The following is a 45254-nucleotide window of genomic DNA, read 5'->3' on the forward strand; positions in this document are numbered from 1 at the left end:
CCCCCGCGCCGCAGCCCGCGGCGGCGGTGCTGGGCGGCGCGCTCGCCGGCCACCTGCTGTTCGACGCGCTCGCCGGCACCGGCACGCCCGGCGCGGCCCACGTGGTGCACGGCGCGGAACTCGCCTCGGAGCCGGTCGTCACCGCCACCCCCGGCGAACCCGCCCGGCCGGTCGCGCTCACCGACGTCCACGCCGACGCCGACACCGAAGCCGACGCCGGGACGGCGGCCGCTGCGGCCCCCACCCCGGAGGAGGCCGTCGAGGCGGTCACCGCCCTGAGCGACCGCTGGACCGGCCTCCTCACCGTCACCCCGGGCCCCGAACTGCCCCAGCTCCCCCTCGCGCTCCGCGAGGCCACCACCGAGGGCGAGCCCGGCCCGCTGGTCGCCTGGGCCGCGGAGCAGCGCACCGCGACCCTCGCGGCGGCGCTGGCCGCGCTGCGCCGCGACCGGCCGGCGGAGCACGGCGTCGCTGCGGCCGGCGTCAGCGAGGAGCAGTGGCTGCTCGACGGCGCGCTGCGCCTGCTCGCCGACACCGCGGAGCCCTGCGGCACCTGGAGTTCCGCCACCGCCGCCCCCGAGACCGCACCGGTGCTGCGGGCCCTCGCGGAGGTCGGTGTCACGCCCCCGGCGGTGACGCTGCTGCGCCGCCCCGGCCTGGACTGGGTCCTGGCGCGGCCGAGCGCGGGAGACACCGACCTTCCGTGGAACGGCGCCAGTTGGGGACGCGACGAGAACGAGGCCGCCCACGGCGTCCTCGGCTCCCTGCTGGCCGCCGTCCAGGCCGCCGCCGCACCCGGCGGGCCGCGCGTCCCGGACGGGGTCCGCACCGACGTGCTGCTCTCCGCCGACCGCGCCGAACTGGCGCTGCTCCGCCGGCAGGCCGTGGCCTGCGCCCTGCGCGACGGGGTCCGCCACGAGGGCACGCCCGACCGCGAGGACCCCGTGCTCGGCACCGTCCCGCTCTGGCGCGGCGCCGTGGCGGCCACCACCCACCCGGCGGTGGAGGCATGACCACGACCCACCCCCCGGCGTCCCCGACGGCCGACACCCTCCCCTGCGGCCCCGCGCTCGCCGGCGCCGCCGCCGCGTCCTGGCGCGCGGTGCTGCATCCCCTGTGGGAGGCGACCGGCGGCCGGACCGCCGTCACCCTCGGCTGGGACGCCGACTGGGAGCGCGACCGGCTCGCCGCCGCCGGCGAGGACACCCACCTCTCGGTGCGGGTCCTGGCCGACGAGGTGCTGATCGGCCCGCTGCGCGTGCCCGGCACCACCGCCGGCTGCGCGGGGTGCGCCGAGACCCGCGCCCGGGTCGCCGTGACCCACCCGCTCGCCGCCGACCTCTCCCACGCCACCGGCCGCGCCGCGCCGCGCGCCCCGCTGCTCGCCGCCCTGGTCGCCCCCGTCGTCGCCCACCTCGCCGAACACCCCCTGGCCCCGGGGGAGCTGTACGCGGTCTCCGGCCGCGGGATCCGCCGCCACCGCGTGCCGCGCCACTTCGGCTGCCCGCTGTGCGCTGCGCCGGTGCACGACGGACCGCAGGTCCCGCCGCCGCCTCCCCGGGAGTCCCGGTCGCGCCCCGCGCTGCCCGGCAACCCCGGGCGCGCCGCCGAGGGAGCCGGCCTGCTGCGGCCCGACGCGCTGCGCCGCGCCGTCGTCGACCCCCGCTTCGGCCCGGTCCTCGCCCTGCAACGGGAACTGCTGGCGCCGTTCGCGATGAGCATGGCCGTCCTCCCGGACGCCATCGCCCTCGGCTACGCCCGGGAGGCGACCTTCGCGGCGTCGGACCCGATCGCCGTCCTGGAGGCGTACGAACGGATGTCGGGTTTCCCGCACGAGGCCCCGGTCCTGACGGACACCCCCTACACCGCGCTCACCGACGTCGCGATCGACCCCGCCGACTTCGGCACGTACACCGAGGAGCAGGCGGCCCGGCCCGGCGCCCGCATCGCCCTGGTCGACGAGCACACCCCGATGGACTGGGTGTGGGGCCACGACCTGGAGAGCGGCCGCCCCCGCCTCGTCCCGGCCGAGATCGGCTTCTTCCAGTACGACTACCGCTACCGCCGGGACCAGCGCGCCGCCCGCCGCCAGGGCGCCGCCCCCCGCCGCCACCTCTACCAGGAGTCCTCCAGCGGCTGCGCGCTCGGCTCCAGCTCGGAGGAGGCGGCCCTGCACTCCCTCCTGGAACTGGCCGAGCGCGACGCCTTCCTGCTGAGCTTCCACCGCGCGCAGCCGCTCCCGGAGATCACGCACGCCTCGATCGGCGACCCGGTCTCGCGCCGGTTGCTCGACCTGATCGAGTCCCGCGGCTTCGCCGTCCACCTGCTGTGCGCCACCCAGGACCTCGGGGTGCCCGTGGTCTGGTCGCTCGCCGTCAACGGCCGGGAGGTCTTCCCGGCCACCTTCACCGCCGCCGGTTCCGGCCTCGACCCCGTCTCGGCGGTCCGCGCCGCGCTGTGGGAACTGGGACAGATCGTCACCGACCGTCTCGACTGGGACCGCGCCGAGGCCGAGCGGATGCTCGACGACCCCTGGCTCGTCGACGAACTCGACCACCACATCAGGCTCTACGCGCTCCCCGAGCGGCGGGAGCGGGCGACCGCCGTGCTCGGCGGCCCCCGCACCACCCTCGCGGAGGCGTTCCCCGACTGGCCGGGCTCCGTCCTGCGGGCGGCGGACGGCGACGTCCGCGGCGCACTGGACCACGTCCGCGGGCTGTTCGCCGCGGCCGGCCTGGACCGGATCATCCTGGTCGACCAGACCACCCGCGACCACCGGGACCTCGGCCTCGCGGCCGCCAAGGCCGTGGTGCCGGGCATCGTCCCCATGTGCTTCGGCCACGCCCAGCAGCGGCTCACCGGGCTGCCCCGGCTCACCGCCGCGCTGGCCGGCACGGCGTACGAGGGGGCCCGGGCACCCTACGATCCGCACCCCTTCCCCTGACGACCCCGGAGCACCGCGTATGACTTCAGCGACCGGCCACGAGCCCTCGGACGTCGCGACCCCGGTGCCGCCGGACGTCGACGTCATGTCGCGCGACGTCCGGTGGTTCGCCCACGCGACCGGCACGTCCTGGCCGCCCCCCGGGCATCCGGAGCCCGCACCGGAACGCCCCGACACCCACGTGGCGCCGGCGCTCCCGGAGGCGGCCCGCGGCCGCGCCGGCCACCCGCTGCCGCACGGGACGAGTGAACTGCTGGAGCGGGCACCCTTCCCGCACGGCCGGCCCGCCGCCCCGGCCTCACCGCCCGCGGCGCTCGGCCACGCCCTGGTGACCGCGTTCGGCCTGCAACGCCGCGAGCCCGAGAACCCGTTCAACGACCACCGCCCCTACCCGTCGGTGCGCGCCCGCTTCCCGGTGCAGGCGTTCGTCCAGGACGCGCACCGCGCCACCGTGCTCGACCTCCACCGCCACGCGCTGGTCGGCCTCGGGGCCGACCCGGGTGGGGACGGCCCCGCCGAGCCGGCGGCCGAGGTGCTGCTCGCCGGCCGCTACACCCGGCTCCCGGACTCCTACCGCTGGTTCCGCGGCTCGCTGGTGCACCTGGAGATGGGCATCGCCCTGCGGCAGCTCGCCCTGGGGCTGGAGCTGTTCGGGCTGCGCGGCACCGTCCGGCTGCCCGGCCCCGCGACCGCACCGCTGCTCACCGCGCTCGGCCCCGGCGCGGAGGAGGAGTGGAGCCTGCCGCTGTCGGTGGGCGTCGACGCCGCGGCGTTCCCCGCCGCGGACCCGCTCCCGGCCCCCGGCCCCGTGCCGCGGGACGACGCCGGAGCGCCCCCGCACCGGGTGGACCCCGTCCTCGACGAGACCGTGGCGCTCAACCGCACACAGGAGTTCGACGGCCCCGCCGAACCCCTGACCTCCGCCCTGCCGGCCGGCGGCCCCGCCTCCCCGCTCTCCTGGGCCGAGGTGCTGTGGCGCCGCAGCGCGGGACGGATGCCCCGCGGCATGTACGGCATGAGCGGCCGCCGCCGCACCGTCCCCGCCGAGGTGCTGGCCGAGACCGCCCGCTGGCTGGCGGTCCCGCCGCCCGGCCCGACCCTGGCGGAGATCGCGGGGGCCGTGCGGGTCACCGGCGTCGTCCAGGGCGTGGCCGGCCACCGCGACGGCGTCCACCACCTCGTCGACGGCCGGCCCGTGCTCGTCCGGGAGGACCCCGGCGCGGCCGCCGAGCTGGAGACCCACTACGGCTACCGGGTCGACCCCTACAACGGCGGCGACATCCGGCACGCCACGGCGGTGTGGTTCCTCTCCGTCCGGCCCCGCGAACTGGTGGAGCGGTTCGGGCGGGGGGCCTTCACCGCCGCCCAGTACGTGGCGGGCTGGCAGTCGCAGGGCATCTCGCTGGCCGCCGCGGCCGCCGGCCTCTACGCCCGTCCCGCCCGCGCCTTCCGTGAGATCCCGTCCCAGCGCGTCCTCGGCCTCCCCGCCGACGAGATGGTGCTCTGCACGGTGATCACCGGCACCCCGCGCTACCGGGGCCTCCTGTGCGACCTGCGGATCTGAAGGAGACACTGCGTTGAACCACCCACCGCCGGAGCCCGCCACCGCTCAGCCGGCCACCCCCGCGGCCCCCGACATGCCCGCGCCTGCCGCCCCCGCCGGCGCGGCCGCCCCGGGGGACGGGGACACGGCGTGGCGCGCGTGGCACCTCCACCTCGGCACCCTCGCCGTAGCCGCCCACGACCGGGTGGTGACCGAGGTGGTGGCGGCCGCCGTCGCCGCCGTCCCCGGACACCCCTGGTTCTTCCTGCGGTACTGGCACGGCGGGCCCCACGTGCGGCTGCGGATCGCGGGACTCGACCAGCAGGGCGCCGAGCGCGTCGAGGCGGTCCTCGCCGAGAAGCTGCCCGCCGCCGGCAGCCCCCGCGACGGCGAGGAGCCGATCGCGCCGGAGGAGTACCGGCGGAACGCGGCGCGGATGACCGCCGCGGGCGACGAGCCCACCCACGCCGAGGTGGAGGAACTCCTCGCCCCCGGCGTCCACCGCTTCGCCTACCACCCGGAGTACGAGCGGTACGGCGGCGCCGCCCTGCTGCCGGAGTCCGAGCGCCTCTTCCACCTCTCCAGCGGGCTCTGCCTCGCCTTCCTGCGCCGCGCCCCGTCGCCCGGCGCCCGCGCCGCCCTGGCGCTGCGCGCCGCCCACGCGGCCGGGCGGGCCCTCGGCGACGCCGAGGAGGAGGCGGCCTTCGCGCATCTGGGCCTCCGGGCGTGGCGCGGCTGGGCCACCGGCTTCGGCTACGGCCCCCAGCAGGTCGACCAGGTGTGCCGGTCCGCCGGCCCGGTCCCCGTCCCGGCCGACCCCGGACCGCTGGCGCCCTGGCGCGACGCCCTCGCGGCGCTGGCCGAGCGCGTGCGCGCGGAGACCGACCTGCACCCCGGCCAGGTCCTCTCCTCCCACGTCCATATGCTGCACAACCGGCTCGGGCTGCGGGTGATCGAGGAGCTCCAGACGTACGCCCGGCTCACCCATCTCGTCGAGGGACCCGCGCCCTCGTCCTTCGACCCCGACCATCCCTCCCAGGGCGCGACCCGCCCGGACCTTCAGGAGCGCCAGTGAACAGCAGTCAGGTGGCCGTGGACGTCCACGCCGAGCCCGCCGACACCCGCACCGTCGTCGCCCAGGCGATCGGCCTGACCCGGCGCTACGGCGACCACACGGCCCTGGACGGGGTCGACTTCACCGTGCGGGAAGGGGAGATGATCGGCCTGCTGGGGCCCAACGGCGCCGGCAAGTCCACGCTGCTCAACTCCCTGGTGGGGCTGCGGCGCCCGTCCGCCGGGCGGTGCGAGCTGTTCGGCGGCGACCCCTCCGTCCCGGCCAACCGCCGCGCGCTCGGCATGACGCTGCAGGAGACCGGGGTGCCCGGCACCCTCAAGGTCGCCGAGGCGGTGGACCTGATCGCCGCCCACTACCCGGAACCGGAGGACCGGGACACGCTGCTGGCGCGGTTCGGCCTCGACGAGGTGGCCCGCCGCCAGGCCGGCGGCCTCTCCGGCGGGCAGAAGCGCCGACTGGCGCTGGCGCTGGCCTTCGTCGGCCGCCCCCGGCTGGTCATCCTCGACGAGCCGACCACCGGCCTGGACGTGGAGTCGCGCCGGATGCTGTGGGACTCCATCCGCGAGTTCCACGCCGGCGGCGGCACCGTGCTGCTGACGAGCCACTATCTGGAGGAGATCGAGGCGCTTGCCGAGCGGGTGGTCGTCCTCGTCGGCGGCCGGGTGATCGCGGATGACACCGTGGACGCCGTCCGCGGCCTGGCCCGGGTCCACCGGGTGAGCATGGTCGCCGGCGAGCTGCCGGAGCTGCCCGGGGTCCTCAGCGTGGAGCGCGCCGACCAGCGGGTCCACGTGATGACCAGCGACGCCGACGAGCTGATCCGGGCGCTGGTCCGCCTCGACGTGGACTTCTCCGGCCTGGAGGTCCAGCAGGCAACCCTCGAAGAAGCCTTCCTTACGATCTCCGGATCCTGACCGAAAGCGCCGCCACCATGTCTCTCGCACTCGTCCACACCCGCTACCAGCTGACCCAACTGGTCCGCATCCCCGTCGCGATCCTCGGAGCGGCGTTCTTCCCCGCGGCCTCGCTGGTCTTCTTCGTGGTGCCCAACACCCGCGACAACCCGGCCGGCGCGACGCTCGCCACCGCCTCGATGGTGGTCTTCGCGGTCATGATCAGCAATCTCTTCGGCCACGGCACCGGCGTCGCCGAGGACCGGTCGCGGCCCTGGGACCCCTACACCCGCACCCTGCCGATCGGGCCGGCGGTCCAGTTCCTGAGCCGCATCTTCACCGGCATCGTGATGATGATGGTCTCCCTGGTGCCGGTCGTGATCATCGCGGCGCTCTTCACCCCCGCCACCCTCTCGTTCGGCGCCTTCGTGCTCGCCATCGGCACGGTGCTGCTGGTGTCGCTGCCCTTCACCATGATGGGCCTGGCCATCGGCTACTCGATGTCCACCAAGGCGGCGCTCGCCATCGTCCAGCTGATCTTCCTGCCGCTCGCCTTCGGCGGCGGCCTGATGAGCACCCCCGGTGACGAGCCCGGCTTCATCCAGACCATCGCCCCCTACGTCCCGACGCGGGGCGCGGTGGAGCTGATGTGGGCCGTCGTCGGCGACCACCAGGTCAACCCGACGTCCGTGGTCTCGCTGGCGGTGTGGACCGTGCTCTTCGGATCGCTCGCCGTGCTCGCCTACCGCCGCGACGAGGGCCGACGCTTCCACTGACCCCGGCGGCGGCCACCCCTCCCACGCCTCGGTGTGGACCGCCGGCGGCCCCGCCCGGCGGTGGCGATGTCCGGCCGACTCCGCGTGCCGGAGCGCGCCCTCCGGCACGCGCCGCAGGGCAGGGCGCCCCGCCGGGTCGACCCGCACCCGACCGGGTAGGCCGCCCGCGGGCGGGGCCGAGGGCCCGGGAGGACCCGTGCGGACCGGCGCGAACGGCGCGCACGGCGCGCCCTATCCGGCCAGCCGCTCCCGGAGGTCGGCCAGCAGTCGACCGACGCCGGCCGCGTCGCCCGCGGCGCCGTAGAGGTAGTGGTCCGGCCGCAGCAGCGCCGCCACGGCCCCCAGCTCGGCCAGCCACGGCAGGTACGCCCCGTCGGTGTCGCGGACCGTGCCGGCCCCAGGGCCACTGCTGTCGGCGCCGTCCGCGCCCTCGGTGCCGTCCGCGGGCAGCACGCGCACCGCGCGCCCGCCGAGCTCCCGCAGCAGCGCCAGCGCCTCGGCGTCGGCCAGTGCGGCGGGGTCCTCGCGGCAGAGCAGGACGAACCCGTCGCCGAGCACGGCGTCCGCCCGGTCCGTCCCCTCCGGGCCGGTGAGCCGCGCCTGTCCGACCAGTCGGCCGGCGGGCGCCCCGCCGCCCCCGAAGAGGAAGCCGGCGGCCAGGGTCTCGCCGGGCAGTTCGTCACCGATCCCCGGCGCCGCGCCCGGTGCCCCGCCCTCCGGCGGCGCCTGGCCGAGCATCGAGCGGTCCCGCGCCGCGGCCGCCTCCGGGTCGGTGACGCAGATCAGCCGACCGAGCCGGACCGACAGGTCGATGGAGTGCCGGACCTGTGCCCGCCGCTCCGTCACGTAGTCGTCCAGCAGCGCGGCATCGGCGCGTCCCCGGACCACCAGCGCCAGCCGCCAGGCGAGGCCGACGGCGTCCCGGAAGCCGGAGCACATGCCCTGTCCGGCGAACGGCGGCATCTGGTGTGCGGCGTCCCCCGCCAGCAGCACCCGCCCCCGGCGCCACCGCCGGGCGTTGCGCCCGGCGAAGGTGTAGACCGCGTGGCGCGTCAGGGCGGCGTTCTCCGGGGTCACCCCGAACCCGGCCAGCAGTCGCCAGGCGTGGTCCTCGGTGGCGAAGGTGTCGACGTCCTCGCCTGGCAGCCGCATGAACTCCCACCGCCGGTGTCCCGGGCCGGAGGAGACCGCGACCCGCGGCCGTGCCGGATCGGCCACCTGGTCGTTGCGCGGCGGGAACTCCGCCGGCCGGTGCGGGACCACGTCGCAGGCCATCCAGTCCAATGCGAAGCCGAAGTCGTCGACCTCGCCACCCAGCTCGCGCTGGACGAAGCTGTTGGCGCCGTCGCAGCCCACCACCCACGAGGCGGTGAGGCGCCGGGGGGCGCCGTCCGCCGCCGCCTCGGCGACCAGCTCCACCGCGCTGTCCGAGGCGGTCAGACCGACCGCCCGGTACCCGCGGTGGACCCGCAGCCCGGGCAGGCGCTCACCGCGCGCGGTCAGCGCCGCCTCCAGGCGCGGTTGGTGCACCGAGGTCGAGTCGGGGCGGCCGTGTCGGCCGTCGGCCCGCAGCGGGACCCGCAGCAGCGCCCGGCCCGCCGCGTCCGTCACGACGTAGTCGGGCGACGGCTCGGTGACCGGGGCCAACTCCTCGCCCACCCCGACCGCGTCGAGCGCCCGGGCCGCCTGCCCGTCGTAGGCCACCGCCCGCGGCAGCGGGTAGGGCCGGGGCCACTGCTCCACCGCGGCCACCCGCAGCCCCCGGTCGGCCAGCAGCAGCGACAGCAGCTGCCCCACCGGGCCGTAGCCGACCACCAGGACGTCCGCGTCGCGCTCGGGGTCGACGGAGGCGGCGGGGCCGACGGAGACGGCGGGGGCGGGGCCGTCGGCGGCGGGCCGTTCCCTGGGCGGGACCATGCTGTTCCCCTTCGTGGAGACGTCGTACGGCGTCCCGGCGCCGCGGCGGGCGGGGCCCGCCGGGCCTTGGCCCGCCGCGGTGATCGCCTCGCGCGGATCGCCCCGGCGACCGGGCCGGTGGAGCATCCACCACCAAGTACACGCCAGGAAGGAGGAGTCGGTACCCGCGGCCGAGTGACGGCGGGCCAAGTAGTGATAAATGTCAGCGACCCCCATCCGGCGATTGCTGCGACCGGAACGCGTTGGTCACGATGCGTGTCACCAGTCTCCCGACTGGCGTCGTTTCACAACTGAAGGGGTATTCCGATGAACGCTGAGGTCATGGACGCCGACGCCCTGTTCGGCTCTTTCGACATCGAGGAGCTGGAGACCATGGAGGTCGCCGGCGGTGTCGCGCTGCCCGAGATGGGCGCGTCGAGCGGTGACACCACCTGCTGCTCGTCCTCCTCCTCCTCGTCCTCCTGCTGCTGCTGCTGACGCACCACGGCAGAGCGGTGCCTGTGCGACGCGCGCGTATCGCGTCGCACAGGCACCATCTCCCGTCGCCGCTCCCTCGAAGAAGGCCGTGATGTCCACGATCGCAGCGACAGCTTCCTGGGCCGGACATGAACACTATGTCCACCGGGTCCTGTGGCGTCTGGCGCGCACCCCCTCACGGGCCGTCCTCGGCCCCGGGGACGGCGACCTGGACGGCCCCGCCGTCGTGGACGCGGTGCTGGCCACGGCGGGAGGACTGCGCCGCGCGGGGACGGGCCCCGGCGCGACGGTGGCGGTCCTGACGGGACCCAATCATCCGGCGATGCTCGTCGTACGGTACGCCGCCCACCTGCTGGGCGCGGCGGTCGTCCAGATCCGCTCCGCCAACCCCCGCTCCGACGCCGACCAACTGCCCGCGGCCACCCAGGCGCGGCTGCTGCGGGAGTGCGGTGCCACGGTCCTGGTGACCGACGAGGACCACGCCGCCCGCGCCGCCGACCTCCGCGACCGCGCCGACGGCGCCCTCCGGACCGCCGGCTACGGATTCACCGCCCCCGACGTCATGGACCTGCTCGGCGAGGACCCCGTCCGCGCCGAGGAGCTGCCGGAGTACGCCCCCGAGCGCCGCGCCGTCGTCGCCTTCACCAGCGGCAGCACCGCGGAGCCCCGGGGCATCGACCAGTCGTTCGCGGTCTGGAACCACCTCGTCGCCTCCTTCCCCGGCACCACCGACCCCGCGGCCCCCGCCGTGATGCTGGCGGTGACGCCGCTCAGCCACACCATCGGCCCGATGGCGGACGCCGTCCTCGCCGAGGGCGGGCGGGTGCTGCTGCACGCCGGGTTCGACACGGCCGCCGTGCTGCGGGCCGTCGCGGACCACCGCGTCACCGACGTGTACCTCGCCGTGCCGCACCTCTACGCCCTCGTCGAGGACCCGGCCACCGCCCGCGCCGACCTGTCGCCGCTGCGCCGGGTGATCTACAGCGGCACCCCCGCGGCGCCGCACCGGATCGCCGCCGCACACGCGCTGCTCGGCCCGGCACTCATCCAGCTGTACGGCACCACCGAGGCCGGCGGCATCAGCAACCTCACCCCGGAGGACCACCGGGAACCGGAGCTGCTCCCCACCGTCGGTCGGCCCTTCCCCTGGGTCGAGGTGCTGATCCGCGAGCCCGGATCGGACACCGAGGTGCCCCGCGGGGAGGAGGGCGAGGTCTGGGTGCGGTCCCGCACCGTCATGGACGGGTACTCCGCCGACCCCGCGCACACCGCCCGCACCCTCCGGGACGGCTGGCTGTGCACCGGCGACCTCGGCCACTGGGACCGGTACGGCTACCTGCGGCTCGCCGGCCGCAGCGGTCAGGTCGTCAAGAGCGGCGGCCTGAAGATCCACCCCGTGGCGGTGGAGTCCGCGCTCCTCTCCCATCCGGGCGTCGCCCGGGCCGCCGTCTACGGCGTCCGGGACGCGGACCACCGCGAACACGTCCATGCCGCCGTGGTGCCCCGGCCCGGCGCGACCTGCTCCGCCGAGGAGCTGCGGGCCCACGTCGGTGCCGCGCTCTCGCCGCTGCACGCGCCGGTGGCCTTCGCCTTCCGGGAGTCGCTCCCCCTCACCGAGCGAGGCAAGCCCGACACAGCCCTCCTGCGGTCCGTCCCCCACGGGGACGCCCGGGTCGGCGCCCCGTCGAAGGGAACACCGTGACCACGCACCAGCACTTCGCGCGGGCCGTCCGCCTGGGCCGGCTGTTCCGGCACGACCCGCGGCGGCTGATGATCGTCCCGCTCGACCACTCGCTGAGCGACGGACCGGTGATCCCGCGCGGCAGCAGCGTGGACCGGCTCGCCGGCCAGCTCGCCGCGGGTGGCGCCGACGCGATCGTCGTCCACAAGGGGAGCCTGCGGCACATCGCCGCCGCCCGGCTCGCCACCATGTCGCTGATCCTGCACCTCAACGCGAGCACCGCCCACGCCCCGGACCCGGACGCCAAGTACCTGGTGACGGGCGTGGAGGACGCGCTGCGGATGGGCGCGGACGCCGTCAGCGTCCATGTCAACATGGGGTCGCGCGACGAGCGCCGCCAGATCGCCGACCTCGGCGCCGTCGCGGACGCCTGCGACCGCTGGAACCTGCCGCTGATGGCGATGGTCTACCCCCGCGGCCCGGAGATCGCCGACCCGCGCGACCCGGAGCTGGTGGCCCACGCCGTCACCCTGGCGGCCGACCTCGGCGCCGACCTGGTGAAGGCGCCCTACGTCGGGTCGACCGCCGCGATGCGGGAGCTGACCGCCGCCTGCCCCGTCCCCCTGGTCTGCGCGGGCGGACCGCGGCGCGGCACCGACGACGAGGCGGTGGAGTTCGCCCGCGAGGTCCTCCGGGGCGGCGCCGCCGGGGTCGCCATGGGGCGCAACATCTTCCAGTCGTCCGACCCGGGGGCCATGGCCGCCCGTGTGGCCCGCGTGGTCCACGGGTTCCCCGAGGACGGTCCCGGTCACTTCATGGAGGGGTGCGGCAGTGAGCTCGAACAGACTGTGCTGGCTTGACGTTCGTGCGGCGGGAGCCGCCCGGGCGGCCGTCGTCGAGGAGGCGGCGCACCAGCGGATCGACGGCATCGTCGCGGACGACCCGGCGCACCTCGCCGGGCTGCCGCCGACCGTCCGCAAGGTGCTGATCCCCGCGAAGGGGAAGCTTCCCGCGGAGCTGGGCGAGGTCGACCTCGTCGTGGTGCCCGGGCCGACGGCGGCCCGCGCCAAGGCCCACCCGTCGGTGGAGTTCGGCCGGCTGGTGGAGATCACCGACGCGGCCAGCCTGGACGAGGCCATCGAGGCCGCGCGGACCGAGCGGTTCAGCGTCCTGGACTTCCGCGACCCGACGAAGATCCCGCTGGAGATCGTGATCGCGGCGGCCGCCGAGGCGGAGGGCGCCCTCATCACGGTGGCGAAGGACGTCGAGGAGGCCGAGATCATCTTCGGTGTCCTCGAACTCGGCTCCGACGGCGTGCTGATGCCCGCGCGGGCCGTCGGCGACGCCACCGCCCTCAAGCAGGTGGCGGGGGACCGGACCGGGAAGATCCCGCTGGTCGAGCTGGAGGTCACCGCGACCGCCCACATCGGGATGGGCGAGCGCGCCTGCGTGGACACCTGCTCGTACCTCGGGAAGAACGAGGGCATCCTCGTCGGCTCCCACTCCAAGGGCATGGTGCTGTGCGTCAGCGAGACCCACCCGCTGCCGTACATGCCGACCCGGCCCTTCCGCGTCAACGCCGGCGCCATCCACTCCTACACGGTCGCCGACGAGGGCCGCACCCAGTACCTCAGCGAACTCGTCGCCGGCAGCCGGGTGCTGGCCGTCGACACCGAGGGCCGCACCCGCACCGTCTCGGTGGGGCGGGTGAAGATCGAGACCCGGCCGCTCATCTCCATCGATGCGATCGCCCCCAACGGCCAGACGGTCAACCTGATCCTCCAGGACGACTGGCACGTGCGCGTCCTCGGCCCGGGGGACGCCGTCCTCAACAGCACCGAACTCAAGCCGGGCGACAAGGTGCTGGGCCATCTGCCGACCGCCGACCGCCATGTCGGCTACCCGATCGACGAGTTCTGCCGCGAGCAGTGACGGCGCACGACTCCCGCCCCGCCGCCCGGGCACCGGGCGGCGGGGCGCCGAACGCACTGCGGGTCGCCGTGGTCGGCGCGGGGATCGGCGGGCTCACCCTGGCCGCCGCGCTCGCCCGTGTCGGCCTCGACTGCACCGTCTTCGACCGGGCGGAACACCTCTCCGAGGTGGGCGCCGGCCTTCAACTCGCTCCCGGGACGGTGAAGTTGCTGCGCCGGCTCGGCGTCGGCGCCGGCCTCGCCGAGAGGTCCGTGCGGCCCCTCTCCCTCGACCTGCTGCGCTGGGAGGACGGCGGGCTGCTCTCCCGCGCCCCGCTCGGCGCCACCTGCGAGGAGCGGTACGGCGCGCCGTACACCACCGTGCACCGAGGGCAGTTGCACGCCCTGCTGCTGGCCCGCACCCGGGCGGCGGTCCGACCGGGGCACCGCCTCACCGCGGTGGAGGAGCAGCCCGACGCGGTGGTGCTGCGCTTCGCCGACGGTACCGAGCACCGGGCCGACGTGGTGGTGGGTGCCGACGGCATCCGCTCGGTGGTCCGGAGCGCGCTCGCCGCCGACGACCCGGTGTTCTCCGGGCAGTTCATGTACCGGGGGCTGGTCCCGGCGCAGCGGTTCCCCGCGCTGGCCGCGGATCCGCGGGTGCGGGTCTGGCTCGGTCCCGGCCGGCACTGCGTCTGCTACCCGGTGGACGGCGGCCGGTCGTTGAGCTTCGCCGCGACCACCCCGGGCGCCGCGCCGGCCGAGGAGTCCTGGACCGCCGCCGCCGAAGCGGGCGCCGCTGCCGCCGCCTACCGCGGCTGGGACGCCACGGTGGTGCGGCTGCTGGACGCCGCCGACCGGGTCGGCCGCTGGGCCCTGCACGACCGCACCCCCCTGGAGCGCTGGTCCACCGACCGGATCACCCTGCTGGGTGACGCGGCGCACCCGATGCTGCCCTTCGCCGCCCAGGGGGCGAACCAGGCGGTCGAGGACGCCGTGACGCTCGCCGTCCGCCTGGCGGCCGCCGGGGCCGCCGCGGTGCCCGAGGCGCTGCGCCGGTACCAGGAGCTGCGGGTGCCGCGCACCACCGACCTCCAGCGCTCCGCGCGGGAGCGGACGGCGCGGATGCACCTGCCGGACGGCCCGGACCAGCGGAAGCGGGACGTCGCGCTGGCGCGGCCCCATGACCCCCGCGAGACGGACTGGAGCTACGGCTACGACGCGCTGACCGTCGCCGTCCGCGGCGGCTGAGCAACCCCGAAGTGGAACCAGTAGTTCCGCTTCGGACGTGTAGCGGGACGGCGAACGAAGAAGGGACAGCCATGCACGGGGGAGCGCCGACGGTGCCGACGGCCTACAGCGAGGAGCACGCCAGGATCTACGACTTCGTCCACGGCGCCCGCGGCCGGGACTGGCGGTCCGAGGCCGACCGGTTCACGGAGCTGATCCGTGACCGAGCCCCCGGCGCGGACTCGCTGCTGGACGTCGCCTGCGGGACCGGAGCCCACCTGGAGCGGTTCCAGGAGCACTTCACCACCGTCGCCGGGGTGGAACTCTCCCCCGCGATGCGGGAGATCGCCCGCGCGCGGCTCACCGCTCCCGTCCATGCCGGCGACATGCGCACCTTCGACCTCGGGACACGCTTCGACGCAGTCCTGTGTCTTTGCTTCTCGATGGGGTACATGCGCAGCACGGACGAACTCCGCCTCGCGGCGGAACGGCTGGTCGCACATCTCGCGCCCGGCGGGGTCCTGGTCGCCGAACCCTGGTGGTTCCCCGACCGGTTCCTCGACGGGTTCGTGTCGGCCGCGCTCGCCCAGGACGACCACCTCGCGGTCAGCCGGATCTCCCATTCGGCGCGCGAGGGCCTGGTGACGCGGATGACCGTGCGGTACACCGTGGCCGACAGCGGGGGCATCCGGGACTTCACCGAGTACGAGACGTACACGCTGTTCACCGAGGAGGAGTACCGGCGCGCGTTCCGGGAGGCGGGATGCGAGGTGACCCATGTGCCCGGCGGCCCCAACGGCCGCGGGTTGTTCGTCGGACGACGCGCGTAGCGCGCGCCGACACCGGGATTGTCAGTGAAGCAAGCACGGGGGTGCTGTTCATGATCACCAGTACGCACGCGGCGGCGAGGACCTGTCGGGGGACCACGCAGATCGTCGTCGCCGGAGACCGGCCCATTCTCACGGAGGCGCTCGCGGTCTGCCTCGGCGACGTCAAGGGGTTCCGGGTCACGGGAGTGGCGGATGCCCACCACCAGGTGGTGCCCACCCTGCGGCGGACGGCGGCCGACGTGCTGGTCGTCAGCGGGGTCTCGCCGCGCAGCCTGGCCTTGGCCGACGAGGTGCGGCGCGCCCTGCCGTCCTGCGGCGTCACCCTGATCGCGGACGAGTCGACGCACCCGCCGCTCACCCGGCTGCGGGACTCCTGCCGGGTCGGCGTCGTGCACCGCAGGGCACGGCTGGCCGAACTCATCGGCACGATACGGCAGGTCTCGGCGGCGGCACCGGCGGCCGGGACGGAGGGGGCCGCCGCGCACGACGCGGCCGGGGGCGGCGCCGCGCAGCTCAAGGACCGCGAGTGCAGCATCCTGCGGGCGACCGTCGCCGGCTGCACCATCAAGGAGATCGCCCGGGACCTGTACCTCGCCCCGGGCACCGTGCGGAACCTCGCCTCCTCGGCGATTCGCAAGCTCGGCGCCCGCAACCGCTTCGACGCCGCCCGCATCGCCGCGGAGCGCGGGCTCCTCTGACGCGGGCCGCCGGCGGGGCCGGGGGCGCGGGGGTGCGGGCGACCGCCGCGCCCCCGGCCCCCGTTCCGGTCGGTACCCCCGGCGGGCGCGCCGCGCGGGAGCGGCTACAGCAGTCCCTGCTCCAGGGCGATCCGCGCGGCGTCGAACCGGTTGCGCGCGCCGAGCTTCCCGATCGCGGAGGAGGCCAGGTTCCGCACCGTCCCCGGTGCGAGGAAGAGCTCCTTGGACATCTCCTTGACCGAGGCACCGCTCATGGTGGACCGCAGGACCTCCTGTTCGCGGGCGCCCAGACAGCGTGTCCGGCGCGGGACCTGGCACGTCGCGCGGGTGCCGGCGAGCCGGGAGCCCTCGATCTCCCGGATGGCGTCCACCAGGTGGGGGAGTTTGCCGTCGGCCGGCACGAACCGGATGCCGTCGTGTCGGGGGAGGCCGGCCGGGTCCGACCCGTCCCCGGTCGGCAGGATGGCGGCGATGCCGCACATCGGCAGTTCGCGGCGCATCCGCAGCGCGAAGCTCTCGGCCTTGCCCGCCTCGTCGAGCAGGCTCTCGCCCAGTACCAGGACGGTGGCGTCCTTGCGGCGGGCCACCGGCAGCACCTCGTGCCGCTGACCTGCGATGCCCGCCACGTCGAAGTCGGGTACGCCGTCGAGGATGCGCGCCAGCGCCTCCGCGAAGAGACATCGTTCGTAGGCCAGCACGATGCGGATGGACATGTGTGAGAACTCCCCCGAGCCGGTGCAAGTGGTGCGTGGTGCCTGCCACGTCGACGGGCGGGGCGCGCGAACCGGGTGGTCGCGAGCGGCTGTCCTCACAGCCCCTCCGCGCCTGGGCGCGTACCGGTCCTGCCCCGACCATCGGGAAACGGCCACATCTTGACATAGATTGAAGAATCCTAGGAGAAATTTGACAAGCATTTTGGTGATCTTGGGACATGAGTGTGCTGTTTCTGATCGAGCAGGGTCCGAATTGCACCACCGGAATCCGGTAAGCGATTACTGCGCGGATTCGGGTGACTATCCGCTCCCGGGCGGAGCGCCCGGGTCCGCTCCGGAGCGTCCGCGGAGCCCGCCGGCGGCGATCCGGGCACCGGAGTGCGCACCGGAGTGCGCACCGGTGGTGCCGCGGGGGGTGCCGCAGCGCGACGACCGATCCGGCCCGGGGCGGTCATGTCGCGACATGTCCCGCCGGGCGGCGGTGCGCCGTCGCGACCGACCCCCGCCCGCATCCGGCACCGCCGCGCCGGTACGGACGGTGAACGGGCGCCGGGGAGCCGCCGCCCGGGCGGCGCGACCCGCCGGTCGCCGGCCGTCCCCGGCCCCTGCGAATAGCGCAGGATTCCCGCGACAGCGGCACTTCGCCCGGTCGCGCCGCCCTCGGCAGCCGCACGGGAACCGGCGTCCTGTCACCGCCCGCATTCCACCGCGGCGGGCCGCACGCCGCGGCCGACGATCCGCTTGGATGGTGAGCATGAACGCAACTCCCGCAGCAAACCCCCTTCCCGGTACGCGCGGTTCCGGGATGATCCTCGCGCTGTTCGGTGCCGTCTGGTGGTGCGTCGGCTCGGTGGTGCTGAACGGCCCGGCGCGGCCGGCCGCTCTCGCCGTCGGCGTGCTCGTCGCCCTCGTCCTGCTGGTGCTGGCCGCCCGCCGACTGGACGGCACCGGCGAACGGGAGGCGTACGAACGCAGCTCCCGCACCTTCGCCTGGTGCAACGCCGGTCAGGGCATCGGCATCGGGGTCGTCATCGTCGCCGGCAACGTCACCGGCCACCAGAACCTCATTCCGGCGTTCATCGCGGTCGTGGTCGGCGTGCACTTCTTCCCGCTGGCCCGCCCGTTCGGCCACCCGGAGTACCGCTGGACCGGCGGACTCCTCGTCCTCGTCGGCGCGGTCTGCTCCGTCGTCGCGCTCGCCGGCGCCCCGGTGACCGGCGTGCTGACCGCCGCCGGCGCCGGCTCCGCCCTGGTGCTCTGGTCCACCACCGTCTGGTATCTGCGCCGCGGCGCGCCCGCAGCCCCCGCGCAGGTGGGGGCGGCCACCGCGACCGCCAGGTAGACACATCGCGCGGAGGAGGACAACCGCCCGGCGAAGGTTCCTGATATGTGTCACGGCCGCACGGCGACACCCGCCACCGGGCGCGGTCGTGCACTAGCTTGGCGGCCGGGCTGCCACCGGCCCCCCGCCCCGGCAGGGCACGCGGGGGAGCCGACCCGACCGGCAGCACGACCGCGGACCGGGGGAGTGGGCATGAACGAGCCGTCGCGCGGCGCCGGCGAGGGCGCCGGACGCCCCCTGCCGACCGGCAGCGGCGTCGACATCTTCGAACGGCACTACGCCGGCGAACCGGGAGCCGGGTGGGAGATCCACCGACCGCAACGCACCCTGCGACGCATCGCGGCCGAGGGCCTGCTGCGCGGCCGGGTGCTGGACGTCGGCTGCGGCAGCGGCGACAACGCCCTGCTGTGCGCGGAGTACGGACTGGACACCACCGGTGTCGACGCAGCGCCCAGCGCCGTCGCCCTCGCCTCCGCCAAGGCCCGCGAGCGGGGCCTGACCGCCCGCTTCCTGGAGTGGGACGTCACCGAGCTCGCCGCGTTGGGCGAGCAGTTCGACACCCTGGTCGACGTGGGCTGCTTCCACTGCTTCACCCCCGAGGACCGACCGCGCGTCGCCCGCTCCATGGCCGCGGCGACGGTACCGGGCGGCCGCTGCTTCCTGCTGTGCTTCAGCGACCGCCAGCCGGGCAGCTGGGGCCCGCACCGCGTCACCGAGCAGTCGGTCCGCGAGAGCTTCACCGGAGCCGGCTGGGAGATCGACAGCCTCGAACCCGCCGAACTCGACGTCGCGTTCGCCCCCGGCGTGGCCCAGGCGTGGTTCGCCGCCATGACGCGGCGCTGAACCGGCCGGGGGAGTAGACCGAGATGCGCGTCCTGTTCGTCACCTGGCCCGCCGCCGCCCACCTCTTCCCGGCGGTCCCGCTGGCCTGGGCCCTGCAGGCCGCGGGCCACCAGGTGCGGGTCGTCTCGCACCCCGCGCTGGCCCACGCCGTCACCTCGGCCGGGCTCACCGCCGTCCCGCTCGGCGACGCGGCCACGCTGCCGGAGCCGCTGGGCGCCGGGCGGCCGGTCCCCGCGGAGACCGCCGAGCGCCTCGCACGCCTCACCGAGGCGCTCGACCTGACGGGCCGAGACCGCCAACTGTGGGCCTACCACCGCGACTTCCTGCTGCCCGCGGCCCGCGACTTCCAGCCGGAGTCCGCCCGACCCGCCGACCCGCACCCTGCCCTCGACGGGCTCGTCGGCTTCTGCACCGCCTGGCAGCCCGACCTGGTGCTGTGGGACCCCACCATGCCCGCGGCCGCCGTCGCCGCCGAGGTGGTCGGCGCCGCCCACGCCCGCTTCCTGTGGGGGCCGGACTTCTTCGGCTGGGCCGCGGAACGCCACGCCGCCGCCGCCGAGCGGCTCGGCGCCGCCGCCGTCGGCGAGGACCCGCTCACCGCCATGGTCCGGCCGATGGCCGAACGCCACGGACTCCCGGTCACCGACGCCCTGCGATACGGCCGGTGGAGCGTCGACCCGCTGCTGGACCGGCTGCGGCTCCCGACCCGGCAGCGCACCGTGCGGATGCGGTGGGTGCCGTACACCGGCAGCGGCGTCCTGCCCGACTGGCTGCGCGAACCCCCCGCCCGGCCCCGCGTCGCGATCACCCTCGGCGCCTCGGTGCGGGCCTGGTCGACCGAGAGCGCCCTCCTCACCAACCGCGTGCTGGAGATGGTCGACGGCCTCGACGTCGAGGTCGTCGCCACCCTCGACGCCTCCCAGCGGGCCCAGGCCGAGCGCATCCCCGACAACGTCCGGACGGTGGACTACGTCCCGCTGACCGAACTGCTCCCGACCTGCACCGCGGTGATCCACCACGGCGGCCACGGCACCCTGTGCGCCGCCCTCGCCCACCGCCTGCCGCAACTGGTCGTGATGGACCCGCGCGCTCCGATGGAGGCGCCGATGACCGGCCGGTTCCTCGCCCTGAGCGGCGCGGGCACCGGCGTCCGCGCCGACACCCGCTCCGGCGAGGTGCTGCGGGAGGGGCTGCGGCGCCTGATCACCGAGCCGTCCTTCCGCTCCGCCGCCGACGGCCTCTACCAGGACCTGCTCGCCGCCCCCGGGCCCGCCGAGACCGTCCCCGTCCTCGAACGCCTCACCCGGCACGGCCGACGACGGAACGCCGCACCCCCCGCCCCACCCGCACCCGCCGCGACGTCCGCCGCACGCCTGGGAGGAACACCGTGATCAACGTCTTTCAACCGAGCCTCGGCGAGGCGGAACTGGCGGCGGTGGCCGAGGTGTTCGCCTCCAACTGGCTCGGCAGCGGCCCGCGCACCCGCGCCTTCGAGGAGCAGTTCGCCGACCACCTCGGCGTCGACGCCGACCAGCTGCTCTTCACCAACTCCTGCACCGCCGGGCTGTTCCTCGCCGCCGAACTCCTCGAACTGGGCCCGGGCGACGAGGTGGTGATGCCCTCGGTGAGCTTCGTCGCCGCCGCCAACGCCGTCGCCGCCACCGGCGCACGCCCCGTGTTCTGCGATGTGGACCCCCGCAGCCTCAACCCCACCGCCGAGCACATCGAACAGGCGCTCACCGACCGCACCCGCGCCGTGGTGGTCCTCCACTTCGGCGGCGACCCCGGGGAGGTCGCCGCCATCGCCCGACTGTGCCGCGCCCGAGGCGTCCCGCTGGTGGAGGACGCCGCCTGCGCCGTCGCCTCCACGGTCGACGGACGACGCTGCGGCACCTTCGGCGACATCGCGGTGTGGAGCTTCGACGCGATGAAGGTCATGGCCACCGGCGACGGCGGGATGCTCCACGTCCGCGACCCCGAACTCGCCCGCCGCGCCCGCGTCCTCGCGTACCACGGCCTCGCCCGCCCCAGCGGCTACGCCTCGGCCCGCGTCTCCTCCCGCTGGTGGGAGCTGGACGTCACCGACTTCGGCCGCCGCGTGCTGGGCAACGACCTGACCGCCGCCATCGGCACTGTGCAACTGCGGCGGCTCCCGGAGTTCGTCGAGCGCCGCAGCGCCGTCGCCGCCGCCTACGACACCCTGCTCGCCGACGCCGAGGGCGTCCGCCTCCCGCCGCGGCCCGCAGCCGGCCGCACCTCCTCCCATTACTTCTACTGGGTCCAACTGGACCCCGCGGTGCGCGACCGGGTCGCCGCCACCCTGCTGGAACGCGACATCTACACGACGTTCCGGTACCCGCCGCTGCACCGGGTCCCGGCCTACGGCACCGACCACCCGGAGCTGCCCGGCACCGACGCGGCCGCCGAGTCGACCCTGCTGCTCCCGCTCCACCAGGCACTCACCGACGAGGAGGTGGCGACGGTCGCGAGGGAGCTGCGGGCCGCCGTCGCCCACCACGCGGCCCCCGCCCGCGTCTGACACGCCACCGCCACCCGCTGGGCACCCGCACACGAAGGGAGCGCGCCCGTGCAGATCGAGGAGACCGCCGTCGCGGGGGTCCACGTCACCACCCCCCGCCACCTGCCCGACGAACGCGGCACCTTCCACGAGGGGTTCCGCACCGACCTGCTGGAGGCCGCTGTCGGCCGCCCCTTCGTGCCGCGCCAGCAGAACCTCTCCGTCTCCCGCCGCCACACCCTGCGGGGCATCCACAGCGTCACGGTGCCGCCGGGCCAGGCCAAGTACGTCAGCTGCGTCCGCGGCGCGGTCCGCGACATCGTGGTCGACCTGCGGATCGGGTCACCGACCTTCGGCCGCCACCACGTCACCGAGCTGACCGCGGAGTCCGGCCGCGCCGTCTACATCCCCGAAGGCGTCGGCCACGGCTTCCTCGCGCTCACCGACGACAGCTGCGTCTCCTACCTGCTCTCCGGCCTCCACGTGCCGGGCACCCAGATCGACATCGACCCCTTCGACCCCGAACTGGCCCTCCCCTGGGACTGCCCGGCGCCTCCGCTGCTGTCCCCCAAGGACACCGCGGCCCCCAGCCTCGCCCAGGTCCGCGCCGCCGGCGCCCTCGCCCGGTGGGACGACGCCGCCCGCCGACCCGTCACGACGGGAGACCGCGCATGAAGGCCCTCGTGCTGGCCGGGGGGCTGGGCACCCGGCTGCGGCCCGTGACCCACACCATGCCCAAGCAGCTCATTCCGCTCGCCAACCGGCCGGTCCTGGAACACGTCCTGGACGACCTGCGGCCCCTCGGCGTCCGGGAGATCGGCGTCGTCGTCGGCGACTGGGGGCCCGACATCGCCGCCCGCGTCGGCGACGGGTCCCGGTTCGGCGCCCGCATCACCTACATCCCCCAGGAACGCCCGCTGGGCCTGGCCCACTGCGTCTCCATCGCCCGGCCCTTCCTCGGCGACGACGACTTCGTGATGTACCTGGGCGACAACCTCATCCAGGACGGCGTCACCGCCACGGCCGAGCAGTTCGCCGCACGCCGCTCCGACGCCCACCTCGCCGTCGCCCGGGTCGCCGACCCCCGCTCCTTCGGGGTCGCCGAACTCGACGCGCACGCCGAGGTGGTGCGGCTGGTGGAGAAGCCGCGCCACCCCCGCAGCGACCTCGCGCTGATCGGCGTCTACTTCTTCTCCGCCGCCATCCACCGCGCCGTCGCCGCCATCACCCCCAGCGCCCGCGGCGAACTGGAGATCACCGACGCCGTGCAGTGGCTGCTGGACCGCGGCGCCCGCGTCACCGCGGGCGAGTACACCGGGTACTGGCGCGACACCGGACGCATCGAGGACCTGCTCGACTGCAACCGGCGCCTGCTGGACGCCCTCGCCGCCGACCGCGGCGGCCCCGCCGACCGGGTCCTCCTGGCGCCCGGCGCCACCACCGCGCGCTCCACCCTCACCGGCCCGGTGCTGATCGGGGCGGGCTCGGTCGTCGAGAACTGCCGCATCGGGCCGGGCACCTCGATAGGCGAAGGATGTGTCGTGCGCGACAGCACACTGGAGAACTGCATCGTGATGGACGGCGCGCGCGTCGTCGGACGGCACGGCCTGCGGGACGCCCTCCTCGGCCCCGCCACCGCGCTCGGGACCGGGCCGCACGACGCCCGCCTCGGCGCCCCCGCCGGCCCCCTGGAGGTGACCGCGTGAGAGTCCTCGTCACGGGCGGCGCCGGCTTCGTCGGCTCCCACTACGTCCGCACCCTCCTCGCCGGCGGCTACCCCGGGTACGAGAGCGCCGAGGTCACCGTCCTCGACAAGCTGAGCTACGCCGGCAACGCCGAGAACATCCCGCTCTCCCACCCCCGACTGCGCCTCGTCCGCGGCGACATCTGCGACGCCGCACTCCTGCGCGAGGTGCTGCCCGGCCACGACGCCGTGGTCCACTTCGCGGCCGAGTCCCACGTCGACCGCTCGCTCGACGACCCCGGTGTCTTCACCCGCACCAACGTCCTCGGCACCCAGACCCTGCTCGACGCGTGCCTGCGCGCCGCCGTGCCGCGCATGGTGCACATCTCCACCGACGAGGTCTACGGCAGCATCACCGAGGGCTCCTGGACCGAGCGCTCCCCGCTGGAACCCAACTCGCCCTACGCCGCCTCCAAGGCCGCCTCCGACCTGGCGGTGCGGGCGTACTGGCGGACCTTCGGGCTGAACGTCTCGATCACCCGGTCCTCCAACACCTACGGGCCGCACCAGCACCCGGAGAAGCTCATCCCGCACTTCACCACGCGCCTGCTGGACGGCGAGCCCGTACCGCTGTACGGCACCGGCCGCAACGTCCGCGACTGGGTGCACGTCGACGACCACGCGCGCGCCGTGCAGACCGTGCTCACCGGCGGCGCCGCCGGCGAGGTGTACCACGTCGGCGGCGGCAACGAACTCACCAACCTCGCCATCACCGACCGGCTCCTCGCCCTCTGCGGCGCCGACCCCGCGCTGGTGCGGCACGTCGCCGACCGCAAGGGGCACGACCAGCGCTACTCGCTGGACTGCACGAAGATCCGCGACGAGCTCGGCTTCACCCCGCGCGTCGGCTTCGACGACGGACTGGCCGCCACCGTCGACTGGTACCGGCACCACCGCGGCTGGTGGCAGCGGGCGCAGCAGCGCACCCGCGACGAGCAGGAAGGGACGTCCGCATGAGCGAGGACCACCGCCGGGCGGTCCTGGAGGAGACCCGGAAGTACCACCGGAGCCTGCGCGGCCCCGAGGAGTTCGTCCCCGGCGTCACCGAGATCTGGCCCTCGGGAGCGGTGCTGGACGAGACCGACCGCGCCGCCCTCGTCGAGGCCGCCCTCGACCTGCGGATCGCCGCCGGCCCCGCCTCCCGGAAGTTCGAGTCCTCCTTCGCGCGGCTGCTCAAGCGCCGCAAGGCGCACCTGACCAACTCCGGCTCCTCCGCCAACCTCCTCGCCCTGACCGCCCACACCTCCTCCCACCTGCCCGAGGAACGCCGGCTGCGCGCCGGCGACGAGGTCATCACGGTCGCGGCCGGCTTCCCCACCACCGTCAACCCGATCGTGCAGAACGGGATGGTGCCGGTCTTCGTCGACATCGACCCCACCACCTACAACACCACCGCCGACCGCGTCGCCGCCGCGATCGGACCGCGCACCCGCGGCATCATGATCGCCCACGCCCTCGGCAACCCGTTCGAAGTGGCCGAGATCGCCCAACTCGCCGCCGACCACGGCCTGGTCTTCATCGAGGACAACTGCGACGCGGTCGGCTCGACCTACCAGGGGCGGCTGACGGGAACCTTCGGCCACGCCAGCACGGTCAGCTTCTACCCCGCGCACCACCTGACGATGGGGGAGGGCGGCATCGTCACCACCTCCGACCTCCGGCTCGCCCGGATCGTGGAGTCGCTGCGCGACTGGGGCCGCGACTGCTGGTGCGAGCCCGGCAAGAACGACACCTGCCTGAAGCGGTTCGACCAGCAGTTCGGCGACCTGCCCTCCGGTTACGACCACAAGTACGTCTTCTCGCACATCGGGTACAACCTGAAGTCGACCGACCTCCAGGCCGCTCTCGGGCTCTCCCAACTCACCCGCCTCGACGAGTTCGTCGCCGCCCGGCGCCGCAACTGGCGCCGCATGCGCGAGGGGCTCGACGGGGTGCGCCACCTGCTGCTGCCCGAGCCCACCCCCGGCAGCGAACCGAGCTGGTTCGGCTTCGTCATGACGGTCGCCCCCGACGCCCCCTTCACCTGCGGCGAGTTGACCGGCTTCCTGGAGAGCCGCCGGATCGGCACCCGGCGCCTGTTCGCCGGCAACCTCACCCGCCAACCCGCCTACCGGAACATCCCGCACCGGGTCGTCGGCGAGCTCACCCACAGCGACACCGTCATGACCAGCACCTTCTGGACCGGCGTGTACCCGGGCCTCACCGACGAGATGATCGACTACGTCGTCGCCTCCGTACGGGAGTTCACGGCGGGCCGAGGATGAGGCCCGGCACCGCCGAGCACCCCGCGGCGTCCGCCACGCGGGAGCGGCTCGCCCGCTCCGCCGCGGCGACCGGCTCCCCGGGCCTCGCCGCCGACGTCCGCGACTGGCTCGCCTCCCGGGGCCGGGCCCGACCCTCCCGGGTCCGGCGGATACCCCTCGCCGCGCTCGACGGCTGGCGGTTCGAGGAGGACGGCGGCGACCTCGCACACACCAGCGGCCGGTTCTTCCGTGTCGAGGGCGTCCGGATCGACGGCGGCCCCCACCCCTTCGGCGACTGGCAGCAGCCGATCATCCGGCAGCCCGAGATCGGCCTCCTCGGCATCCTGGCCAAGGAGTTCGACGGCGTCCTGCACTTCCTGATGCAGGCCAAGATGGAGCCCGGCAACCCCAACCTGCTCCAGCTCTCACCCACCGTGCAGGCCACCCGCAGCAACTACCAGCGCGCGCACGGCGGTTCCGCCGTCCGGTACCTCGACCACTTCACCGGTGACCGCCCCGGCCGGCCGCTGACCGACGGACTCCAGTCCGAGCACGGCTCCTGGTTCTGGCAGAAGTCCAACCGCAACGTCGTCGTCGAGACCGACGCGGAGGTGGCCCCCGACCCCGACTTCCGCTGGTTCACCCTCGGGGAACTGGGCGCCCTGCTCCACCACGACGACCTCGTCAACATGGACTCCCGCTCCGTCCTGGCCTGCCTGCCCGCGCCGCGGCCCGGCGGCACCCCGCGGCACACCGCCGTGGAGATCGCCTCCTGGCTGACGGGGGAGCGCGCCCGCCGCCGCCTCCTCGCCCGGCCGGTCCCGCTGCGTTCCGTGGCGGGGTGGACCCGCGAGGAGTCCGCGGTACGGCACCGGGAGGACCGCTGGTTCCGGGTGGTCGCCGTCGCGGTGGAGAGCGAGAGCCGTGAGGTGGCCGGCTGGACCCAGCCGCTGTTCGAGCCGTGCGGGCCGGGCGTCACCGCGTTCCTCGTCCGCCGGATCGGCGGCGTCCCCCACCTGCTGGCCCAGGCCCGAGCCGAACCCGGCCTGCTGCACACCGTCGAGATCGCCCCCACCGTCCAGTACGCGCCGCACAACTACGCCCACCTGCCGACCGCGGCCCGGCCGCGCCACGCCGACCTCGTCGCCGCCGCCACCGGTCCCGCGGTGCGCTACTCCGCCCTCCACTCCGACGAGGGCGGCCGCTTCCTCGACGCCCGCACCCGCTGCCTGTTCGTCTCCGTCGACCACCTCGACGACCCCGCCGCCGACGACCCGGGGCCCGGCTTCTGCTGGCTCACCCCCGACCAGCTCGGCGCCCTCACCCGGCAGGGCCACCAGGTCAACGTGCAGGCGCGTACGCTGCTCTCCGTCCTGCACACCGGAGGAGTGACGCTGTGACCGGCCACGACCGGCCCGGGACCGGGAGCGACCGCCCCGCGGTGCGGGTCGCGGTCCTCGGCACCGCCGACATCGCCCGGCGCCGCATGCTGCCCGCGTTCGCCGCGTGCCCCGACACCACCGTCGCCGTCGTCGCCGGCCGGGACCCGGAACGGACCGCCGCGCTCGCCCGTTCCTACGGCTGCCGCGCCGCCGCCACCTACGACGAGCCGCTCGCCGACGACACCGTCGACGCGGTCTACGTGCCGCTGCCCAACTCGCTGCACCACCGCTGGGCGCGCGCCGCGCTGCTGGCCGGCAAGCACGTGCTGGTCGAGAAGCCGGCCGCGACCTCGGCGGCGGACGCCGAGGAACTGGTGGCCCTCGCCCGCGACCGCGGCCTCGCCCTGGTGGAGAACGTCCTCTTCCCCCACCATCCGCAGCACCGGGAGGCCGTGCGGCTCGTCACCGACGGGGCGATCGGCCGGGTCCAGTCGCTGGAGGCGGCGTTCACCGTCCCGCGCCGCGCCGAGGGCGACATCCGCCACCGCCCGGAGCTCGGCGGCGGGGCACTGTGGGACGTCGGTGTCTACCCCGTGCGGGCGGCCCTCCACCTGGCAGCGGTGCTCATGCCACCCGGCGCCCCTCCGGGACCGCCGGGCGCGTCCCCGCTCCGGCTCGTCGGCGCCACCTCCCGCCGCCGGCCCGGCGAGGCGGTGGACACCGCCGGCAGCGCCCTCCTCGACGCGGGCGAGGGTGTCGCCGTCCAGCTCACCTACGGCCTCGACCACGCCTACCGCAGCAGCTACACCCTGCACGGCACCACGGGACGCCTCACCGTCGAGCCCGCGTTCACTCCGCCCGCCGACCACCGCCCGCTCCTGCGGCTGGAGCGCGACGGCACCGTGCACGACCACCCCGCGGCCGCCGCGGACCAGGTCGCCCGCGCGGTGGCGGCGTTCGCCCAGGCGGTGCGCACGCGCGCGGAGCCCAGCGGCGACCTGGTGACCCAGGCCCGCCTCCTCGCGGCCGTCGCCCGCGCCGCGGCACCTGCCTGACCCGGCGCAGGTCTGACCCGGCACCTGTCCGACAGCGACACCTGCCTGACGCGGCGGCGGGCGCGGCGCCCTCGGCCCGGGCCGCGCGGGCGCCCTCCGGTCGCACGCGGGAAAGCGGGGGCGGGGGAGCGCGCCGCGCGTCACCCGCCGCGCGGGCGCCGCCTCACGACCGCGCGCGGTCGTAGCGCTGCTGCGCCCCGATCACCGCCGGCATCTCGGCGTGGAGCAGCTCGATGAGGGCGAGCAGCCGGTCGGCGGTGTCCCGGCCCAGCTCGGTCAGCCGGTACTCCACCCGCGGCGGCAGCACCGCATGGACCTCCCGGTGGACGAACCCGTCGCGTTCCAGGGACTGGAGCGTCTGGGCGAGCATCTTCTCGCTGATCCCGTCGACGCGGCGGCGCAGCGCGTTGAACCGGGCCGGTCCCTCCCGGAGCGCCGCCAGGACGAGCGCTCCCCACCGGCCGGTGAGGTGCTCCAGCACGGGGCGCGAGGGGCAGCCGCGCGCGAAGACGTCGAACGGCTTCGCCGTGACCGCCTGCGGCGGGCCGGTGCGGGCGGCAGCGGCCGCCCGGGGGGTCTCGCTCATGGCGCCATCGTACCGCCGAAAACGCAGCACTTTCGAAAAGTTTGCACTGCGGAACTCGCGGCGTAGATTGGATGCCGTACCCGCACGGTACGGACCGCCGTACCGACGCCCCGCTCCGGGCCCGCCGACGGCGGCCCAGCACCGCAGAACCGAAGGAAGTACGTGATGATCACTGTCACCGGTGCCACCGGTCAGTTCGGCCGCCTCGCGATCGAACAACTGCTGGCGCGCGACGTACCGGCGGCCGGCATAGCCGCCGTGGTGCGAGACCCGGAGCGCGCGGCGGACCTGGCCGACCTCGGGGTCGAGCTGCGGCAGGCCGATTACGACCGCCCCGAGACCCTGCCCGCCGCGCTGCGCGGCACCGAGACGCTGCTGTTCGTCTCCTCCACCGGCCCCGACGACCAGCGCATCGTCCAGCACCGCGCCGTCGTCACCGCCGCCCGCGAGGTCCGGGTCGGCCTCGTCGCCTACACCTCACTGGTCGGCGCGGATGTCAACACCCTCGACCTCGCCCGCGTCCACCGCGACACCGAGGGCGCGCTCGCCGAGTCCGGGCTGCCCACCGTGCTGCTGCGCAACGGCTGGTACACCGAGAACTACACGGCCGGCCTCGCGGACTCCGTCGCGCGCGGCGAGATCGTCGGCGCCGCCGGCGACGGCCGTGTGGCCGCGGCCTCCCGCGCCGACCTGGCCGAGGCCGCGGCGATCGTGGTCACCTCCGAGGACCAGGCGGGCCGCATCCACGAGCTCACCGGGGACACCGCCTGGACCCTGCCGGAACTGGCCGCCGAGGCAGCCCGGGTCTCCGGCCGCGAGGTCGCCTACCGCGACCTCGGCGGCGACGGCTACGCGCAGCTGCTGGCCGAGGCGGGACTGCCCGACTTCGTGGTGTCGCTGCTCGTCGACTCCGATGTCAAGGTCTCCAAGGGGGCGCTGGCCGCCGTCACCGGCGACCTCCCCGCGCTGCTGGGCCGCGCCACGACCCCGCTCGCGGAATCCGTCCGCGCCGCGCTCGCCGACTGACCGCCCCGCTGCGCCGCGCCGCCCCGCCGTCCTGCCGCCCCGCCGTCCTGCCGTCCGGACGGTGCGGGTCGGCCGGGGCACAGCAGCGGCTGCCCGTCGCCGTCAGGCGCCGCGGTGCGGCACGCCGGCCGCGAGGTGCAGCCGGGTGAAGGCCAACGCTTCCGCGAGGTCCGCCTCCCGCTCGTCGCCGGAGACCGCCCGCCGCGTGTTCACCTCCACCACCACGTGCCCGGTGAACCCCGTCGCGCCCAGCCGGCCCAGCAGTTCCCCGCAGGGCTGGCTGCCGCGCCCCGGCACCAGGTGCTCGTCCTTGGCCGTGCCCGTGCCGTCGGCGATGTGGACGTGCGCCAGCCGGTCACCCATCCGCTCCGCCATCGCGAGCGTGTCCACCCGCGCGGTCGCGGTGTGCGAGGTGTCCAGCGTGACGTGGCGGTAGTCGCTCTCCGTCGGGTCCCAGCCGGGGGAGTAGGCGAGCATCTCGCGCTTGCGGTACCGCCACGGGTACATGTTCTCCACCGCGATGCGCACGTCGGTGTCGTCGGCCAACCGCCGCACCCCGGCGACGAAGTCCGCCGCGTAGGCGCGCTGCCACCGGAACGGCGGATGCACCACCACGGTGTCCGCCCCCAGCCGCTCCGCGGCCGAGCGCGACCGCCGGAGCTTCACCCACGGGTCGGTCGACCACACCCGCTGCGTGATCAGCAGACACGGCGCGTGGATCGCCAGCACCGGCACGTCATGGCGCTCCGACAGCCGTGCCAGCTCGTCGACGTCCTGACTGACGGGGTCGGTCCACACCATGACCTCGACGCCGTCGTACCCCAGCCGGGCCGCCGTCTCGAACGCGGCCGCGGTGTTCTCCGGGTAGACGGAGGCGGTGGACAGGCCGACACGCGTCGGCGGTAGCGCAGCTTCAGGCATAACGCGCCCCAGCGTAGACGCTGCCGCGGCCGCACCGGCGGACGCCGACCGCGACCTGCTTGACCCCGCCGCCGCCACGGAGCACGATGCGGACGTGAGCGACGAACCGGGAGCGAACCGGTCAGAACCGGCCCGGCCGCGCGGCGCCGCCGGTGCGTCGGGGCGACCGGCTGCGGTCGACGCCCGGGAGCTGACCGTCGAGCGCGGCGGGCGGCCCGTCCTCCACGGCATCACCCTCACCGTCGCGCCGGGCACCGTCACCGGGCTGCTCGGGCCGTCCGGCTGCGGCAAGACCACCCTGCTCCGTTCCGTCGTCGGCACCCAGGCGCGCGTCCACGGCCGGCTCAGTGTCCTCGGCCGCCCGGCCGGCGACCCCGGGCTCCGCTCCCGCATCGGGTACGTCACCCAGGAGCCCTCCGTCTACCGCGACCTGACCGTCCGGCAGAACCTCGACCACTACGCCGCGATCCTCGGGGTCGGGCGTCGGCGCCGCGCCGCCGAAGTGGCGCGCGTCCTGGACGACGTGGACCTGCGGGACCGGGCCGGGGCGCTCACCGCCGACCTCTCCGGCGGACAGCGGTCGCGGGCCTCGCTCGCCGTCGCCCTCCTCGGCGAACCCGAGCTGCTCGTCCTCGACGAACCGACGGTCGGGCTCGACCCGGTGCTGCGGCGCGACCTCTGGCGCCTCTTCCACCGCCTCGCGGCGGGCCGCGGCACCACGCTGCTCATCTCCTCCCACGTCATGGACGAGGCGGACCGCTGCGACCGGCTGCTGCTGATGCGGGACGGCAGGATCCTGGCGGACGACACCCCGGACGGCCTGCGTCGCGCCACGGGCGCGGCCACCGTCGAGGACGCCTTCCTCCGCCTCGTGGAGACCCCGCCCGCCCGCGGAGGCAGCCGGTGACCGCGCAGCCCCCGACGGTCCCCGGCCGCACCCGCTCCGGCCGCACCCGTGCCGCCGCCCACCTGACGTGCACCGGCGCGACGGCGCTGCGCGTGCTGCGGCAGCTGGCCCACGACCCGCGCACCGTCGCGCTGCTGCTGCTCGTGCCCGTCCTGCTGCTGATCCTGCTGTACTACGTCTTCGACGCCGACCGCACCGGCTTCACCCGCATCGGCGCCATCCTGCTCGGCGTCTTCCCGCTGATCACCATGTTCCTGGTGACCTCCATCGCCACCGAAGCGGGAACGCTCCGGCGGCACCCTGGAGAGGCTGCTCACCATGCCGCCGGCGCGGGTCGACCTGATCGCCGGCTACGCCCTCGCGTTCGGCGGACTCGCCGTCGTCCAGGCCGCGTCGGCCACCTCCGCCGCGGTCTTCGTCCTCGACCTGCGGCCGGCCGGCTCGCCGTGGCTGCTGCTGGTCGTCGCCGTGCTCAACGCCCTGCTGGGCATGGCCCTCGGCCTGTTCGTCTCGGCGTTCGCCGCCACCGAGTTCCAGGCGGTGCAGTTCTTCCCCGCGGTGATCGTCCCGCAGATCCTGCTCTGCGGCCTCTTCGTCCCCCGGGACAGCATGCAACCGGTGCTCTCGGCCGTCTCCGACGTGCTGCCGCTCTCCTACGCGGTCGACGGCATGACCGAGGTCGTCAACCATCCCGGCGTCACGGCGGCCTACGTCCGGGACGTGGTCGTCGTCGGTGCCGTCACCGTCGCGGTGCTGGCGCTCGGCGCCGCCACCCTCCGCCGCCGCACCCCCTGACCGCAGCACCTCCGGGGGCGGGCCGCCACCCGGACAACCCCGCCGCGGTCAGGCCGCGCGCATCCGGTCCAGCCGCCGCAGGATCACGCCCTCCCGCAGCGCCCACGGGCAGATCTCCATCGACACCACCCCGAACAGGTCCATCGCCGCCTCCGCGACGACCGCCCCGGCGACCAACTGGTGCGCGCGCCCCTCCGAGACGCCCGGCAGCAGCGCCCGCTCCCGCGTCGGCAGCGCCGCCAGCTTCGGCGTCCACGACCGCAGCGCCTCCGCCGCCAGCTGCCGCCGCACGTACTGGCCCTCCGAGCTCCGGGCCGCGCCCGTCAGCCGCGCCAACTGCTTCAGCGTCTTGGAGGTGCCCACCACCCGGTCCGGCTCACCGATCCGCGTGAACTCGCCGACGACCTGCGCGATCTCCGACCGCACCGAACGCCGCAGCCTCCGCACGTCCCCCGGGTCCGGCGGATCGCCCGGCAGCCGGCCCGCCGTCAACCGCCCCGCTCCCAGCGGCAGCGAGACCGCCGCCGCCGGCTCCTCGTCCGTCCCGAACGCGATCTCCAGCGAGCCGCCGCCGATGTCGACCATCAGCAGCCGGCCCGCCGACCACCCCAGCCAGCGCCGGGCCGCCAGAAACGTCAGCCGCGCCTCGTCCGCACCGGACAGCACCTGGAGCGTGACGCCGGTCGCGGCCTCCACCCGCCGCAGCACCTCGTCCGCGTTGGTGGCGTCCCGGACCGCCGACGTCGCGAACGGCAGCAACTCGGCGACGCCCCGGTCCTCCGCCACGGTCAACGCGTCGTGCACCGTGGTGATCAGCCGCTCTATCCCGTCGCTCCCGATGGCGCCCGAGGAGTCCAGCAACTCGGCGAGGCGCAGCTCCGCCTTGTGGGAGTAGGCGGGCAGCGGGCGGGCGCCGGGATGTGCGTCGACCACCAACAGGTGGACCGTATTCGATCCCACATCGAGAACACCTAGTCTCATGGGCCGCCACGCTACTCCTTCCCCGTACCCTGGCGGTGTGACATCGACGAATCGGGCAAAGCTCGGCAAACGACGGAAAGCCCGAGGCCAGAGCGGTGATGAGCCCGCCGCTGCGCCGGCCCCGACGGACGGCGCGAGCCGCCGTGCCGCCGGTGACGAGGTCGACCTCGACTTCCCCCGCGCCTGGGTCGAGTTCCCCGACCCCGCCGACGCCGAACAGGTCTTCCGCTGCGACCTGACCTGGCTGACGTCCGGGTGGAACTGCATCTTCGGCCGCGGCTGCCAGGGCATCCGCGCCGGGCGCGCGAGCGACGGCTGCTGCACGCTCGGCGCGCACTTCTCCGACGAGGAGGACGAGGAGCGCGTCGCGCTCCATGCCGCGCGCCTCACCCCCGAGACGTGGCAGTACCACGCCGAGGGCACCGGACCCGACGGCTTCGTCGGCCTCGACGACGACGGCGAACGCCAGACGCGCCGCGTGGACGGCGCCTGCCTCTTCCTCAACCGGCCCGGCTTCCCCGGCGGCGAGGGCTGCGCCCTGCACACCCTCGCGCTGCGGGAGGGCCGCGAGCCGCTGGAGACCAAGCCGGACGTCTGCTGGCAGCTGCCGGTGCGCCGCACCTACGAGTGGGTCGAGCAGCCGGACGGCGAGCAGCGGCTGATCGTCTCCATCGGCGAGTACGACCGCCGCGGCTGGGGCCCGGGCGGCCACGACCTGAACTGGTGGTGCACGGGAGCGCCCTTGGCCCACGGCGGGCAGCGCCCCGTGTACCTCTCCTACGCCCCCGAGCTGATCGAGTTGATGGGCAAGGACGGGTACGAGGTGCTGGTCGGGTTCTGCGAGGCGCGGCTGGCGGCGACCGCCCCCGCCGGGCTCCCGGACGGCGCCCGCCCGCTGCCGCTGCTCGCCCCGCACCCGGCCGACGCACCGGCAGGGGGCTGCGGCTCCGGCTGCGGCTGACCGACCGGCCGCGCGGCCCTGCCCGCCCGGGGCCGCGCGCCTCGTTGGTCTCAGGATCCGGTACGAGCGTCCCGTCAGGCGGGCGGGACGCGTAGGCTCGACATCCGGGGCACCGTCGGACGCGCGCGACGCCGGCGCCGTGCGGAGCCCGCAGGGCCGACCGGGCCGCGGCCGTCGCCGAGCGCCGCGACCGCAGCCGGTCCCACAACCGAACCGACCGCAGCACCGAGACCCACCCGGGAGCGCCGAGCCATGCCGACACTGAGGTCCCGCACCGTCACCCACGGCCGCAACATGGCGGGGGCGCGCTCCCTCCTGCGCGCCGCCGGCGTAGCGCGCGAGGACTTCGGCAAGCCGATCATCGCCGTCGCCAACAGCTTCACCGAGTTCGTCCCCGGCCACACCCACCTCCAGCCGGTGGGCCGGATCGTCTCCGAGGCCATCAGCGCCGCCGGCGGCATCCCCCGCGAGTTCAACACCATCGCGGTCGACGACGGCATCGCCATGGGCCACAGCGGCATGCTCTACTCGCTGCCCTCCCGCGACCTGATCGCCGATTCGGTCGAGTACATGACCGAGGCGCACTGCGCCGACGCGCTGATCTGCATCTCCAACTGCGACAAGATCACCCCGGGCATGCTGATGGCCGCGCTGCGCCTCAACATCCCCACGGTCTTCGTCTCGGGCGGCCCGATGGAGGCCGGCAAGACGACCCTGGTGGACGGCACCGTCCGCTCCAACCTGGACCTGGTGCACGCCATGTCCGAGGCGGTCTCCGACACCGTCTCCGACGAGGACCTGGAGCGCATCGAGGAAGCCGCCTGTCCGACCTGCGGCTCCTGTTCCGGCATGTTCACCGCCAACTCGATGAACTGCCTGGTCGAGGCGTTGGGGCTCGGCCTGCCCGGCAACGGCTCCGTGCTCGCCACCCACACCGCCCGCCGCGAGCTGTACGAGGCCGCCGGCCGCACCGTGGTGGAGATCACCAAGCGCCACTACGACCAGGACGACGCCACGGTGCTGCCCCGCGCCGTCGCCTCGCGCGCCGCCTTCGAGAACGCCATGGCGCTGGACGTCGCCATGGGCGGCTCCACCAACACCGTGCTGCACCTGCTGGCCGCCGCCCAGGAAGCCGGCCTCGACTTCACCATGAGCGACATCGACGCGGTCTCCCGCCGGGTGCCGTGCGTCTGCAAGGTCGCGCCCAACGGCGACTACCACATGGAGGACGTCCACCGGGCCGGCGGCATCCCCGCCATCCTGGGCGAGCTGCACCGCGCCGGCCACCTCCACGAGGACGTGCACGCCGTGCACGCCGACTCGCTCGGCGAGTGGCTCAAGAGCTGGGACATCCGCGGCGGCTCGCCCTCCCCCGAGGCCACCGAGATGTTCTACGCCGCCCCCGGCTGCGTCCGCTCCGCCACGGCCTTCTCGCAGTCGGAGCGCTGGGACACCCTGGACACCGACGCCGCCGGCGGCTGCATCCGCGACGCCGCGCACGCCTACAGCGCCGACGGCGGCCTCGCCGTGCTCTACGGCAACCTCGCCACCGACGGCTGCGTCGTGAAGACGGCCGGCGTCGACGAGTCGATCTGGACCTTCACCGGCCCCGCGGTGGTCGTGGAGTCCCAAGAGGCGGCGGTCGAGGCGATCCTCCAGAAGCGCGTCACCGAGGGCGACGTGGTCGTCGTCCGCTACGAGGGCCCCAAGGGCGGCCCCGGCATGCAGGAGATGCTGTACCCGACCGCCTTCCTCAAGGGGCGCGGCCTCGGCGCCAAGTGCGCGCTGATCACCGACGGCCGGTTCTCGGGCGGGACCTCCGGGCTGTCCATCGGCCACGTCTCCCCGGAGGCCGCGGCCGGCGGCACCATCGCCCTCGTCGAGAGCGGCGACCTCATCGCCATCGACATCCCGAACCGCACCATCGAGCTCAAGGTGGACGACGCCACGCTCGCCGCCCGGCGTGAGGCGCTCGACGGGCAGTACCGGCCCGTCGACCGCGAGCGCACGGTCTCGCTGGCGCTGCGCGCCTACGCCGCCATGGCGACCAGCGCCGACAAGGGCGCCGTCCGCGACATCACCAAGCTGGAGGGCTGACCGCCCGAAGGCCCCCGCACGTCCGCACGCCGCCCTCCGCCCGCTCCGGGCGGAGGGCGGCGGCGTCACGTCACGCCCCGGACCGCCGTCGCTCCGCCCGCTCTACCACCGGGTCGCCGCCTACGGGCGGGTTCGCGGGTGTTTCGCTCGTTCGGTCCGGTGAACCCTTTCTGCGCTGGGTAGTGTGGGCGGCACGAGGCAGAATCCCGTGCATGGGAGGACTCATGACCGCCGCCGAACCGCGCCGCCCCGTCTCCTGGCCGGTGCCGCCCGAAGGCGGCTGGACCGTGGAGGACCTCTACCGGCTCCCCGACCTCCCGCCGCACACCGAGCTGATCGACGGGAGCCTCGTCTTCATGAGTCCGCAGCGACGTTTTCACGCGCTGGTGATCTATCTGCTGGAGCACGAGCTCCGGGTCCAGGCACCGACACACCTTGCTGTGGAACGTGAGATGACGGTCGTCCTCTCGGCGCGCACCGCCACCGAGCCCGACCTCTCGGTGGTGCAGCGGAGCGCGGTCGGCGGCCTCACCACCACCCGCTACCGGGCCGAGGATGTCGTCCTCGCGGTCGAGGTGGTCTCGCCGGACTCCACGGCGCGGGACCGCGACACCAAGCCGCACAAGTACGCGGCCGCCGGCATCCGGCACTTCTGGCGGGTGGAGATGTCCGCCGACGACGAGAACCCCGTCGTCTACGTCTACGAGCGCGACGACGTCACCGGCGCCTACGTGCCGACCGGCATCTTCCACGACCGGCTGAAGGTGTCCGCGCCGTTCCCCGTCGACGTCGATCTCACCGCCGTCCACACCCTCTGAGCCGCGGTCGAGCCGGCGCGCCGCCGGCGGAACGCCCGCTTCCGCCGACCTCCCCCTCCCGCTCCGGGCAGCGCCCGTCATACTGTCCGCCATGAGCAAGGAGCCGCAGAGCGTCGCCGAGGGCGACGACGCCCCGAAGCCCGAGCCCATCCGCTTCTACGGCACCACCTGGGTGGACCGCTCCGGGCTGTACCCGGTGCGCCGGTTCGCGCTGGGGTTGGCGGCGGTCTCGCTCGCCGTCGTCGGCGTGGTGCTGCTGCGCCTGGTCTACGAGGGGCTCTACATCGCGGACTCCGCCACCTGGCTGACCACGCTCCTCGTGCTGGCGTTCGCGATCTGCTCGGCGGTCGCCTTCAACCGCACCTGGTCCTCGTACAAGCGGCCGGCCCCCGGCGACGAGCACGCCTTCCGTTCGATCAAGGCCATCGGCTTCGTCGGCGTCCTGCTCGCCTACGGCATCCGCAGCGGCCTGGAGGCGCCGGGGGAGCAGCTCCGCCGCACGGCGTACGAGCAGGAGCTGAGCCAGTACCGGCGCCGCACCACCAAGCGTTCCGGCAACCCCTCCCGCCGCGGCGAGAAGGGCCGCCGGCGGCGCTGACCGCCGACCCGGCCGGCGGCCCCGGCCGTCAGGGGCGATAGGTCGACAGCACGGCTCCCGAGCCCAGCGCCCGGGAGTCCGTGAGCCGCAGCTCCGTGCGGCCGGGCAGCGTCTCCAGCAGCGACGGCCCCTCGCCGAGCACGACCGGGCTGACGTGCACCCGCAGTTCGTCGAGGACGCCCGCCGCCAGCAGCCCCGCGACCAGCGTCGGACTGCCCAGCACACCCATCGCCCGACCGGGCCGCTGCTTCAGCTCCGCCACCGCCCGGGGCAGGCCGCCCGCGCCCAGGGGCAGCAGCTCGCTGTTCTCCCAGGTCGTCTCCCGCAGCGTCGAGGAGACCACCAGCTTGGGCAGCCCGTTCATCAGCTCCGCCACCCGCGGGTTGTACTCCCGGCCCGTCTCGGTGGGCCAGTACGCCGCCATCCCCTCGTAGGTGCGGCGCCCCAGCAGCACGGCGTCGGTCTCGACCAGCTGGTTGAGCGACAGCGCGTCGAACTCCTCGTCGAGCGCCTGCCAGGAGAGGTCGTCGCCGGGGGCGGCGGTGCGCCCGTCCAGGCTCGTGCAGATGAAGGCGTACAGCGTGCGCACGGTGGTCTCCCTCGTCTCGCTCGGGTCGTTGCTCGTCCCTGACGCGCTGCTGCCCGCGCCGCTCGCGTCCACGCCGCCCCGTTCGACCCCACGGCGCGCCGGCGGGCCGTCGGCGGACCACCGGACGCTGCCGCGCGGCCCGGGCACGCGTCCCACCCTGCCGCGCCGCCCCGGCCTCGGCCATCGGAGTGTCGCCCGTTCGCCGCAACTTCCGCCGACCGCACCGCGCCTCCTCGACACCGCTGTGACCAGCGGATACGGCGTCGCGCGACCGCTGCTGACTCGCCGCCGGATCCTGCCACTCCCACCAGCTTCGGCGCGCGCCACGCCGCGAATCCGGGTCGTATCGAACCAAGCGGTGCGACGCGCACCGCCGCCGTGCTCCCAGCGGAGGACCAGATGCGCCTGACCCGCCACGGCCGTGGCCTCGCCACCGCCACCGCCGTACTCATATCCCTCGGACTCGCCACCGGTGCCGCCCACGCCCAGGACGACGGCACCGTCGAACTCTTCCCCAACCCCGCCCATCCCGGTGACGCGGTCGCCGTCAACACCGCCGACTGCGACGGTGACGACACCGCCCGCGGTGACGCCACCACCGTCGGCGGCGGCACCTTCACCCTGCGCCCGGGGGTGCAGCCGGAGATCCTGGTCGGCGGCTTCACCGTCCCGTCCCGCGCCACCGCCGGCGACTACGGGATCGGTGTGACCTGCGCCAACGGCGATGTCATCACCGGAACGCTCCGGGTGGTGCAGGCCGGCTCGACCACCTCGCCGACCGCGTCCCCCACCAGTACGCCCACCGCGACGGCGTCGCCCACCGCCACGCCCACCACGACCGCGAGCCCCACGGCACCCTCGGGCGGGGTCAGCGGCGGCGTCGGCGGGCCCGACGGCACCGTCGGCGTGATCGCCGGCAGCGCCGCCGTCCTGTTCGCGGTCGGCGCCGGCAGCGCCTGGGTGCTCCGCAGGCGCGCCGCCTCGGCCGACCGCTGACGGACGGCGGTCCGCCCCGGCCGCACCCGTGAGGTGCGCACCGAGTCCGGGCCCGGCCCTGCCGGCCGACCTCCACGGTCAGTGACGGGCCCGCTTCGGCCCCCCGGTGGCACCAGCCACCCGGGGGCCGGTCCACACCCCGCCCCGTCGCCCAGCCACCACCCAACGGAACGGGTCCCCATGAGAGTCTCGGAGAAGGCACTGACCACCGCCGTCGCCACCGTGGCCGCGGCAGCGCTGATCACCGGCACCGTCGCCATGAACGACGGTGAGGGCAGCAGCGACCCGCCACAGCCCGCGGCTGCCGACGGGGTGCGCGACGGCGACACCGCGGTCACCGCCGCCGCGCCGGGCACCGCGCCGGCCGGCGTCCCGGAGCTGCCGCCCTCCACTCCGCTGACCGTGCGGATACCCGCGATAGCCGTGGACGCCCCGCTCACCGGCCTGGGGCTGGAGCCCTCCGGCAGCCCCGAGGTCCCCCCGGAGGAGCGGGCCGACCTCGCCGCCTGGTACCGCGACGGCGTCTCGCCCGGCTCGCCGGGAACCTCGCTGATCACCGGCCACGTCGACAACTCGCGGGGCCCCGCGGTCTTCTACGACCTCGGCGCCCTCCAGCGCGGCGACACCGTCGAGATCGACCGGGCGGACGGCCGGACCGCCGTCTTCACCGTCACGGCCGTCGACGTCTTCGACCGCGAGGACTTCCCCGACGAGCTGGTCTACGGCCAGAGCTCCGCCCCCGAACTCCGCCTCATCACCTGCGGCGGACCGTTCTCCAGCGCCGCCGGCGGCTACCTCGGCAACGTCGTCGCCTTCGCCCGCCTCACCGCGACCCACTGACCCCCGGGCCCCGCACCCCGGGCCCGGGCTCGGACCCCCGCCGCACGGCGCGGCCCCGCCACCGCACGGCGCGGCCCCGCCACCGCGCGGCACGGACCGGCCAACGCCGCCGCGGATCCGTGTAGTTCCGCCGCCACCGGGGGAGACGTCAGCCATGACGTCTCCGCTGCCGCACTCCGCCTACGCCCGGTCCTTCGACGCCGTCGCGACCGAGTACGCGGCCTCGCGTCCCAGCTACCCGCCGGAGCTGTTCGAGCTGATCGAGTCGCACATCGGACGCCCGCTGGCCGAGACCGAGATACTCGACGTCGGCGCGGGCACCGGCATAGCCAGCCAGCTGCTCAACCAGCACGGCGCCCGGGTCACCGCCGTGGAGCCCTCGGAACCCATGGCCTCCCAGCTGAACATCGCACACCCCGGGCTCCCGCTGGTCCGCGCCGACGGCGACGCCCTCCCCTTCGCGGACCGCCGTTTCGACCTCGTCACCTACGCCCAGTCCTGGCACTGGACCGAGCCGCGGCGCTCCGTCCCCGAGGCGCTGCGCGTGCTGCGCCCCGGCGGCGCCCTCGCGCTGTGGTGGAACGTGCCGGACCAGGAGAAGGAGTGGGTGCGCGCCCAGGCGGAGCGGCTTTCCGCCGCCGCCCCCGACCACGGCCTCTCGGACGTCCCCGAGAACGCCGCGTCGATCATCGAGAGCCTCGGCCTCGGACTGGAACCCGTGCGCGGCGAACTCCGCTGGACCCGCAGCGTCCCGGTCGACACCCATCTCGACAACCTCGCCACGCACTCGACGCTGTCCGTCCTCCCCCCGGGGGACCGGACCCCGCTCATCGACGCCGAACGCGAGGCGGTCTGCGCCGAGTTCCCCGACGGCATCGTGGCCGAGGAGTACATCGTGCGGCTGACGCTGGTCCGCGCGCCCGACGCCTGACCGGCCGCGCCGGGCCCCGCCCGGCCCACGCCCCCGGTACCGGCAACCGGACAACGCGCCGCCCGGCCGCCGTCCGATGCGACGATGACCGCATGAGCCAGATGATCGCCGTTCTCGGAGCAGGAAAGATCGGAGAAGCCCTCCTCGGCGGGCTGCTGCGCGGCGGCCGCCCGCCGGCCCGGCTGCTCGCCACCGCCCGCCGCGCCGAACGCGCCGAGGCGCTCCGTGCCCGCCACGGCGTCGAGGTCGTCACCAACGCCGAGGCCGCCACCCGCGCAGACACCCTCATCCTCGCCGTCAAACCGCAGGACATGGCGATCCTGCTGGCGGAACTGGCCCCGCACGCCGCCCCCGACCGGCTGGTGATCAGCGCCGCCGCCGGCATCACCACCGCCTTCGTCGAGGACCACCTCCCCGCCGGCACCCCCGTGGTCCGCGTCATGCCCAACACCCCCGCCCTGGTGGACGAGGCCATGTCGGTCATCTCCGCCGGCGCCCACGCCACCGAGGAGCACCTCGGCCACGCCGAGGAGATCTTCGACAGCGTCGGCAAGACCCTCCGGCTCCCCGAGTCCCAGCAGGACGCCGCCACCGCCCTCTCCGGCTCCGGGCCCGCCTACTTCTACTTCCTCGTCGAAGCCATGATCGACGCCGGCATCCTCCTAGGCCTCCCCCGCGACAAGGCCCACGACCTGATCGTCCAGGCCGCCTACGGTGCCTCCGTCATGCTCCGCGACAGCGGCGACCACCCCGTCACCCTCCGGGAGGCCGTCACCTCGCCGGCCGGTACCACCATCAACGCCATCCGCGAGCTGGAGAAGCACGGCGTCCGCGCGGCGTTCCTCGACGCGCTCGAAGCAGCGCGCGACCGCAGCCGCGCCCTCGCCGCCGGCGGGGAGGGCACCCGACCCGGCGCCTGACCGGCCCGCCGCGCGCCTTGGACGGTCGGCGCGCGCCGCTGAAAACCACTGGCAGCATCGCGCCGCCCGCCCTACTGTCGCCGGGTCGACCACACCGCAGGGACGGAGAGGGGCGGGCCCCATGACCGCGGAAGCGCGACCGCGACCCGCCGCGACCGTCTACCCGGCCGTCGCCGCGGGCGCCTTCCGCCGGTACGCCACCTACCGGATCGCCACCGCCGCCGGGGTCCTCACCAACACCGTCTTCGGCTTCGTCCTGACCTACGTCTACCTGGCGCTGTGGGACCAACGCCCGCAGCTCGGCGGCTACGGCCCCGAGCAGGCCGTCACCTTCGTCTGGGTCGGCCAGGCCCTGATCGGCGCGGTCGCCCTGCTCGGCGGCGGCTTCCAGGAGGAGCTCCAGGAACGCATCCGCAGCGGCGACATCGCCGTCGACCTCCACCGCCCCGTCGACCTCCAGCTGTGGTGGCTCGCCCACGACTGCGGCCGAGCCGCCTTCCAGCTGCTGGGGCGCGGTGTCGGCCCCATGGCCGGCGGTGCCCTCGCCTTCGACCTGCATCTCCCCACCGACCCGCTGGTCTGGCTGGTCTTCCTGCTCTCCGTGTGGGGCGCCGTCGTCGTGAGCTTCGCCATCCGCTACCTGCTCGCACTCGCCTCCTTCTGGCTGCTCGACAGCAGCGGACTGCTGATGCTGGGCACCTTCCTCGGTGTCTTCGCCTCCGGGATGACGCTGCCGCTCACCGTCTTCCCCGGGCTGCTCGGCGACGTCGTCCGCGCCCTGCCGTGGTCCGCCATGCTCCAGATCCCGGCCGACATCCTGCTGGAACGCCGCACCGGCACCGGCGTCCTCGCCGGGCTGTTCTTCCAGGCCTGCTGGGCCGCCGTCCTGCTGACCGCCGGCCGGGCCCTCCAGCTCCTCGCCACCCGACGAGTGGTGGTCCAGGGTGGTTGACGCGCTGCGCGCCTACACGCTCACCGCGGGGATGTGGATCCGCGCCTCCCTGGCGTACCGGGCCTCGTTCGCCATGGCGCTGCTCGGCAGCTTCATCGGCTCCGGCCTCGACTTCGTGGCCATCATGATCATGTACTCCCACATCGACGCGCTGGGCGGCTACGCCGTCGCGGAGGTCGCCCTGCTCTACGGCGCGACCAGCCTCTCGCTGGGCATCACCGAGCTCCTCGTCGGCAACGTCAGCCGCGTCGGCGCCAACATCCGCAACGGCACCGTCGACACCCTCCTCGTCCGCCCCGTCCCCGTCTTCCTCCAACTCGCCGCCGACCGCTTCGCGCTGCGCCGACTCGGCCGCGTCACCCAGGGCGCCCTGGTCATGGGCTGGGCGCTGGTCGCGCTCGGCCCGGTGCGCGCCGCCTGGTCACCGCTGGACTGGCTGCTGCTCGTCGTCATGGTGCTGGCCGGCGCCGGGATCTACGGCGCGCTCTACGCGCTGGGCGGCGCCTTCCAGTTCTGGGCGCAGGACGCCGCCGAGGTGCAGAACGCCTTCACCTACGGCGGCAACACCCTGCTCCAGTACCCGCCCACCGTCTTCGCGGGGGAGCTGGTCCGCGGCGTCACCCTGGTGATCCCCCTCGCCTTCGTCAACTGGGTGCCCGCCGCCACCCTCCTGGGGCGGGACGCCCCGCTCGACCTGCCGGGCTTCACCGCCTGGCTCTCCCCGCTGGTCGCCGCGGCGGCCTGCTGCGTCGCCGCCCTGGTGTGGCGCGCCGCGGTCAACAGCTACCGCAGCACCGGAAGCTGACGGAAGGAGTCGCCACCGATGTCCGAGCCCACCTCCCGCCCGGCGACGGACCCGATCACCGGCCGCCCCGCCCCGGGCGACGCCGCCCGGGTCCCCGCCCCCGCCGACCCGCGCCGGCACCCCGCCGCACCGCCGCCCCCGGCCGCGGGTGAACCCCTGATCCTCGCCGAGGGGCTGCGCAAGGTCTTCACCGTGCGGCGCCGCGCGGGGCTGGTGCGCCGCACCCGCACCGAGGTTCGCGCCGTGGAGGATGTCGGCTTCCGCGTCGCCCGCGGCGAGATGGTCGGCTACATCGGCCCCAACGGCGCCGGGAAGTCCACCACCATCAAGATGCTCACCGGCATCCTGACCCCGACCGCCGGCACGCTGCGGGTGGCGGGCGTGGAGCCCGCCCGCCACCGCACCCGCCTCGCCCGCCGCATCGGCGTGGTCTTCGGGCAGCGCACCACCCTCTGGTGGGACCTTCCGCTGCGGGACTCCTACGCCCTCGCGCGACGCATCTACCGCGTAGAGCCGGCCCGCTTCCGTCGCAACCTCGACCGCTGCGTCGAACTCCTCGGCCTCGCGGAGCTGCTCCCCGTCCCGGTGCGCCAGCTGTCATTGGGGCAGCGGATGCGCGCCGACATCGCCGCGGCGCTGCTGCACGATCCCGAGGTGCTGTACCTGGACGAGCCCACCATCGGCCTGGACGTGGTCAGCAAGGCCACCGTCCGGAGCTTCCTGCGCGAACTCAACGAGGAACAGGGCACCACCGTCCTGCTGACCACGCACGACCTCGGCGACATCGAACAGCTGTGCCGCCGGGTGATCGTCATCGACCACGGCCGCATCGTCCACGACGGCGACCTGTCCCGGCTGCACGGCGCGGAGGGCGGGGAACGCACCCTGGTGGTCGACCTGGAACGCGAGCTGCCGCCCATCGACGTGCCCGGCGCCCGCACCGTCCGGGTGGAGGGGCCGCGCCAGTGGCTCGCCTTCCCCGCGACCGAGCGGGCGGCGCCGCTGGTCGCGGCGATCGCACGGGACCACCCACTGCTCGACCTGTCGATCAGGGAACCCGACATCGAGCAGGTCATCGCGCGGATGTACGCCGCTCGTCGCGGGCCCGGCGGCCACTGACGGGCCGGCCGACCCAGCGCGGAGCGGCGCACGAACGCGGCCGGCGACCGTGTGCTGTGGAACACCCCGGGGCCGAGTTGACGGCGCCGGGGCGGCTGCGTAGTGTTCTCCGAGCTGCCACGGAGCCGTTCGGTTCCCCAAGTGACGCTGAGCGTCCCAGGAGGCGGCATCCACTGCCTAGGTGCATCTGCCCTTTCGGGCCTGTTTCTCGTGCGTCCGCGCATGTTGAATTCATGGTTCGGGTCGATTTTGAGTCGGCCGGGGAAATGCTCTAACGTGGTGGACACGCCGGAGGGCGAAAAGCTCGAAAGGCCCCGCCGGCCGGGGGTCAGGAACACGAAAGTGGGTCTGATAGAGTCGGAGACACCGAAGGGGAAACCCGGAGGGAAAGGCCGAAAGGCCGAGAGATTGTCCCCGCCGACTGGGGGTCAGGATCACGGAAGTGAGTCTGGTAGAGTCGGAGACACAAAGAAAGACCGAAGGGAAAAGCCCGGAGGGTCTGCTGGAAGGCAGTCCGAAGGAAGCGTCCGTTCCTTGAGAACTCAACAGCGTGCCAAAAGTCAACGCCAAATATGTTGATACCCCGTCCGGTCGGCAG

Annotated in this window: 41 protein-coding genes and 2 pseudogenes; 37 read left to right on the forward strand and 6 right to left on the reverse strand. The window is 74.9% G+C overall.

Annotation, left to right across the window (positions count from 1 at the left end):
- The 6 genes and pseudogenes from HCN52_RS03520 to HCN52_RS03545 all read left to right on the forward strand — a co-directional run.
- Window positions 1–1013: pseudogene (locus tag HCN52_RS03520) on the forward strand (hypothetical protein); the annotation flags it as partial.
- Window positions 1010–2944 (forward strand): TOMM precursor leader peptide-binding protein, encoded by a 1935-nt coding sequence (locus HCN52_RS03525; RefSeq protein ID WP_168086870.1) that lies wholly within the window; start codon window positions 1010–1012, stop codon window positions 2942–2944. The pseudogene HCN52_RS03520 and the gene HCN52_RS03525, both read left to right, overlap by 4 nt.
- 19 nt (window positions 2945–2963) lie before the next feature.
- Window positions 2964–4508, forward strand: a complete 1545-nt coding sequence (locus HCN52_RS03530) for a hypothetical protein (protein ID WP_168086871.1) — start codon at window positions 2964–2966, stop codon at window positions 4506–4508.
- 13 nt (window positions 4509–4521) lie between these two features.
- Window positions 4522–5562 (forward strand): thiopeptide-type bacteriocin biosynthesis protein, encoded by a 1041-nt coding sequence (locus tag HCN52_RS03535; RefSeq protein ID WP_245174839.1) that lies wholly within the window; start codon window positions 4522–4524, stop codon window positions 5560–5562.
- Window positions 5559–6476, forward strand: a complete 918-nt coding sequence (locus HCN52_RS03540) for an ABC transporter ATP-binding protein (RefSeq protein WP_312876517.1) — start codon at window positions 5559–5561, stop codon at window positions 6474–6476. Before HCN52_RS03535 ends, HCN52_RS03540 begins: the two co-directional genes overlap by 4 nt.
- Window positions 6477–6493: 17 nt before the next feature.
- A complete protein-coding gene (locus HCN52_RS03545) occupies window positions 6494–7231 on the forward strand; it encodes an ABC transporter permease (RefSeq protein ID WP_168086872.1) in 738 nt (245 codons plus the stop codon).
- A 231-nt stretch (window positions 7232–7462) separates the two neighbouring features.
- On the opposite strand, the gene HCN52_RS03550 is transcribed toward HCN52_RS03545, so the two are convergent.
- Window positions 7463–9364 (reverse strand): bifunctional 3-(3-hydroxy-phenyl)propionate/3-hydroxycinnamic acid hydroxylase, encoded by a 1902-nt coding sequence (locus HCN52_RS03550; RefSeq protein ID WP_245174840.1) that lies wholly within the window; start codon window positions 9362–9364, stop codon window positions 7463–7465.
- A gap of 90 nt (window positions 9365–9454) precedes the next feature.
- Here HCN52_RS03550 and HCN52_RS03555 point away from each other — a divergent pair, with 90 nt between their 5' ends.
- The 7 genes from HCN52_RS03555 to HCN52_RS03585 all read left to right on the forward strand — a co-directional run bounded on the left by HCN52_RS03555 (window position 9455) and on the right by HCN52_RS03585 (window position 15974).
- Window positions 9455–9625 (forward strand): thiazolylpeptide-type bacteriocin, encoded by a 171-nt coding sequence (locus HCN52_RS03555; protein ID WP_168086873.1) that lies wholly within the window; start codon window positions 9455–9457, stop codon window positions 9623–9625.
- A gap of 91 nt (window positions 9626–9716) precedes the next feature.
- A complete protein-coding gene (locus HCN52_RS03560; RefSeq protein ID WP_168086874.1) occupies window positions 9717–11327 on the forward strand; it encodes a class I adenylate-forming enzyme family protein in 1611 nt (536 codons plus the stop codon).
- Window positions 11324–12166, forward strand: coding sequence for a class I fructose-bisphosphate aldolase (locus HCN52_RS03565; RefSeq protein ID WP_168086875.1), 843 nt, complete (start codon window positions 11324–11326; stop codon window positions 12164–12166). The genes HCN52_RS03560 and HCN52_RS03565 overlap by 4 nt, the downstream gene beginning before the upstream one ends.
- Window positions 12138–13238 carry a 3-dehydroquinate synthase II family protein gene (locus tag HCN52_RS03570; protein ID WP_168086876.1) on the forward strand — a complete coding sequence of 367 codons (1101 nt, stop codon included), beginning with the start codon at window positions 12138–12140 and terminating at the stop codon, window positions 13236–13238. The genes HCN52_RS03565 and HCN52_RS03570 overlap by 29 nt, the downstream gene beginning before the upstream one ends.
- A complete protein-coding gene (locus HCN52_RS03575; protein WP_312876518.1) occupies window positions 13235–14467 on the forward strand; it encodes an FAD-dependent monooxygenase in 1233 nt (410 codons plus the stop codon). The genes HCN52_RS03570 and HCN52_RS03575 overlap by 4 nt, the downstream gene beginning before the upstream one ends.
- Window positions 14468–14538: 71 nt before the next feature.
- Window positions 14539–15276: a class I SAM-dependent methyltransferase gene (locus HCN52_RS03580; protein ID WP_168086877.1), complete on the forward strand. Its 738-nt coding sequence runs from the start codon at window positions 14539–14541 to the stop codon at window positions 15274–15276.
- A 50-nt stretch (window positions 15277–15326) separates the two neighbouring features.
- Window positions 15327–15974: a helix-turn-helix transcriptional regulator gene (locus tag HCN52_RS03585; protein WP_168086878.1), complete on the forward strand. Its 648-nt coding sequence runs from the start codon at window positions 15327–15329 to the stop codon at window positions 15972–15974.
- 104 nt (window positions 15975–16078) lie between these two features.
- Here HCN52_RS03585 and HCN52_RS03590 read toward each other — a convergent pair whose 3' ends face one another.
- Window positions 16079–16687: a response regulator transcription factor gene (locus HCN52_RS03590; RefSeq protein ID WP_168086879.1), complete on the reverse strand. Its 609-nt coding sequence runs from the start codon at window positions 16685–16687 to the stop codon at window positions 16079–16081.
- 754 nt (window positions 16688–17441) lie between these two features.
- Between HCN52_RS03590 and HCN52_RS03595 the strand changes: the two genes are divergently transcribed.
- From HCN52_RS03595 to HCN52_RS03640, 10 genes are all read left to right on the forward strand, one after another.
- The gene (locus tag HCN52_RS03595; RefSeq protein ID WP_168086880.1) at window positions 17442–18029 is read left to right on the forward strand and encodes a hypothetical protein; all 588 of its coding nucleotides are present in this window, start codon (window positions 17442–17444) and stop codon (window positions 18027–18029) included.
- Window positions 18030–18221: 192 nt separating this feature from the next.
- The gene (locus HCN52_RS03600; protein ID WP_168086881.1) at window positions 18222–18872 is read left to right on the forward strand and encodes a class I SAM-dependent methyltransferase; all 651 of its coding nucleotides are present in this window, start codon (window positions 18222–18224) and stop codon (window positions 18870–18872) included.
- Window positions 18873–18895: 23 nt separating this feature from the next.
- Complete coding sequence (locus HCN52_RS03605; protein WP_168086882.1) at window positions 18896–20263, forward strand: nucleotide disphospho-sugar-binding domain-containing protein; 1368 nt, start codon at window positions 18896–18898, stop codon at window positions 20261–20263.
- The gene (locus HCN52_RS03610) at window positions 20260–21411 is read left to right on the forward strand and encodes a DegT/DnrJ/EryC1/StrS family aminotransferase (protein WP_168086883.1); all 1152 of its coding nucleotides are present in this window, start codon (window positions 20260–20262) and stop codon (window positions 21409–21411) included. The genes HCN52_RS03605 and HCN52_RS03610 overlap by 4 nt, the downstream gene beginning before the upstream one ends.
- 48 nt (window positions 21412–21459) lie before the next feature.
- Window positions 21460–22065: a dTDP-4-dehydrorhamnose 3,5-epimerase family protein gene (locus tag HCN52_RS03615; RefSeq protein WP_168086884.1), complete on the forward strand. Its 606-nt coding sequence runs from the start codon at window positions 21460–21462 to the stop codon at window positions 22063–22065.
- On the forward strand, window positions 22062–23096 hold the full coding sequence (locus tag HCN52_RS03620; RefSeq protein WP_168086885.1) for a glucose-1-phosphate thymidylyltransferase: 1035 nt from the start codon (window positions 22062–22064) through the stop codon (window positions 23094–23096). The genes HCN52_RS03615 and HCN52_RS03620 overlap by 4 nt, the downstream gene beginning before the upstream one ends.
- Entirely contained in the window at window positions 23093–24091 is a 999-nt protein-coding gene (gene rfbB, locus HCN52_RS03625; RefSeq protein ID WP_168086886.1) for a dTDP-glucose 4,6-dehydratase, read from the forward strand. The genes HCN52_RS03620 and rfbB overlap by 4 nt, the downstream gene beginning before the upstream one ends.
- On the forward strand, window positions 24088–25398 hold the full coding sequence (rfbH, locus tag HCN52_RS03630) for a lipopolysaccharide biosynthesis protein RfbH (protein ID WP_168086887.1): 1311 nt from the start codon (window positions 24088–24090) through the stop codon (window positions 25396–25398). Before rfbB ends, rfbH begins: the two co-directional genes overlap by 4 nt.
- Window positions 25395–26777: an NDP-hexose 2,3-dehydratase family protein gene (locus tag HCN52_RS03635; RefSeq protein ID WP_168086888.1), complete on the forward strand. Its 1383-nt coding sequence runs from the start codon at window positions 25395–25397 to the stop codon at window positions 26775–26777. The genes rfbH and HCN52_RS03635 overlap by 4 nt, the downstream gene beginning before the upstream one ends.
- A complete protein-coding gene (locus HCN52_RS03640) occupies window positions 26774–27814 on the forward strand; it encodes a Gfo/Idh/MocA family protein (RefSeq protein ID WP_168086889.1) in 1041 nt (346 codons plus the stop codon). Before HCN52_RS03635 ends, HCN52_RS03640 begins: the two co-directional genes overlap by 4 nt.
- Before the next feature lie 163 nt (window positions 27815–27977).
- Here the strand turns inward: HCN52_RS03640 and HCN52_RS03645 are convergent, their stop codons facing one another.
- On the reverse strand, window positions 27978–28400 hold the full coding sequence (locus HCN52_RS03645; protein ID WP_168086890.1) for a winged helix-turn-helix transcriptional regulator: 423 nt from the start codon (window positions 28398–28400) through the stop codon (window positions 27978–27980).
- A 165-nt stretch (window positions 28401–28565) separates the two neighbouring features.
- On the opposite strand from HCN52_RS03645, the gene HCN52_RS03650 reads away from it, so the two are divergent.
- Window positions 28566–29426, forward strand: coding sequence for an SDR family oxidoreductase (locus HCN52_RS03650; protein ID WP_168086891.1), 861 nt, complete (start codon window positions 28566–28568; stop codon window positions 29424–29426).
- A gap of 102 nt (window positions 29427–29528) precedes the next feature.
- Here HCN52_RS03650 and HCN52_RS03655 read toward each other — a convergent pair whose 3' ends face one another.
- Window positions 29529–30347 carry a sugar phosphate isomerase/epimerase family protein gene (locus tag HCN52_RS03655; RefSeq protein WP_168086892.1) on the reverse strand — a complete coding sequence of 273 codons (819 nt, stop codon included), beginning with the start codon at window positions 30345–30347 and terminating at the stop codon, window positions 29529–29531.
- A gap of 94 nt (window positions 30348–30441) precedes the next feature.
- Between HCN52_RS03655 and HCN52_RS03660 the strand changes: the two genes are divergently transcribed.
- Together HCN52_RS03660 and HCN52_RS03665 are read left to right on the forward strand one after the other, a co-directional pair.
- On the forward strand, window positions 30442–31254 hold the full coding sequence (locus HCN52_RS03660) for an ABC transporter ATP-binding protein (protein WP_168086893.1): 813 nt from the start codon (window positions 30442–30444) through the stop codon (window positions 31252–31254).
- Between the two features lie 62 nt (window positions 31255–31316).
- Window positions 31317–32049, forward strand: a pseudogene (locus HCN52_RS03665) (ABC transporter permease).
- Window positions 32050–32097: 48 nt separating this feature from the next.
- Here the strand turns inward: HCN52_RS03665 and HCN52_RS03670 are convergent.
- The gene (locus HCN52_RS03670; RefSeq protein WP_168086894.1) at window positions 32098–33030 is read right to left on the reverse strand and encodes a Ppx/GppA family phosphatase; all 933 of its coding nucleotides are present in this window, start codon (window positions 33028–33030) and stop codon (window positions 32098–32100) included.
- Window positions 33031–33067: 37 nt separating this feature from the next.
- On the opposite strand from HCN52_RS03670, the gene HCN52_RS03675 reads away from it, so the two are divergent.
- The 4 genes from HCN52_RS03675 to HCN52_RS03690 all read left to right on the forward strand — a co-directional run bounded on the left by HCN52_RS03675 (window position 33068) and on the right by HCN52_RS03690 (window position 37504).
- Window positions 33068–33991: a DUF3109 family protein gene (locus HCN52_RS03675; protein WP_376767085.1), complete on the forward strand. Its 924-nt coding sequence runs from the start codon at window positions 33068–33070 to the stop codon at window positions 33989–33991.
- Window positions 33992–34243: 252 nt separating this feature from the next.
- Window positions 34244–36088 (forward strand): dihydroxy-acid dehydratase, encoded by a 1845-nt coding sequence (gene ilvD / locus HCN52_RS03680; RefSeq protein WP_168086895.1) that lies wholly within the window; start codon window positions 34244–34246, stop codon window positions 36086–36088.
- 212 nt (window positions 36089–36300) lie between these two features.
- Window positions 36301–36906 carry a Uma2 family endonuclease gene (locus HCN52_RS03685; protein ID WP_209314122.1) on the forward strand — a complete coding sequence of 202 codons (606 nt, stop codon included), beginning with the start codon at window positions 36301–36303 and terminating at the stop codon, window positions 36904–36906.
- Window positions 36907–36997: 91 nt separating this feature from the next.
- Entirely contained in the window at window positions 36998–37504 is a 507-nt protein-coding gene (locus HCN52_RS03690) for a hypothetical protein (RefSeq protein ID WP_168086896.1), read from the forward strand.
- Between the two features lie 28 nt (window positions 37505–37532).
- On the opposite strand, the gene HCN52_RS03695 is transcribed toward HCN52_RS03690, so the two are convergent.
- Window positions 37533–38093, reverse strand: coding sequence for a dihydrofolate reductase family protein (locus HCN52_RS03695; protein WP_168086897.1), 561 nt, complete (start codon window positions 38091–38093; stop codon window positions 37533–37535).
- 399 nt (window positions 38094–38492) lie between these two features.
- On the opposite strand from HCN52_RS03695, the gene HCN52_RS03700 reads away from it, so the two are divergent.
- From HCN52_RS03700 to HCN52_RS03730, 7 genes are all read left to right on the forward strand, one after another.
- Window positions 38493–39089: a hypothetical protein gene (locus HCN52_RS03700; RefSeq protein WP_168086898.1), complete on the forward strand. Its 597-nt coding sequence runs from the start codon at window positions 38493–38495 to the stop codon at window positions 39087–39089.
- 180 nt (window positions 39090–39269) lie between these two features.
- Window positions 39270–39929: a class F sortase gene (locus HCN52_RS03705; protein ID WP_168086899.1), complete on the forward strand. Its 660-nt coding sequence runs from the start codon at window positions 39270–39272 to the stop codon at window positions 39927–39929.
- 154 nt (window positions 39930–40083) lie between these two features.
- A complete protein-coding gene (locus HCN52_RS03710) occupies window positions 40084–40860 on the forward strand; it encodes a class I SAM-dependent methyltransferase (RefSeq protein WP_168086900.1) in 777 nt (258 codons plus the stop codon).
- A gap of 92 nt (window positions 40861–40952) precedes the next feature.
- Window positions 40953–41780 (forward strand): pyrroline-5-carboxylate reductase, encoded by an 828-nt coding sequence (proC, locus tag HCN52_RS03715; protein ID WP_168086901.1) that lies wholly within the window; start codon window positions 40953–40955, stop codon window positions 41778–41780.
- A 121-nt stretch (window positions 41781–41901) separates the two neighbouring features.
- Complete coding sequence (locus HCN52_RS03720; protein ID WP_168086902.1) at window positions 41902–42732, forward strand: ABC transporter permease; 831 nt, start codon at window positions 41902–41904, stop codon at window positions 42730–42732.
- Window positions 42725–43537: an ABC transporter permease gene (locus HCN52_RS03725; RefSeq protein ID WP_312876519.1), complete on the forward strand. Its 813-nt coding sequence runs from the start codon at window positions 42725–42727 to the stop codon at window positions 43535–43537. Before HCN52_RS03720 ends, HCN52_RS03725 begins: the two co-directional genes overlap by 8 nt.
- A gap of 18 nt (window positions 43538–43555) precedes the next feature.
- Window positions 43556–44656, forward strand: a complete 1101-nt coding sequence (locus HCN52_RS03730; protein WP_168086903.1) for an ABC transporter ATP-binding protein — start codon at window positions 43556–43558, stop codon at window positions 44654–44656.
- The last annotated feature ends 598 nt before the right edge of the window (window positions 44657–45254 follow it).

This window comes from Streptomyces bohaiensis (assembly GCF_012033785.1).
GTDB classification, from domain to species: domain Bacteria; phylum Actinomycetota; class Actinomycetes; order Streptomycetales; family Streptomycetaceae; genus Streptomyces; species Streptomyces bohaiensis.

Excerpts from the sequence above, each read along its gene's own strand:
- HCN52_RS03525 (WP_168086870.1), top strand. The coding sequence starts at position 1,010 with ATGACCACGACCCACCCCCCGGCGTCCCCGACGGCCGACACCCTCCCC.
- HCN52_RS03530 (WP_168086871.1), top strand. The coding sequence starts at position 2,964 with ATGACTTCAGCGACCGGCCACGAGCCCTCGGACGTCGCGACCCCGGTG.
- HCN52_RS03545 (WP_168086872.1), top strand. The coding sequence starts at position 6,494 with ATGTCTCTCGCACTCGTCCACACCCGCTACCAGCTGACCCAACTGGTC.
- HCN52_RS03550 (WP_245174840.1), bottom strand. The coding sequence starts at position 9,364 with ATGGGGGTCGCTGACATTTATCACTACTTGGCCCGCCGTCACTCGGCC.
- HCN52_RS03555 (WP_168086873.1), top strand. The coding sequence starts at position 9,455 with ATGAACGCTGAGGTCATGGACGCCGACGCCCTGTTCGGCTCTTTCGAC.
- HCN52_RS03560 (WP_168086874.1), top strand. The coding sequence starts at position 9,717 with ATGTCCACGATCGCAGCGACAGCTTCCTGGGCCGGACATGAACACTAT.
- HCN52_RS03580 (WP_168086877.1), top strand. The coding sequence starts at position 14,539 with ATGCACGGGGGAGCGCCGACGGTGCCGACGGCCTACAGCGAGGAGCAC.
- HCN52_RS03585 (WP_168086878.1), top strand. The coding sequence starts at position 15,327 with ATGATCACCAGTACGCACGCGGCGGCGAGGACCTGTCGGGGGACCACG.
- HCN52_RS03590 (WP_168086879.1), bottom strand. The coding sequence starts at position 16,687 with ATGTCCATCCGCATCGTGCTGGCCTACGAACGATGTCTCTTCGCGGAG.
- HCN52_RS03595 (WP_168086880.1), top strand. The coding sequence starts at position 17,442 with ATGAACGCAACTCCCGCAGCAAACCCCCTTCCCGGTACGCGCGGTTCC.
- HCN52_RS03600 (WP_168086881.1), top strand. The coding sequence starts at position 18,222 with ATGAACGAGCCGTCGCGCGGCGCCGGCGAGGGCGCCGGACGCCCCCTG.
- HCN52_RS03605 (WP_168086882.1), top strand. The coding sequence starts at position 18,896 with ATGCGCGTCCTGTTCGTCACCTGGCCCGCCGCCGCCCACCTCTTCCCG.
- HCN52_RS03620 (WP_168086885.1), top strand. The coding sequence starts at position 22,062 with ATGAAGGCCCTCGTGCTGGCCGGGGGGCTGGGCACCCGGCTGCGGCCC.
- rfbH (WP_168086887.1), top strand. The coding sequence starts at position 24,088 with ATGAGCGAGGACCACCGCCGGGCGGTCCTGGAGGAGACCCGGAAGTAC.
- HCN52_RS03635 (WP_168086888.1), top strand. The coding sequence starts at position 25,395 with ATGAGGCCCGGCACCGCCGAGCACCCCGCGGCGTCCGCCACGCGGGAG.
- HCN52_RS03645 (WP_168086890.1), bottom strand. The coding sequence starts at position 28,400 with ATGAGCGAGACCCCCCGGGCGGCCGCTGCCGCCCGCACCGGCCCGCCG.
- HCN52_RS03650 (WP_168086891.1), top strand. The coding sequence starts at position 28,566 with ATGATCACTGTCACCGGTGCCACCGGTCAGTTCGGCCGCCTCGCGATC.
- HCN52_RS03655 (WP_168086892.1), bottom strand. The coding sequence starts at position 30,347 with ATGCCTGAAGCTGCGCTACCGCCGACGCGTGTCGGCCTGTCCACCGCC.
- HCN52_RS03670 (WP_168086894.1), bottom strand. The coding sequence starts at position 33,030 with ATGAGACTAGGTGTTCTCGATGTGGGATCGAATACGGTCCACCTGTTG.
- ilvD (WP_168086895.1), top strand. The coding sequence starts at position 34,244 with ATGCCGACACTGAGGTCCCGCACCGTCACCCACGGCCGCAACATGGCG.
- HCN52_RS03685 (WP_209314122.1), top strand. The coding sequence starts at position 36,301 with ATGGGAGGACTCATGACCGCCGCCGAACCGCGCCGCCCCGTCTCCTGG.
- HCN52_RS03690 (WP_168086896.1), top strand. The coding sequence starts at position 36,998 with ATGAGCAAGGAGCCGCAGAGCGTCGCCGAGGGCGACGACGCCCCGAAG.
- HCN52_RS03700 (WP_168086898.1), top strand. The coding sequence starts at position 38,493 with ATGCGCCTGACCCGCCACGGCCGTGGCCTCGCCACCGCCACCGCCGTA.
- HCN52_RS03705 (WP_168086899.1), top strand. The coding sequence starts at position 39,270 with ATGAGAGTCTCGGAGAAGGCACTGACCACCGCCGTCGCCACCGTGGCC.
- HCN52_RS03710 (WP_168086900.1), top strand. The coding sequence starts at position 40,084 with ATGACGTCTCCGCTGCCGCACTCCGCCTACGCCCGGTCCTTCGACGCC.
- proC (WP_168086901.1), top strand. The coding sequence starts at position 40,953 with ATGAGCCAGATGATCGCCGTTCTCGGAGCAGGAAAGATCGGAGAAGCC.
- HCN52_RS03720 (WP_168086902.1), top strand. The coding sequence starts at position 41,902 with ATGACCGCGGAAGCGCGACCGCGACCCGCCGCGACCGTCTACCCGGCC.
- HCN52_RS03730 (WP_168086903.1), top strand. The coding sequence starts at position 43,556 with ATGTCCGAGCCCACCTCCCGCCCGGCGACGGACCCGATCACCGGCCGC.